Genomic DNA, 56,070 nt, shown 5'->3' on the forward strand with positions numbered 1-56,070 from the left:
TGGGCGCCACCCGCACCGTCGTCGAGCAGGCGACCCAAGGCCTGCCGCTCCCCTTCACCTTCATGCAGAGTCAGCCCAGCCAGACGCTGGCCGCGCTGAGCCAGCACCTCGGCTGGCAAGGCGATGCGCGCTACGTGCTGAGCCGCGACGCCCGGGCCACGCTGCAGCTCGCGCAGATCGAAGCCGGCCCCGCCGGGCTCCTGATCGGCACCGTGGCCGAAGACCGCCGCACCGAGTGGTGGCGCTACACGCCGCATTGATCCCCCGCTGAAGCCCGCCGCGCGCTCCCCCGCCCGGCACGCAGGTTGCCGAAAGGCGCGCAAGGGTCCGAGCCCGCGGCGCCATCAGCGCCAACGCCTGCCAAGTGCAGCGGCTTGCGACCGGAATGATTAACCGGGCAAAAGGGGAAGCTCCATGTCAGACATGCCGATATTGGACCGGGCAGTTCAGCGTCCAACCGCAGGCGTGCAGCTGAAATCCGCCAACGTGACCACCACGGTGCCAGTGCGCCTGTTTCCGGTGGCGCCACCGTCGATCAACACCTTCGTCGCCGCGGTGGCCGAGCCGCTGGCCACCCTGCTCACGCTGGGGCTGGCCGCGGCCTTCTTCGACGAACCCATCGATCGCCCCGAGCTCATCCTCGGAATGCTGGTGCTGGTGCTGACCTTCCCCGGCGTCGACCGCTGCAAACAAGACCCATTCCGAGCGGGCGTGAACATCGTGAGCCATTGGGTCGCGGTGCTCTCGATCCTCATGCTCTTCGGCTACGCGACCGACAGCTTCCATTTCTTCTCGAAAGACGTGCTGCTGTGGTGGGCCTTCTTCACCCCGGCGATGCAGTGGGTGGTGGTGACGACGAGCTGCCGCTGGCTGCGCCTCGTGAGCGAGCGGCCCGAGTACCGGCGCCGGGCGGTGGTGGTCGGCGCGGGCGAGAACGGCGTGCGCATCGCGCAGGCGCTCGACGCCTACACCGGCTGCGTGCACGAACTCATGGGCTACTTCGACGACCGTGGCCACGACCGTGTGCACGACGGCGCCGCGGGCAAGCTGCTCGGCCGGGTGGAAGACGTGGTCGAGCACGTCAAGCGCCACGGCATCCACAACGTCTACATCACCCTGCCGCTCGTGGCCCAGCCGCGCGTGATGGAGCTCATCAGCAAGCTGCAGGACACCACCACCTCGGTGCACTACGTGCCCGACTTCGCCGGCGTCAACGTGATCCAGGGCCAGCTGCAGGACGTGGAAGGCATTCCGGTCGTGAGCCTGCTCGAGTCGCCCATCACCGGCACCAACCACCTCGTCAAGCGCGTGACCGACATCGTGCTCTCGTCGATCATCCTCGTGCTCATCTCGCCCGTGCTGCTGGCGGTGGCCATCGGCGTGAGGATGAGTTCGCCGGGCCCGATCATCTTCAAGCAGCGCCGCACGGGCCTCGACGGCAAGGAGATCCTGGTCTTCAAGTTCCGCTCGATGCGCACGCAGGACAACGGGCCCGTGGTACGCCAGGCCACCAAGAACGATCCGCGCATCACGCCCTTCGGCGCGTTCATCCGCAAGACCTCGCTCGACGAGCTGCCGCAGCTCTTCAACGTGCTGCTCGGCAGCATGAGCCTCGTGGGCCCGCGCCCGCACGCCGTGGCGCACAACGAGGAATACCGAAAGATCGTGCAGGCCTACATGCTGCGCCACAAGGTGCGGCCGGGCATCACCGGCTGGGCGCAGGTCAACGGCTTTCGCGGCGAGACCGACACCGTCGAGAAGATGGCCGCGCGCGTGCAGTACGACCTCGAGTACCTGCGCAACTGGTCGCTCGCCCTCGACCTCAAGATCATCGCGCGCACGGTGCGCGTGCTGTTCTTCGATCGCAACGCCTACTGAAGGACACGTCACGCCGATCGATCCCTCCACCCACCACTGCTGCCCACAAACATGAGAACCGCCACCCTGCCCCTGCTGATGGGCTTGATCAGCACCTTCGCTCAGGTCCACGCCCAGGAGACGGGCGCTCCCTCCACCACGCCGGCGGCGCCCAACCCCACGGCGCCGTCCACCGGCCCCGCGCCCGCTCCGGCGCCGGTAAGCCCGCCGAGCGGCAGCGGCGCGGTGCCGCCGACCCAAGAGCCCTCGCCCTTCGTCTTCGGCATCCGCCAGGGCCTGGTGGGCGAGAGCAACCTCTTCCGTGCCCCGGAAGGCAGCCCGCTGGAGCGGCGCGACCGCATCTGGTCGAGCGGCGTGCACCTCGGACTCGACAAGTCGATCGGCCGGCAGCACTTCTTCTTCAACGCCGAAGCCAACCACAACCGCTACAACAAGAACGAGCACCTCAACAACACCGACTACGGCGTCAACGCCCGCTGGGACTGGGAGACCGTGGGCCGGCTCTCCGGCCTGCTGACGGCGCAGCAGAACCAGAGCCTCTACCGCGACACCATCAACGGCACCATCTCGCTCGAGCGTAACCAGGTGCGCAGCACTTCACTCGGCGTCCAGGCGCGCCTGGGGCTTGTCACGCGCTGGTCGTTTGAGGCCGGCGCGACCGGGAGTGAGAACGACTACCGCGGGATCGACGTCGACGAGCGCGACATGCGCCAGAGCTCCTACAACGCCGGCATCCGCTACCGCCAGAGCGGCGCCCTCACCACCCGCCTGGGCGTGCGGCGCAGCGAGGGGCGCTACCCGGTCGGCTTGGGCGGCGTGCCCGACGAATTCACCCGCGACGACGTCGACCTCATCACCAACCTCACCCCGAGCGGCGCCAGCGCCCTCAACACCCGCATCAGCCTGACGCGCGAGCGGCACACCGCCCAGAGCGCGCGCGACAACAAGGGCTGGACGGGCGCCCTCGGCTGGAACTGGCGCCCGACCGGCAAGCTATACACCGACCTCGACCTCGCCTACGACCGCAGCGTCGGCCGCGCCGACTTCGACTCCACGCTGACCGGCGGCGAGTCGAGCGATGCGCGCGCCATCCAGACCGCTTCGCTCGCCGTCACCTGGCTCGCCACGGCGAAGGTGACCTTCGTGCCGCGCGTGAGCTGGGCGCACCGCAAGCTCGACAACACCTTCGTCAACGGCGTGCCCACCGCGACCGGCACCGACACCACCGTCATCGGCGGCATCTCGATGACCTACACGCCGTTCGACGCACTGCAGCTCATCTGCCACGTGAACCAGGAGAAGCGCACCGTCGGCGGAGACACCTCGGTCAGCTCGGGCTACAAGGCCACGGTCGCTGGCTGCAACGCGGAATTCGCGATTCGCTGAAGCGTGCACACGGCTCTCAAAGACCACTGCACCGAAGCGGAGCGCTGATTGCTCTTCTCTCACGGAACTTTTCCCTCTCAGCCGTACGTTGTCATCACAGGAGTACCCGATGAACAAGAAACTGATCGCCAGCATCGCCACCGCTGTCCTTTCCCTGGGCGCCGTCTCCACTTCGCAGGCGGCGCTCAACAGCTGTGACGATCCCCTGAAAAGCGGCCTCGGCCAACGCTTCTGCTTCGAGAAATTCGAGGATCTCGCCTCCGGCTTCTACACCGTGAGCTTCGAATACCAGGCGGAAAAGTTTGCCGGTAACGCCGACAAGACCCTCAGCTTCGGCTTTCTTTTCGACACCCTCGAAGGCCCCTCGACGCGCGGCCTGCTGAGCGACGTGACGACCTCGCCGGGCTGGAACACCTACTCCTTCACCACCGAAGCCGGCGGTGCGGGCGGCCTGCTCTTCGCGCTGCGCGGCGTGCCCGGCCCGAACTTCGGCATGCAACTGCAGAACGTGCAGGTGACGCCGGTGCCCGAGCCCGGCACCTACGCCATGCTTTTGGCTGGCCTGGGCGCTCTCGCGTTCGTGGGGCGCCGTCGCAAGATGTGACGCCTGCGCTGCTCCTGCTTGAAAGGCCCGGCGAACACCGGGCCTTTTTTGTGGGCGGCCTACACTGCGCTGCGCCCCTCAGGACGGCCTGGGCCGGGCCCTTCCAACCACCGGGGGACGACCCCACTCTGCAGTGAAAGGGTCGTCATGGCCTGGGTCATTCTTTTCATCGCCGGCCTCTTCGAGGTCGCCTGGGCCATCGGCCTCAAGTACACCGACGGGTTCTCGCGGCTGTGGCCGAGCGTGGGCACGGTGGCAGCGATGGTCGCAAGCGTGGTGCTGCTCGGCTGGGCGATGCGCACGCTTCCCGTGGGCACGGCTTACGCCGTGTGGACGGGCATTGGAGCGGTGGGCACGGTGGCGCTTGGCATCGTGCTGTTTCAGGAGCCCGCCACGGCAGCCCGGCTGGGCTGCGTGGCCTTGATCGTGGCGGGGATCGTGGGACTGAAGGTCACCGCCTGACGGTCAGCTTGCGCAACCATCTCCTCTTGCGTCGCCCCAGCGGCGGTGTGTCTCATCATCACTGATGTAGTTCGTCGTGCCGCGGCGGTCCACGCAATATTGCGGCGAGACGATCATCTCTTCGAACACCTGCTCCGACGAGATGCGGGTGTACTCGAAGAGCACGCTGCGCTTGACCTCGCAGCCGCGCTTCAGGTGGCTGCCGGTGCCGATCCAGGTCGGCCCCTCGATCTTCACGCCGGGCTCCACGCACACGCTGGAGCCGAGGTAAACCGGCCCGGTGATCTGCACCTTGTCCCAGGGGATGCGGGTGTTGAGGCCCACCCACACGCCGGGGCGCACTTCCTTGCCCGGCATCTCCATCTCGGCCACCTCGCCCATCAGCACGCGCTGCAGCACGCTCCAGTAGTCGCTCACACGGCCGATGTCGATCCAGTTGAAGAAGCGGTTCTGCACGTAGAAGGGCAGGCCCTTGGCCGCCATCAGCGGGAAGAGGTCGCTGCCGATGTCGAAGCTCTTGCCGCTCGGCACGAGCTCGAGCACGGCGGGCTCGAAGATGTAGATGCCGGTCGAGGCCAGCGTGCTCTTGGCCGCCTCGGGCGTGGGCTTCTCCTGGAACTCGAGCACGCGGCCCGTCGGGTCGGCGCTCACGATGCCGTAGTTCTGCACCTCCTCGCGCTTCACGTCGAGGCCCACCACGCTCGCCAAGGCGCCCTTCTGCTTGTGCTCGAAGAGCGCGGCGTTGATGTCGAGGTCGACCAGCGCGTCGCCGCACAGCACGAGCGTGGTCTCGTCGAAGAAGCCCGAGAAATCCTGGATCTTCTTCATGCCGCCGGCCGAGCCCATCGGCTTGGGCACCACCTCGCCGTGCTCGCGCACGCCTTCGTACGAGTAGCCGATCTGCACGCCCCAGCGGCTGCCGTCACCGAAGTGGTTCTCGATCTTCCAGTGGTTGAACGCCACGTTGATCATGATTTCCTTGATGCCGTAGCGCGCCAGGTGCTCGATCAGGTATTCGAGCACCGGCTTGCCGAGGATGGGCACCATCGGCTTGGGCATGTTCTTGGTCAGCGGGCGCACGCGGGTCCCTTGGCCCGCGGCGAGGATCATTGCTTTTGCCATGAGGTGAGAAATTCCTTTTGAGAGGTCAACAGAGTTTGCATGCGTTCGGCATCGAGGCCGGCATGGGGCAGGCCCCACAGCAGCGCCGCCACACTCGCCGTGCCCAGCGTGGCGGGCAGCGTGGTGCGCATGAACGAGAGGCTGGAAATGGACAGCTGCCGGTGCACCGCGATCTGCATCAGCACGCAACCGGCCACGCTCCCGAGCGCCACGCCGGCGGCGATGCCCTGCATGCCCCAGCGCGACAAACCGGCGGCCAGTGCCGCGGTGATCGCGAGCTGCAGGGTCGACAGCTTGAGCACGCGGGCGCTCTGGCGTGTGGCGAAGGACAGGTTCTGCCCCAGCCAGAAGGCCGACTGCGCCACGTAAGCCACCGACAGCCAGCCGAAGAGCGCCGCGCTCTCGCGCCAGCGTTCGCCGAAGGCCAGCACCACCAGCGGCTCGGCCACGAGCGAGACGAGTGCATACATCGGCGCCAGCAGCAAGAGCGTCCAGCCGAGCATGCGCCGGTAGGCCTGGGCCAGCGCCACCGGGTCGCCCTGGCGTTGCACGAAGAGGCTCACGCCCACCCGGCTGAGCGACGACGCCACCACGAGATAGCCAGCCGAGAGCACCCGCTTGGCAAGGTTGTAGAGGCCGGTCGCGGCCGGGCCGAGCAGCACGCTCACGAGGGCCGCATCGCCGTTGCTGTTGGCGTAGTTGACGCAGGCGTTGAGGCCGATGCGGCGGGCCTCGCCGCGGTGCTCGCGAAAGAGCTCCGCCGACCAGTGCCAGCGCGGCCGCCAGTGCCGCCACTCGGCGATGAGCGCCACCGCCAGCGCCACCACGCCCATCACCACCTGCTGCGCCACGAGCGCCATCGCCCCCGCGCCGCGCGCGGCCAGCCAGAGCGCCACCGCGCCGCCCGCCGTCACCGAGCACAGCGAGCGGATCGCCATCACGCGGAAGTTGCCGTCGCGCAGCAGCCTCGCGTCGTGCGCGCGGCCGAGCCCGAAGAGCACCACCGAGAGGCTCATGCCTGCCAGCACCAGCGTGAGATCGGGAGCTTCGAAGAAGCGCGCCATCGGCCACGACAGCAGCACCATGAGCGCCGCCACGCCGAGCGAGACCACGGTGCAGACGGTGAAGAGCCAGTCGAACTGGCGGTCATCGGCCCCGGGCGTGCGCACCACCGGCATCGCCAGCGAATCGAGCAGCGACATGCGCGTGAAGAGCACCATCAAATGTGCGATCGCGAGCAGCCCGAACTCGTGCGGCGTGAGCCAGCGCGCGAGCACCGCGAAGATGATGAACGACAGGACCTGCTGAACCAGGTTGTCCAGAATCGACCAAGCTGACTTCGAAGCCAGTTTCATGAAGCCTCAAGCTTGGCCGAGCGGCAGATGCGGAAGAACTTGAACGCATCCACCGTGTAGCGCTTCCACAGCCGCTTGGGCTCCTGCGTGAGCCGGAAGAACCATTCCAGGTGCAGCTTGCGCACCCACACCGGCGCGCGCACGGCCCGCTCGGCGAGGAAGTCGAACAAGGCGCCTACGCCGACGTACAAGGCCGGCGGCAGCTGCTGCGCGTGGTCGAGGATCCACTGTTCCTGCAGCGGGTTGCCGAGCGCCACCAGCACCACGTCGGGCTTGGCGCTGCGGATGCGCTCGCACACCAACTCGTCTTCCACGCCGTAGCCCGAGAGCGCCCCCACGACCGTGTGGCCGAAGCGGCGCTCCACCGAGCGCGAGGCCTCGCGCACCACCTCGGGCCGTGCGCCGAAGAGAAAGACGCGCAGCGGCAGCGGGCTGCCGCCGAGCAGACGGGGGATGAAGTCGGTGCCGTTGAGGTTCTCCTGGAAGCGCTTGCCATGCATCAACCGCGCTGCAAGGTCCATGCCGATGCCGTCGTTGACGACGGTGATCGCCGGGTCGTCGTTGAAGCGCTCGGCAAAGGCCTGGCAGGTGACGACGAAGTTGGTGTTGGCGAAGAAGAGTTCGGTGCGCCGGCCCAGTGCCAGTTGGCGGTAGATCTGGCCCGCCAGCGCGTGCGAGCCGAACGACTTCACGCGAAACGGCCCGATGCGCAAGGTCTCGGGGAGCTTCGGGCCTGACAAGGTCGAGGTGGTCATCGAGCAATCCTCAAGCGTGGTTGGACGAGGGGTAGGCCGTGCGCGGCGCCTGGCCGGTGCGCCAGCCGCTCACGCGGGCGAGCAGGCTGTGCCACTTGAAGCGCGCCTGCGCACGCTGGCCGCTGCACAGCGCGAGCAGCGAGCCGGCGAGCGTGCGTCCGCACACCCACGGGAAATACCAGCCGGGAAATCCGCCGCGGCGGATCACACGGCCGAAGCCGGCTTCGTAGCGGCGCTGCCGCGCGATGGCGGCGTCGCCGTAGTCGGCGGTCTTCACCGGGTGGTGCAGGACAAGGTCGCGGTCGAATTCGACTCGGCCGCCAGCCTTCAGGCCGCGCAGCATGAACTCGGTCTCTTCGCCGGCGCCCCAGGGCGTGCCGGCGCCCACGCCGAGGTCTTCGTCGAACTCGCCGATGCGCTCGACGAGGCGGCGGCGCAGGAAGATGCTGAACGAGATGGCCCCGCGCCACACCGAGAAACGGTTGAGGATCTGCGTGCGCGGCAGCCAGCGGCCTTCCGAGCGGCCTTCGGCGTCGACGAAGCGGCCAGTCAGGCCGTCGAGCGAGGGCTCGGCCTGCAGGCGTTGCGCCACGTACGTCAGCAGGCCGTCGGGGTACCAGCAGTCGTCGTCGGGGAAGGCGATCACGTCGCCCGTGGCGTAGCGCAAACCCACGTTGCGGGCGCGCGAGAGGCCGGGCGCGCTGCGGTAGCGCAGGATGCGGAAGTGCTTGCGGTACTGCTCGATCAGCGGTGCGAGCCGCTCGTCGGGGTTCTGGTCGACGATGAGCAGCTCGAAGTCGCGGTGGTCCTGGCGCTGCAGCGAGGCGAGGAAGTCGCCCACCTCGTCACGCCGCCCGAGCGTGCCCATGATGAGCGAGAACTTCATGCACCGGCCCCCTGCACCACCAGGCCGGGTGCCTGGGCGCGGCTCGTGGCCGGCGTGCGCTCGAAGCTGATCTGCGGCAGGTGGCTCAGCCACGCGTCGTAGACGGCGCCGATCTTCCCGTAGGAGTTGTCGAGGTAGGTCACCTCGCAGCCCATGAGCGCCGCGGCCACGCCGGCGTGCAGCCGGTTGGTGCGCACCGCGATCAGCTGGCTGAAGAAGCGCAGGAAGTCGCGCGTGACGAGGTCCGACTCGGCGCGCAGCCGGAATTTCGAGCCATAGAGGTTCGACATGTCCCAGCGCTTGTCGCCCGGCAGCGCGGCGATGGCCTCGGCATCGACGCGGATCACGTCGAGCCGCAGGTGGGCGGGCGGCGCGCGGCGCAGCAAGGCCAGGCGCCAGCGCAGGTAGGGCACCAGCCGGTCGTGGTGCGCCATGCGCGCCCAGAAGGCGGGGCCGCGGTATTGCTCGCAGCATTGGAAGAGTCGCTGCACGTCGATGTAGAGCGCCATGTCGGGCGCGTACAGCACCTGCGCGCCGGTGCCGGTGGCCTGCACCCGCGCCACCGAGGCCTGGTCGCGGCACACGAGCGTGAAGCGCTCGTCGAGCCGCGCGAGAAGCGCCTCGTGGCCGCGGATGGTGTGCGGCATCACGAGCACCGACTCGACGCCCACGGCCAGGCAGCGCTCGAGGAAACGCGAGCAGCTCTCGTACTCGGGCACCAGGTTGCCGCCACCGGCGTAGATGAGCGAGTCGCCGCGGCGGATGTCGCGCACCTTCGCGTAGGCGGGCGCCAGGCCCAGGTCGTCGAAGAACTGCCAGCTGCCGGCGGCGATGAGCGCATCACCGGCATTGCCTTCGTTGGGCACGTAGAGCAGCCGCGCCGGGCGGCGCGCCTGCAGCGACTGCAGGGCATGGCGCAGGCCGTCCCACGCGTGCGGGTCGTTCACCAGGGGCAGCGTGTCGGGTGGAGTGGTCATGGGCGGGTCCGGTCAGGGGTGATGTGGGGCATGAGGCGCGGCTCCGTGGTCGCATCGAGTGGCTTGGCCGCGGGCTCCAGACGCTTGAGCCAGGCGTTGAGGCCGCGCTTGGTGGCCGCACACGCCGGGCGCTCGACGAAGATGCTGAAGACGCCGCACGCGAGCACCGCCACCACCACGCACAGGGTGGAGAGCAATCCGCCCTCCCGCATCAGGCCGGCCTTCACGAAGACATAGATGATCGGCACGTGCAGCAGGTAGATCGAGAAGCTCCAGTCGCCCAGCCACTGGAGGGGCTTGGCCATGAAGGCCATGTCGATGGGCGTGCGGTCGTGCGAGAAGGCGAACACCACCAGGCCCGCGATCAGCGCCGGAGCCAGGTCGTGCCAGTACTTCTCGGGCAGGTGGATCACCTCCAGCATGAAGACGCCCAGCGTGCCCAGCAGCAGCACCTGCAGCACCGTGAGCGCGCGCGTGCTGATGGGCACGGTGCGCAGCCAGTGGTGCAGGCCGCCGAGCATGGAGCCGAGCAGGAAGTAATGCAGCTTCGAGATCGCGAAGGTGCCGGGCACCTTGTCGCGCACGCAGATGGCCGCCACCGCCAGCACCATCACGATCACGAGCGCGAGCGTGCGGCCCGACTGCGCCCGCTTGAGCGCCCACCAGAAGCCGATGAAGAGCGCATAGAACTGCACCTCGGGCGGGATGCTCCAGAACACGCTCACGTTGCCCGAGAAGAGGATGTGCCGCAGGAAGTTGTGCGTGCCGATGGCATACGGGAACTTCGGGTCGATGAGCGTGTAGATGAAGAACGAGGCCAGCACCACCATCAGGTAGGGCGGCGCAATGCGCGAGAAGCGTGCGATGGCGTAGCGCGACACCTCGTGCCAGCTGGCCGGCTTGGTGAGGTAGAGGTAGCCCATCAGGAAGCCCGACAGCGTGAAAAACACCATCACGCCGAGCGAGCCTTCGTGGATCGGGCCGAAGTGCAGGCCAGCCTGCTCGGGCAGGTGCGAGACGACGACAAGCAACGCGGCGAGGCCGCGCACCGCATTCAGGGACAGGATCTGGGACGAAGGGGGATGGGTGTTGTTCGGGGTCATGGTTTCCATTCCTCACGCAGCAGGGCGAGCTGGGGCCGCTCGGGCTGGCCGGGGATCGGGTGGATGCCGAAGGGGTACTTGGGCCCCCACCAGCCGCCGGCGGCCCAATAGGCCCAGCCGGCCCAGGTGGGATCGCGCATCGATTCGAGGAGCGCCTTGAGCGTGTCCAGGCACTCGGGCGTGGGTGCCACGCCGAATTCACCGAGGAACATGCGGTGGCCGTTGGCGCGGGCCCAGTCGGTCACGCGGCCCATGAGCTTTCTCATGCGCTCGGGCTCCATGCAGTCGCCCTTCATGCCGGAGTGATCCTTGTCGGCGTACTGGTGCACTTCGAGCACGCTGCGCTGGAGTGGGTCGCGCAGGCCGGCGAAGGCCTCGGCGTTGGAGAGGCCCTGCCACTTCACCGACCAGTCGTGCGCGCCGCTCCAGCCGGCACCCGAGACGAAGAGCAGGTGCTTCGAGCCGGCCTCGCGCAGCGCCGTCACCGTGTTCTGCGCCGCGCGCGCCCAGCCGCCGCGTGCGCTGGCATGCGCCGGTTCGTTCATGAGGCCGAAGGCCACGAAGCCGGGCTCGGGGAAGGCTTCGCGCAGGCGCAGCCACACGTCGGTGAACTGCTCGATCGGCACCTCGGGCGTGCCGAGCTTCTGCTTGGCGTACTGGCCGAAGTTGTGCAGGTCGAGGATCACGCACATGTCGAGGGCGCTCGCCATCTCGACCACCTTGCGCAAGACCTTCACCTCCATCTCGTCGAGCGGCCCGCCGAGCGAGCGCTGCACACGCTCCCAGCGGAACGGCAGGCGGATCACGTTGGCGCCCTGCTCGGCGAAGTACTTCAGGTCCTTGTCGGTCGGGTAGGTGTAGTCCTTGAACACCTGGCCGGGCATCTTGTTGGTGTTGAACTCGGCGCCGGCCATGTTCACGCCGCGCAGCGGCTTGCCGGAGAGGCAGGCACCACTCGCAGGTGGCGTCGCCGCCGCCGCGGTGGCGGCCAGGCCCAGGGCGAAACCCAAGAGCGGCGTGGCCAGCAGCCGCTTCATGCCGCCATCCTCGATTCGTGGACCGCGCGCTCGTATTCCTCGACGTAGGCACCGACCACGTTGCGCCAGCTGTAGCGCTGCACCACCTTCTGCGCCTGCGCGCGCAGCGCGCCGTGGCTCACGGCCACGCGGCGGTGCAGCGCCTGCACGGCGTGGGTGGCCTCGGCGGTGTCGTCGGGCACGATCAGCGGCACCATTGTCTCGTCGGCCAGCCGCTCGAAAGGCGGGATGGCGCTCAGGATGGGCACGAGCCCCGCGCTCATCGCCTCGATGGCCGCGAGGCCGAAGCCTTCGTGGCTCGACAGGCACACGCCGTAGCTGGCCTGCCCGATGGCCGCGCGCAGCGTCTCGTTGTCGGGGTTGGGCAGCAGCACGACCGCGTCGGTCACGCCGGCCGCTTCGGTCATCTGCGCGAGGGTGTGGCGGTTGATGTCGTCGTACTCGCGGCCGGCGATGATGAGGCGCCAGGCCGGGTCGGTGGCGCGCAGCGAGGCCAGCAGCGCGAGCGTGCGGTCGAGGCCCTTGTGCGCCGTCCAGCGGCCCACGTAGATCATGGTCTGCCTGAGCGCGTGCGAGGCGGCATCGGCGAACTTGTCGATGTCGACGCCGTTCTCGATCACGCGGATGCGCTCTTCGGGCACCACCTGCTTGAACATCTCGCCGTCATTGGCCGAGCTTGCAAGGATGCGGTGGTAGCCGCGCGCGGTGCAGCGCGTCACGCTGTGGAAGAAGATCTTCTTCGCCCGCTGCGCGAAGCTCGTGTGGAAGAAGCCGCCGTGCGTGCAGGCCACCAGGGGCTTCCTGTGCAGGAAGCGGGTGAGCGAGAGGTAGTCGAACGCGAAGTCGATGCCGTGCACATGCACCACGTCGGCATCACCGACATGGCTCAGCACCGAGGGGAAGAGCGGGTAGCGCTCGGAGCCGCTGTACGACAAGCGGTGCACCGGGATGCCCTCGATCACCTCGTCGGTGGGCAGCACCTCGGGCTGGCGGAACACGCGGTCGAGCGTGACGATGCGTGGCGACTGGCCATGCAGGTCGCGTTGCGTGCGCGCGATGTTGAAGACCACGTCTTCCATGCCGCCGCGCGAGGGCAGGTACTGGCGCACCACGTGCACCACTTTCAAGGCCATTTTGTTTCTCCGCTAAGGAATGCGTATGTCCAGTTCCGTGTCCCGCTCGCTCTCGGGCCTGCGCATCGACAGCGCCCCGAGCGCAAACCACATCACGCCGGCCGTCTTCAGCGCAAAGAGCGAAGTGCCGCTCACACACAGGATCAAGGTCATGTAGGCCGACATGAAGGTGCGAAAGCGCCGCGCGGTCTCGTCGTGCAGCGGCAGCGCGTAGAAGCACACCCACATCAGCCCGGCGCCCAGCAGGCTGAAGCGGCTGAAGACGTAGGCGTAGCCCATGTCGCCGAAGTTGGTGGCGAAGTCGCGCAGGCCGAGCAGGCTCAGGTGGTCGAAGCCGAGCAGGAACTGGCCGCTCACCGTCATGCGGCCGACGAGGTTGTCGCCGGCGCCAGGCAGGTAGCTCGCGAGCACGAGCAGCGCCATCGCGCCGAGCGCGGGGAAGACGATGCCCAGCAGGTGCGCGCGGCCGTGCAGCACGAGGCGCAGCAGCACCATCAGGCCGGTCATGTAGAAGCCGAAGCGCGAATCCGCGAGCACGATGCACACGAGCGCAGCGACGACGAACCACGCGGACGTGCGCCACTGAGTGCCCGGCTTGGCCAGGCCCCAGCCGAGCAGGATCACCGCGAAGTTGCCGAGCGACACCGGCTCCAGGAACACCGACGACACACGTTGCGCGCCCAGCACCTGCGGCAGCAGCGTGCGGCCGATGCCTTCGGGTCGCATGCCGTTCAGGGTGACGGCCTGGCCGCTCACCTGCGCCGAGGCCTCGCTGATGCCGCCCAGGCTCACGTAGTAGCTGAACGTGTTGAAGAGGCTGTTGTAGAGGTTGGGGATGACCGCCTGCACCAGGCCGATGAACACCACCACCGCCGCGATGGCGAGCAGCGGCCGGTCGAGCGAGCGGCCGTTCTGCCCGAAGCTGCGCCCGGCCCAGAAGAAGACGAGCGGGATCATCAGGTCGCGTGCCGCCTTGGCATCGAAATAGCCGCCGCGCAGCAGCGCGAAGAGCCCACAGGCGCCGAGCACCGCGAACACGGTGATGAGCGAGCGCAACGACAGGCGCGCGAGCAGCAGCGGCACGCAGGCGATGTAGATCACCATCTCGGCCATCGCCACGCGGCCCACCGACACGCTGATGCCCTTGTTGTGCATGAGGCACAGCAGCCAGTGGTGCATCACCACGGCCAGCAGCAGGAAGCCGGCGTAGACGGTCGAGTCGCTCACGCCGGCGCCGGGCAGGCTGCCGGGGGGCTGATCGACGGGGCGCGCCCAGGCACTCGGCGCTGCGTGATCGTTCCAGGTCGCGGCCATGGGTCGCTCCCTCAGGCGCCGAAGTAGCGCGGGCGCACGGCCTGCGGCAGCGCACGTGCGAGGTCTTGCAGGAAGCGGTCTTGCGTGGCGTACGACGCCGGCGACACCTCGGCCCCAGGCTTCGCGAGCGTCGACACCCGCACCAGCATGCCGTCGGCCACCTCGCCTTCGAGCCCGTGGCGCAGCTGCTCGAGCTTGCGGCCCACGCCGGGCAGCGTCGCTTCTTCGGCGAGCGTCACCCAGTAGCTGATGGGCTCCACGCGGGGCCCGAGCCGGCCCACCAGGCGCTGCACCGTCACCTGGCCGGCCGGCAGCGCGACGCGGCCGATGCCGGCGCCGCGCACGTCGAAGCCTTGCGCGCCGTAGCAGAACTCGGGGCGGTGCACCGCCGTGGCCTCGGAGCTCTGGTCGCGGCCGTAGGCAATGGTGAGCATCACCCGCTCGCCCTGCGCGTTGACGTAGGTGCGGGCGAGCGTCTGGTCGTAGAGCGAATCGAGCCGCTGCTGCAGCGAGGGGTCGGGCAGCACGGGGGCGGTGTCGGGGTCGAGCTTCCAGCCGGAGAACTCGTCGGGCACCTGCGCCTTGAGGTCGATCGCCGGCAGGCGGTCGGCCATCAGGCGAATGGGCTTGAGGCCCTGGGCCAGGCCGACGGCGATGAGCATCGCGGCCAGCAGCCAGATGGCGCGCAACAAGGGCATGCGTTGCCTCATGACCGCCCCTCGGCCCGCGGCCGCCGGATGACCGACTCGGCCACGATCATCATCAGCACCGCGGCGACGAAGAGCACGATGCCCGAGAAGTCGTGCGCGAAGCCCTGCCCTGCCGCATCGCCGAAGTGGTAGGTGACGAGCACCAGCACCATCACCCGCACCACGTTGGCCACGAAAGAGATCGGCAGGATCGCGAGCGCCAGTGCCGCATCACGCGCCGGGGTGCTGCGCGGGCGCATGCTCATCCACAGGAAGCCCAGCGCTTCGAGCGTGAACATCGAGTTGAGGCCGGCGCAGGCGTCGGCCACCAGGAGCTGGTACTGGCCGATCACGAGCACCACGCCCATGCGGCCGACCGGATAGCCCACGCCGTGCAGCAGCCACTCGGCGCAGGCCGAGACGGCCACCTTGAGCGGCATGGTGACCGTCTGCACGAAGATGCCCGGCAGCGGCACGGTGAAGGCCATGAAGGCGAGCGGCAGGGCCATGAGCCGCACGCCCGCCAAGCCCTTGAAGCACAGCAGCAGCGCCGTCAGCACGCCGAGCTGCGAGGCCGCCTCGAGCCCGAGGATACCCTGCGAATGGCCCAGCACGTAGGCCGCGAGCGAGAGCACGAGCAAGGGCATGCCGAGCCAGCGGTTGGGCGTGTCGGGGAGTGCTGCGAGCTGCTTGCGGCGCTGCCACGCCATCCACGCACACAGCGCGAGGATCAGCGGGCCATGGCCCTGCTCGGCGGTCGACCACACCTGGTCGATCAGGCGCAGCGCCGTCGGCACGTACATCGCCAGCAGCCCGACGAGCAGCACCCCGGCGATGGCGCGGCTCGCGGTGTGCGCCGAGACCTCGGGCGGCTCTTCCCACGTGGTGGTGAGCGACCCGGGGTGATGGGGAACGTGGCCGATCGACGACATCGCGTTTCGCGCGGTCAGTATTCGTTGATGACCACGCCGGCGAGCTGCGCGGGGCTGTCCTTGAGGCGGCTGACCAGTTGGTGCAGCGCCCCGAGGCGGCTCTGATGGCGGCGCGCCACCACCAGGGCCGCACCGCAGCGCGCCGCGATCACACCCGCATCGGAGCCGCGCTGCGAGGCCGGCGTGTCGACGATCACGTGGTCGAACTTGCCCAGCAGCTCCGAGAGCAGCCGGCTGAAGGCGGGCCGCTCGACCAGCTCCAGCGGGTTGGGCGGCGCTACGCCCACGGGCAGCACGAAGAGCGTGTTGAGGTCGGCGATCTGATGGATGACGTTGGCCTGCACCCGCCCGCTCAGCACGCCCGACAGCCCCGCCTTCTCTTCGATCGAGAAGAGCTGGTGGATGCGCGGGCCGCGCAGGTTGGCGTCGATCAGGAGCGTGCGGCCGCCGAGCTGCGCCATCGCGATGGCGAGGTTGGCCGCGAAGAAGGTCTTGCCGTCGCCCTTCTCCGGGCTCACGATGGCCAGCGCCCGCGGGGCGGCGCCGGGCATGAACATGCGCATCATGAGCTGGCTGCGCAGCGCCCGGAAGGCCTCGGCCTGGTCGCTGAAAGGCTGCATCGCCGCCACCAGCTCGCCGCTCAGGTCGCGCCGGGTGTGCGGCGCATACGGGTAGTGGAACTGCTGCGACAGCGCATACAGCACGTCGTCTTCGGTGATGAGCTTGAGCGCGACGGCCGCCTCGCCGAAGCGGATGCCCTTGCGGCGCTGGTACTCGAGCACCTTGTCGATCTGCCCGGCGGGCAGGCGCTTGGTCTCGGTGAGGATGCTGCCGATGGGCCGGTCGGTCACGACCACGTCGGCCTCGGCACCCCAGATCGATTCGGAGGCGTCGAAACGCGGCTCCTCGGTGCGTGCTTCGATTCTCATGCTTCTCTCCCTCCACCCACCGCCGCTGCGGCCTCACGCTGCCGCGCACGCGGCAGCCGCGCCATCACCTGCTGCGGCAGCACCAGGCGCTGGCGGCCGAGCAGGGGCTTCTTCATCGGACCGGGCAGGTGGCCCAGCACCGGCAGGCCGAGCACCTGCACCGCGTCGTGCACGCTGCGCAGGCGCCGGTCGCGCAGCTCACGCAGGAGCGCAAAGGCCACCGCGAACATCAGCCCCACGAACACGCCGAGCAGCGAGTTCAGCGCGAGGTTGGGCGAGGCCGGCCGGCTGGGCGGCGTGGCCGCGGCCAGCAGCGCGGTGTTGGTGAGCTTGGTCTGGCTCTCCAGGCTGCTCTGGGTGAGGCGCGCGGCCACGGCGTCATACGCGCGCTGGGCGCTTTCCACGTCGCGCTGCAGCACCATCGCCTCGTCGCGCTGCGCCTTCATCTGCTGCACACGCGCACGCTGGGCGGCGAGCTCGCTGCGCAGCTGGCCTTCTCGCGACTGGTTGATGTTGTTGTCGGTCGAGACGCTGCCGGTCACGCGCCGGCTCTCTTCGGCGATGCGCGCGCGCAGCTCGCTGATGTTGGCCTTGGCCTCGATCACCGCCGGGTGCGCGTCGCCCATGCGCACGCTCATCTCCTTGAACTTGGCTTCGGCGCGGCTCAGGTCGGAGCGCAGGCCCTGCACCACCGGGTTGTTGATGACGTCACCGAGCGTGGAGGAGTTCTTCGCCTGCGCCGCGCGGCTCGACGACTCGGCGGTGATGGCCTGCACGGCCACGAGCTGCGACGACAGCTCGTTGAGGCGCGCGGTCTCGACGTCGTAGCGCTCGTCGGTCGCGATGATCCCGTGCTGCTGCTGGTACTTCGAGAGCTTGGCCTGCGCCTTCTCCAGCGCCTCGCGCAGCTCCTTCTGGCGGCTGTCGAAGAAGCTGCTGTACTGCTTGGCCGGGTCCACCCGCAGGTCGAGCGTGGTGTCGAGGTAGGACTGCACGAAGGCATTGGCCAGCGCTGCGCTGAACTTCGGGTCGCGCGAGGTGAAGCTCACGTTGATGACGCTGCTCTCGCGCGAGGGCTTCACGTCGAGGTCGGTCTGCAGCGCCTCCGACAGCCACACCTCGAAGCTGCCGTCACCATCGGTCGCGTCCATCCACTGCTGGCGCAGCTGCGGGCTTTCGGTGAGCTTGAGTTCGCGCACCACGCGCTGCGCCACGCGCGGGCTGGTGATGATGTCGGCCTGCGTGGAGATGTAGCTCATGGGCAGGCCATTGGGCGAGACCTGCCCGGCGATCGGGTCGTTGGAGCGCATGTCGACCAGCACGGCGGCCGTCGCCTTGTACTTGGGCGGCAGCAGCATGCTGACCCCCACCACCGTGGCGAGCACCACGAAGAAGGTGGCCACCGCGGTGAGCCAGCGCGCTCGAAGAACAGCAAGGAACTGCGTGAAATTCATGCCCGGCTCCTCAGAACAGGCTTTCGCGCACGTAGATCACGTCGCCGGGCCGCAAGGTGTCGGTCATGCGCAGCTCGACGATCTCGACCTGGCCCTTGGCATTGCGGCGATGCACCTTCATGCCGCGCTCGGTGCCGCGCTGGGTGAGACCGCCGCCGCTGGCCAGGGCCTGCATCAGCGTCATGTCGGGCGTGAGCGCGATCGGGCCGGGCCGCTGCACCTCGCCGTAGATGTAGACGGTGGGCAGCTTGTCGATGTAGAGCGTGTCGCCGTTGAGCACGATCGGGTCTTCGGCGGCGGTGTTGCCGCCGAAGAGCTGCGACACGTCGACCCGCTGGCGGAAGGGCCGGCCTTCGCGGATGCCGCTCAAGGTGACGATCTCGCTGCCGCCCGAGGCCACGCCGCCGGCCAGTGCCAGGAGCTCCGACAGGCGCATGCCTTTCACCTCGATCGGATAGCGCCCCGGCCGGCCGGCCATGCCCAGCACCGAGGCCTGGTTGCCACGCACCTGGGTGACGAGGACCGACACCTGCGGCTGCTTGATGAAGTTGCCCTTCTTCAAGCCGTCGGCAATGGCCGCCTCGACCTCGCCGACCGAGCGCCCGCCCACGACCACCTGGCCGAGCAGCGGGTACGAGATGACACCGCTCTCATTGACGCGGGTCTCCAGCGAGAGGTCGGCGTTTTGGTAGACGTTGATGCGCAGCACGTCGCCGGCACCGACCACGTAGTCGCGGCTGCGGTCGGGGCCGCTCGGCGCGCGGTTCGCCGGCTCGGGCGGCGGCGTGGGCACCGGCGCGCGCGCCTGTGCCGCGGGGGTTGCAGCGGGGTCCGCAGGCATCGGGGCGTTGGCGCATGCCGCCAGCACGAGCGACACGCAGACAGAAGCGCAGGTGGCCGTCAGGCGACGGGTCATGCGGCGAGCGGGAGCAAGGTAGGCTGGCATGTTGGTTTGGCCTTCACTTGTTGGGGTAGGTGGTCTTGGTCAACGAACGGCTGCGCTCTTCGAGCGCCACGGCGTTGTCGACCGGCGAGGTGTCGGGCTGGACGGCTGAGGCCGCCGCCGCAACGGGGGTCGCAGGCGCCGTCGTCGCGACCGGGGTGGCCGGCGCGGATGCCGGCTGTGCGAAGCGGCCCCGGTATTCGATGCGCGCGTTGCTGCGCAGGGCCTTGATCTGCTGCTCGAGTGCGGTGCGGCGGCGCTCGGCGATGAGGAAGTTCTCGATCGCGCCGCGTGCCTCTTCGAGGTTGAGCGGTGCGGGGCGCGTCTCGATCACGGTGTAGATGTGCGCATCGCGCGGGCCGCCCACGAGCAGGGACTGGCCTTCGTTGAGCGCTGCCATCGCATCGACCGCATGCAGCGGCAACGCCTCCGCGCCGATGGTGGTGCGGCGCGAGCCGAAGCGCACGCCGGCCTGGCGCAGCACGAGGCTCACGTCGGCCGTGCCACGCGTGGTGGGCATCTGCGCCTCAATGGGCTTTTGCTGCTCGGGGGTGGCCTCGATGGCGGTGTCGACGAGCGTGTAGAGGCGGCGCCGCGCGAAGAGCGCGGGCTTGCTGTCGTAGTACTGCTTCACCTCCTGCGGCGTGGGCGGCGAGACGCTCTGCGCAAGCCGCTCGGCGTAGGCGCGTGCGAGCAGCTCGCGGCGCGCAGCTTCGAGCGACTGCACCACCATCGGGTCGCGGTCGAGCTTCTGCTCGATGGCCGCCTGCACGGCAACTTCCTGATCGACCAGCGCTTCGAGCGTCTGGCGGCCGGCGGCGTCGACCTGATCGGGGGCTACGGCGCCCTGGCGCTGCAGGAAGTAGTTGACCTGGTGGACCGAGATCTCTTCCCGGTTGACCTTGGCCGCGATCTGCGTGTTGGCATCACGAGGCTTCCCGCCGCAGGCAGACAAGGCCACGGCAGCCGCGGCGAGGAGCAGCACCCTGCCCGTGCATCGCCGACGCAACGTGATTCCAAAACGCGTGATTCCCAAGCGGCACCCTCTGTTTGTTGGTGGATGCGAGCCTTGGGCAAACGCGGTGCCACCGGGTTTACGCGAAAGTCGAGGGTTTCGCGCGTGCAGCCGCGGTGTTTGGGCACGCTGCTTGCCCAGAAATACCGGATGCTTTCGGGCTTACCCGTAAGAGTTGCAGCGCATCAATGCCATTGCAGCGCGTGCCCGAGCAGAGGGAAATGCCCCGGCAAGGGCGGCTCGGAGATCTCGGGCGGCGGCGTCTCCAGCAGCGGCTGCAGCGGCGGCATCGGCACCGAGGGCATGAACGGCCCGGGTGGCACGGGTTGCGGCGTGTTGGCACCGCCTGCGTGGCGGGAGAAGCTGTTGAGCGTCATCTCGGTACTTCCTCAATCATGGTTGGAGCACAGCGGGCGTGCGCTGCAGTTGGGCGAAGAAGGGGCCATTCGCGGCGAACTGGTCGAGCCGATCGAGCACGAAGGCGAGGTCGAGCGGCTTGGGCCACACCTCGCAGAAGCTCGTGCCTTCGATGCGAAACGCCGGCTCGGCTGTCACGGCCACCGCGGGGATGTCGGCGTAACCCTCGCGTTGGCGCAGCTCTTCGAGAAGGTCGCTGCCGTGGCAGTCGGGCAAGCGCAGGTCGACCAGCAGCAGGCCCGGGCGCAGGTCACCCGCCAGGCGGCGCGCCTCGCGGCCGTCTTGCGCCACCACGAGGTTGAGGTGCGGGCAGCGTTTGAAGAGCGCCTGCATCAGGTGCACGTTGGTCGGGTGGTCCTCGATGTAGAGAACGTCTTGCGGGCCTGCCAGGTGGAGTTCGCGTTGCATGCGGGTCTCGATGAGAGCGGTTGATCGCTCTTCTTGGCGAACGGCGTGCCTGACGGCCGTGCGGTGGCGCACGGGGCGTTCCCAAATGAAACAGCCGCCGCATCACGCGCGGGGCGTGAGCGGCGGCTGGCAGGGCCTGGGCGCGATGGTGCGCGAGCGTTCGCGCGTCATTGGCGCCAGCGGCGCACCGGCCGAGGAAGGTGTCGGCCGGGCGCGGTTGATCAGCCCTGCTGACCCACGGTGAGCTGGTTGTCGACGGAGAGCACGCCGTCCACACGCTGGGCGATGGTGGTGGCGCGGTCGCGGGCGGCATCGTTGGGCGCCGTGCCGCGCAGCACCACATGGCCTGCGGCGGTGTCGACGTTGATCTTGATGGCGCTCAGGTCGTTGTCACGCGCCAGCTCGGCGTTGACCTTGGTGGTGATGGCGGCATCCTTCATCTTGTCGCCGGCCTGGTTGGCGGCGGTGGCGATGTCGGACTTGGCTTCGGCGGTCTCGCGGCGAACGTCGGACTTGGCTTCGTCGGCACGCTGCTCGGCGTTCGCGACGGCGCCGTCCAGGCGCTCGCCGGCGGTGCGCTCGTCGGCGTTGCGGTCGCAGGCCGACAGCGCGAACACGGCGGCCAGTGCGGCGACGGTGGTGGTGGTCTTGAATGCGTTCATGAGGCTTCCTTTCTCGTTCGTCTGGTCAGCGTGCACGGGTGAGGACGAAGCCTCACGCATCGAGTGCATGCCTTGAATGGAACTGTAGAAAGCCAGGCGCCCGGGCGACATCGGCCCGGGCCGCTCGCGCCTGTAGGAAATGTCTGTTCGGGGCGCAGGGCTGTGCTGTCAGCCCTGTGGGACGCTCATCGCAGGTCGCCGGCCAGGCTTGCGAGCGTCTCGGGCGCAATCTGCACATGCGCCGGGTAGTTCGTGTGGTCGCAGCCGAGCTTCACCTGCGCGCCCGCGCGCACCGCGCTCCGGGCCGCGGGCGGGAACTCGAAGCGCACGAAGTGCACCGCTGAAGTCTTCTCTTCGTTCTCGCGGTCGAGGTCTTCGTCGGCGATGGCATAGATCCGCGCATGGCCTTCGACCTCGACGAACATGCGGTCTTCCACCCCGATGAGGCGGGCCAGCTCGCGCTTGCGCTCATGCACGTCGGGGTACTCGATGAGCATGGTCGCCTTCCAGTTGCTGCCATCGGGCACGAGCGGGAGGTAGGCGTCGATCTCGCCCTGGATGCCCTCCTCCATGAAGATCTTCTCGATGTGCAGCATCTCCTGGATCTGCCGGCGGATGGTGGTCTCGTCTTCGAACTGCAGCGAGATGTGCTCGCCCAGGCGCACCGTGCGGCGCTTGCGGTGGGCAATGATCTCGGGTGCGCTCGACTTGCGGATCTTGGCGTAGGCCTCGAGCGTGAGCAGGCTGTCTCTTGTGATGGTCATGTCGAGATCCCTCTTCAAAGCCCGTAGGCCATGCGCACCAGGCTCAAGGGGTGCGCAAGCTTCGCCTCGGGCGAGCCCTGCTGCTGCATGCCTTGGGCGATGTGGTGGCCAGCGAGCTGGCAGTCGGAGCTGATGTAGTCGGGCTCATCCTTCGCCATGCTCTTGAAGACCGGCTTGCCGATCTTCATCGCCACCGGATGCGTGGGCGTCTTCACGCCATAGGTGCCAGCATGGCCCGAGCAGCGCTCCACCGTGTTGAGCTGCACCGTGACGGCCGCGCCGATGAGCTTGAACATCTCTTCGGTCTTGCGGCCGATCTTCTGCACGCGGCCGTGGCAGGGGATGTGGTAACTCACCTTGCCGAGCGGCTGCTTGAAGTCGGTCTTGAGCAGGCCGTCCTTATGCCGCGCCATGAAGTACTCGAAGGGGTCGTACATCGCCTCCTGCACCGCGGCCACGTCGGCGTCGCCCGGGAACATCAGCGGCAGCTCCTGCTTGTACATCAGCGTGCAGCTCGGAATGGCCGAGAGGATGGCGTAGCCCTCTTTCGCATAGCGCGCGAGGACGGGGATGTTGGCCTCCTTGTGCTTCGCCACTTCATCGAGGTCACCCAGCTCCAGCTTGGGCATGCCGCAGCATGACTCCTTGCTCACGAGCTCGTAGGGGATCTCGTTGTGCTCCAGGAGCTTCACCAGGTCGTGCCCGATCCCGGGCTCGTTGTAGTTGACGTAGCAGGTGGCATAGACCGCCACCTTGCCGGGCGTGCGCTCGCCGTTCTTCACGTCTTTCGCATCGCCCTTCTTCTTCGCGCTCCAGCGGAAGCGGCTGCTGGCGAGATCGGGCAGCCACGCATCGGGGTGCACGCCGAGCGCAGCGTCGAGCACCTTGCGCATCGGCTTGGTCTTGTTGAGCGCATTGGCCACCTGCACGACGATGGGAATGCCGGCGAACTGGCCGTGCACGTCGGTCGAGGCGAGCAGCTTCTCGCCCGTCTTCACCTCGCCCTTCTTGAACTTGATGGCCTTGGCCCGCAGCATGGTGTGCGGGAAGTCGAGCTGCCACGGGTGCGGCGGCACGTAGGGGCACTTGGTCATGTAGCAGAGGTCGCACAGGTAGCACTGGTCGACCACCTTCCAGTAATCGGCCTTGGCCACGCCCTCCACCTCACCGGACTCGGTGGCGTCGACCAGGTCGAAGAGGTTGGGGAAGGACTGGCACAGGCTCACGCAGCGCCTGCAGCCGTGGCAGATGTCGAAGATGCGCTCCATCTCCTGGAAGCAATTGGCTTCGTCGTAGAAGTCGGGGTTCTGCCAGTCGATGGGGTGGCGAGTGGGTGCCTCGAGGTTGCCTTCTCGCATGCTCATGCGCGCTCCTGTGTTGTGCTTTTTCTCCTGCAAGAACGAGCCGGCCCCGCAAGCGGGGCCGGAACTGCCATCTCGTGAGCGCGGCGGTCAGTCGACCAGCGCGTCGAGGGCCTTCTGGTAGCGGTTGGCGTGCGAGCGCTCAGCCTTGGCCAGCGTCTCGAACCAGTCGGCGATCTCGTCGAAGCCTTCGTCGCGCGCCGTCTTGGCCATGCCCGGGTACATGTCGGTGTACTCGTGCGTCTCGCCGGCCACGGCGGCCTTGAGGTTGTTGCGGCTGGAGCCGATCGGCAGGCCCGTCGCCGGGTCACCCACGGCTTCGAGGAACTCCAGGTGGCCATGCGCATGGCCGGTCTCGCCTTCGGCGGTGGAGCGGAACAAGGCTGCCACGTCGTTCTGGCCTTCGATGTCGGCCTTGTTCGCGAAATACAGGTATCGGCGGTTGGCCTGCGACTCTCCTGCGAAGGCGTCTTTCAGGTGCTGCTCGGTCTTGGATCCTTTCAAGCTGGCCATCGTTGCTCTCCTAGTGAATGGTGAACAGTTGGCATGACGGCACCAACGCAGGCAACCGTACCGCAGCGGGTTTTCCACCGCCAATACAAAGATTCAATTCGACGCGATAGCAGAGCCCTATTTTTCAGGGTTTACGCGGGGCAGGCCCATCAACTCCAGCGCCATGCGGTGCGAGCGCCCCTCGGGGTCGGCCAGGTCGTGCAGCACGGTGAAATGGTTGGTGCCAGGCACAGGCTCGAAACGCGGCACGACCTGCGTGCCCCACGCCATCTGCAGGAGCTGGCTCTGGCGCAGGAACTCCTCGCTCTCGTCACCGCCCACGGTGGCGTAGAAGCGCGCCTCGCGCGGCGCCCGAAAGCGCGCCGGGCTCAGCCGGTCAACCGCCTCCGGCGTAAGCCGCAAGTCTTGCTTGAGGAACGGGGTCTGCTGGATGGGCTTCAGGTCGTAGACGCCCGAGATGCCCAGCGCACGGCTCACCAGTTGCATGGGCAGGCGCTTGTCGACCTCGGTCCACTCGCAGCACAGCATCATCGCGGCGAGGTGCCCGCCGGCCGAGTGGCCCGAGACAACGATGCGCCCGGGGCTGCCGCCATAGAGCGCCGCATTGCGGTAGACCCAGGCCAGTGCCTTTGTCATCTGCAGCGCGATGGTGTCGATGCCGACCGGCGCGTCGTCCGTGCCCGGGCACAGCGAATAGTTGGGCATCACCACCATCGCCCCGGCGGCCACGAGACTGGCCGCGAGGAAGGAGTGGTCGGACTTGTCGAGGCTGCGCCACCAGCCGCCGTGGATGAACACGAACACCGGCGAGCGCGGCTCGGCGGCGGGGAAGATGTCGAGCGTCTCATCGGGCCCAGTGCCGTAGGGCACGTCGGCCACGCAGGTCATGCCTTCGCGCACCCGCGCCGAAGCGGTGCGCCAGCGATCGAAGATCTGCTGGTACCCCGGCACCCGGGCGCGGTTGTTGTATTGAACGTCGAGCCAGGCGGGGTCGAATGTGGTCATGGCGCATTTCTAACCCCTTCTGCGCCCAACACCAAGCCCCACGCGGCGCCCGCCCCACGCCTTCTTTTGATAGACTCCGGCTCGTTTGTGGGGGGGTAGCTCAGCTGGGAGAGCGTCGCGTTCGCAATGCGAAGGTCGGGAGTTCGATCCTCCTCCTCTCCACCAACAAACACCCGAGTGCTTGAGTCCGAAAGGGCTCAGGCATTTTTCTTTTGGGCCCCTCAACCGCCCATCAGCATCTCTTCCTCACTCATCGGCACCTGTGCAAGGTCGCGCAACTCGGCGAGCGCCGGCAGCGCGGCGAGCACCTCGTCGGGGTCGACGCCGAAGTCGATCAGGCAGGCCACTTCGTCGACCTCGATGGCCTTGAGCTTGTCGGTCATGCCGAGGCAGTCGTCGAGCGTGCCCAGGAGTGAACTCGTGGCGTAGTAGCGCTCGAACGAGAACTCGAGCGCGTCGTTGAGATCGTCTTGCGTGGTGGGTGCCGGGCTGGCCGCGCACTGCTTCTGGAAGAAGGGCACGGCCGCCGTGTACTGGCCCACGAGGTTGGCGGAGCTGGCGAGGTAGCGCAGCATCGGGGCCTTGACCTTGCGGCGCACCTCGGCCTCGCTCCCGCCGACGAAGGTGTGCAGCATCAAGGTGACGGTGCCCTGCCCTGCGTGGCCCGTGTCTCGCCACGCTTCTCGGTAGGCCGCAATCTTCTCGGCCAGCGCTTCGAGCGACTGGCCGAGCAGGTGCGTGAGCACGTTCAGGCCCATTGCACCGGCACGGCGGAAGGTCTGCGGGTTGCCGGCCGCGGTGATCCAGATCGGCAGATGAGATTGCACCGGGCGGGGCATGGTGCGCAGCTGCACCCGGTCGCCGAGCGGGTTGACGGCTTCGAAGGGCTCGCCGGCCCACAGGCGCCGCAGCTCGTCGACACGCTCGAAGACGATCTCGCTGCGCCGCTCGTAGTTGGCCGGCGCCGCGAGGATGAAGTCGTTGGGGAACCAGCCCGAGGCGAGCCCGAGGTCGACACGGCCACCGGAGAGGAAGTCGACCATCGCCCACTCTTCGGCCACGCGTGCCGGGTGGTGCAGCGGCACGACGACGCTCCCGGAGCGGATGCGCACGTTCTTCGTCGTCGCGGCCAAGGCCGCCGCCATGACCGAGGGGTTGGGCGACAGGCCGCCGAAGGCATGAAAGTGGCGCTCGGGCGCCCACACGGCGGAGAAGCCGTTGTCGTCGGCGAAGCGTGCGCTCTCGAAGAGCAGCCGGCGCTGGGCGCTGGCCTGCGGCCCGCCTTCGTCGCTGCCGAAGTAGTAGAGGCTGAAGGCCAGCGGCCGGTCCTGGTTGGCGTGAAGGTCGATCTGCATGCCGGCATTCGATGGCCGCCGGCCTGCGCGCAGTTTGATCCAGGTTAAACCGCCGCGCCTGCACCCCCTGCCTGCAGGAGGCGCCGGAGCGAGTTGATCGACATCAAACTTTGGCGAGAGAGGCGCAACGACGATGTCGGCATGGAAACCGCCACGCCCGACACCGCCTCGCCGGAAACCGCTTCGCAACTTGCCGTGCGCCTGTCCAAGGCCTCGTGCAAGAAGTTCTACGACGTCTACAACGCCTTCGACTGGCCCGAGCGGCTGCAGGAAGGCGCATGGTGCATGCCGCCCGAGCTGATCTCGCTCTACGGCACGCCGATGTGGGAGACGCTCGACGAGGCCACACGCCACAAGCTGAGCCTGCACGAGGTGGCCAACATGTTCAGCCTCGTGCTGCAAGGCGAGCGCATCCTCGTGCAAGGCCTCGCGCACCGGCTCTACAGCACCAGCAACAACCGCGAGATCACCGAGTACCTGCATCACTTCCTCGATGAAGAGAACAAGCACATGGTGATGTTTGGCGAGTTCTGCCACCGCTACATCGGCAAGGTGTACCCGGAGAAGAAGCTGCCGATCCCGAAGGAGATGGACCGCGGCCAGGAAGAAGTGGTCTTCTTCAGCATGGCGATGGTGGTCGAGGAACTCGGCGACTTCTACAACGTGCTCATCGGCCGCGACGAACGTTGCGACCCGCTGGTGCGCGAGATCAACAAGGTGCATCACATCGACGAAGCGCGGCACCTGGCCTTCGGCCGGCTGTACCTGGCCGAACTCTTCGAGCGCTACAGCCCGTCGTGGTCGCCCGAGAAGCTGGCCTCGTTCCAGGAGTGGCTGGCCGCGTTCCTCAAGGCCTGCTGGGCCGACTACTACAACCCGAGCGTGTACCGCGACGCCGGCATTGCCGATGCCTATGACGTGCGGCAGGCGGCGCTTGCGCACCCGGCCACCGTGGCGCACCGCCAACGCGGCGCCGAGAAGATCGTGGGCTACTTCCTCAAGACGGGCCTGCTCGCCGAACAGCCGGCGTGGTGAGCAAGTACCCGCCCGCCCCTGTGCAGGGGATGGCCGATCGGCCGGGCTCGGGCACCATGCGGCACATGGACACCCCGAAGCAACCCGCCGCGCCCCAACCCAACCCCGACCTGCAGGCGCGTGTCGCCAAATGGCTGGAGCTCAAGCGGGAAATGGAAGCGCTGCATGCGCAGCTGGAGTACGCGCGCTTGATGCTCAAGCTGGGCGTGGTCAAGCGCTGATACAGCGCTGAATCGCCGCAGCGTTTCAACCGCTGCCGAGCGTCACCATGCCGGGCCCACTGTCTTGCGCGCCCCACGCCGCGCGAAGTGGGCCTTCGGGGTCGTCGACCACCCGATCGCGCCGGCCGAAGACCAGCGTAGCGCGGCGCGAGGTGTCGAACGGCTGCCATTCGTCACCGGGACGGCCCTCGCGCACGAAACGAATCCAGTGGCTGCGCAGCCGCGTCGCGAGCGCACGGCGGCTGCCCCACAGCGGGCCACCGCGCAGCATCATCGGCAGCGGGCCTTTCATGTCCCACAGGTAGAACAACTCGATTGCATGCAGCGCGCCGAGCAGCGGGTGCCCGTGGTCGAAGCGGTAGAACCAGGTCGGATGCCGGGCCGCATGCCGCTCGGCGAAATGCAGCGTGGGCATCGCAAAGCTCATGTGCGTGCCAAGGCGGCGCCGCCCGTCTTTCGACTCGGGGTAGGCCGCCAGCACCTGTTCGGCAAACGTGTCGCCGAGCTGGCGCTGCAGCACGGCCTGCATGCGCTCGCGTGACAGGAACACATCGGCCACGCCGCGCCACAGCTCGAAGAAGCGGATCTCGTCGCGGTTGTAGCCGGCGAGCAGCGGGATCTCGGGAGTGGGCGCCCGGCGTGCGTCTTCGAGCGACGCAGGCAGCAGCGCACCGTCGTACCAAGGCGCAGCGGGGACGGTCTGCGGCACCTGCTGGTGCACGGACTCCTGAGCGGCCTGCAACGCCTGCACGGGCAGGGCCTGCAGCGCCTCGAGCGTCTTCACGCCGAGGTGGTCCAGGTAAAGCTTCGCCACGCGAAGGCTGGTCGCGCGGTCGTGGATCAGGTTCAGGGCACCGCTTTGCATGATGGCGCGGTGGAAGAGCGGGCGTGCCTCCTGCGCATGCATGAGCAGCGAGACCGACATCGAGCCAGCCGATTCGCCCGCTAGGGTGACCTGGTCGGGGTCGCCTCCGAACGCTTCGATGTGGTCGCGCACCCATCGGAGGGCGAGGATCTGGTCGCGCAGGCCGAGGTTGCTCTCGATTCGAGCATCGCCCAGCGCTTCGCCGAAGTTCACGAAGCCGAAGACACCGAGGCGGTAGTTGATCGCGACGACGACGATGTCGCCCTGGGCCGCGAGGTGCGCGCCGGTGTAGGCCCGTGCACTGCCAAGCAGGAAGGCACCGCCGTGGATCCACACCATCACCGGGCGCTTCTTGCCGTCGGCCGCGGGGCTCCAGATGTTGAGCGTGAGGCAGTCTTCATCGAGCGCGGGCCCGAGCGACTTCATGCTGCCCATCACCTTCTGCGGGCAGGCGGCGCCGAAGTTCGTGGCATCGCGCACGCCCTGCCACGGACGCACGGGCAAGGCCGGCTTGAAGCGCAGCGCACCCACGGGCGGCTGTGCATACGGAACGCCGAGCCAGGCGCTCACACCGCCGTCATGCAGGCCTTGCAGGTCACCGAGCGCGGTGCGAACGAGCGGCGAAGGGCTCGACATCGATCAGGCGCTCCCGAGTTGGACGTGTTGCCCGTGCACGGCGGCGCCGGCTGGCGTCGCGAGGAAGGCAATCGCCTGCGCGGCCACGTCGAGCGGCACCCACGCCGTGCGATCGGCATCGGGCATGGCGGCGCGATTGGCCGACGTGTCGAGCGTGGTGGGCGCCACGCTGTTGACCGCAATGCCTTGCGCCCGCACCTCGCGCGAGAGCGATTCCACCAGCCGCTGCAGTGCACTCTTCGAGGCGGCATAGGCCCCCTTCAGCGCCGCGCCCTCGCGGGCTGCGGCGGCCGAGACGGCGACGATGCGGCCTCCGCCCTGGCGCTGCATCACCGGGACCACCGCCTGCGTGAGGTTCACGAACGACCACGCGTTCAGGTTCATCATGCGGTCCCACGAGGCGCGGGTGATCTGATGCACGCCCTCGCCCATCTCGAAGCCGCCAGCCACGTGCACGAGCCCGTCGATGCGGCCGTGGGCTTGCAGCACCTGTGTGATGACCGCGCTCACGCTGTCGGCGGATGTCACGTCGGCAGCGTGAAGCACCGCCTTCGCGGGCGAACCGAACACGGTGCGCAAGCGTTGGGCGTCATGGTCGAGCAGACCCAGCTTGTGGCCCGCCGAGAGGAAATGCTGCGCCACCGCCTGGCCCAGCGCACCGGCAGCGCCGGTGATCACGATGCAGCTGTCAGTCATGGTCGTTCGATGGATTGAATGGACGAGCGTGCATTGTCGATGTGTTCACAATCCGGTTTCTCCCCTGTAACCCTATCGAGGCTCAACATGAAAAGAGAAGTCGTGGTCGTGAGCGGTGTGCGCACCGCCATCGGGACGTTTGGCGGCGCGCTGAAAGACGTGACACCCACGCAGCTGGGCGCCACCGTCACGCGCGAGGCGCTGGCCCGCGCGAAGGTCGAAGGCAAGGACGTGGGCCACGTCGTCTTCGGCCACGTCATCAACACCGAGCCGCGCGACATGTACATCGCGCGCGTGGCCGCCATCGAAGGTGGCATCGGGCAAGAGACCCCTGCACTGACCGTCAACCGCCTCTGCGGCTCGGGCCTGCAGGCCGTGGTCAGCGCCGCGCAGAGCATTCTGCTCGGCGATGCCGAGATCGCGGTTGCCGGCGGTGCCGAATGCATGAGCCGCGGCCCCTACTCGCTGCCGCAAGCCCGCTTCGGCGCGCGCATGGGCAACGCCACGATGGTCGACATGATGGTCGGTGCGCTGCACGACCCCTTCCACAACGTGCACATGGGCATCACCGCCGAAAACGTGGCCGCCAAGTGGGACATCAGCCGCGGCCAGCAGGATGAAGCCGCACTCGAAAGCCACCGCCGCGCGCAGAAGGCCATCGAAGCCGGCTACTTCAAGGAACAGATTGTTCCCATCGTGCAGGAGAGCCGCAAAGGCCCTGTCACCTTCGACACCGACGAGCACGTGCGATTCAACGCCAAGCTCGACGACATGGCCAAGCTCAAGCCCGCGTTCAAGAAGGATGGCGGCACGGTGACGGCCGGCAATGCATCGGGCGTGAACGACGGTGCAGCCGCGCTGGTGCTGATGGAGCGCGCCGAAGCCGAACGCCGCGGCCTGAAGCCGATGGCTCGCCTGGTGGCGTATGCGCACGCGGGTGTCGACCCGCTCTACATGGGCATCGGCCCGGTGCCGGCGACGCGCAAGGTGCTGGAGAAGGCGGGGCTCAAGGTGAGCGACCTCGATGTGATTGAAGCCAACGAAGCCTTCGCGGCACAGGCCTGCGCGGTGAGCAAGGACCTCGGCCTCGACCCGGCCAAGGTCAACCCCAACGGCTCGGGCATCTCGCTCGGCCACCCGGTGGGCGCGACCGGCGCGATCATCACCGTGAAGGCGCTGTACGAGTTGCAGCGCACGCAGGGCCGCTATGCACTAGTGACGATGTGCATCGGTGGCGGGCAAGGCATCGCTGCGATCTTCGAGCGCCTGTAAGGCGAGCGAAGCGCTGCACACACCCCGGGTCGTCAGAGCTTGGGGATGTGCAGCGTCTTGCTGACCATGAGCGTGCCGGAGAGCACGAACATCAGCGACAGGGCGTGCAGGACCCACGGGCCGAGCTGCCAGGCGCCGCCCCACAGGTCTTCGCCAAGCGCGCCCATCGAGGCCGCCAGGGCAAGCACGCCCACCAGCACCACACTCGTCGGGATCGGCGTGCCTTCGAAGTAGCGTACCTTGGCGTCTGCGCCCGACAGCGATTCGGCCGTCACGTTGTAGCGTGCTAGGCGTGAGACGCCGCAGCAGACGAAGTACACAAGCGCCATCACATCCCAGCCCCCCTGCAGACCGGCCGCATAACCCAGCGCAGCAGGCGCCACGCCGAAGGACACGATGTCGGCGAGCGAATCGAGCTCACGCCCCAGAGCGGAGTGGGTCTGGCGCCAACGGGCGACGCGGCCATCGAGCACGTCGAACACGAATGCCAGCGGGGCCATCGCAGCGGCGGCGTAGAACTGCTGCAACGCATGCGAATTCATGTAAGCCATTGCGAGGAACACCGCCACGGTGCCGCAGGCGGCGTTGCCGAGGGTGACGAAGTCGGCGAGGTGGAAGCCACGCAGCATGGAGAAATGGCGAGGCTGACGGACGGACGGGGTATGGGCCATGCGTGGCTCCTTCACTTGATAGCCGCGGGGGAATTCTATGCCTCGCATTGGTGCTGTCTGTCGCCGGAGCGGTCCGCTTTGGGTAGGACAAAACCTTCAACGCAGCCGAGCTAACAAGAAGCGGCCCTTCGATGTGTACAGCGTCATTTCAATGTGCTTCCGCTCCAGAGAAATATGACCCACGCGTAAAAGAGAACTGACAAGGCTACTCCAACGACGTGCACCCACCCATCAGTGCGCGCTACAGCCTGGATCTTCTCCTCCTCGCTACGATCGCTCTCCCGCATTCGGTAGGGATTGTGTTGCGACGCAGTTTGGACCGGCACGTGCGGCAACGATTCAGGTGGCGTGCGCTCACGCAGAACCTTGTCTAGCACCCACCCGGTGATTTCCCAGGGATACATGAACGCCCCCAGCAGCGCCGCAAACGCGCGATTGAAGGCTCCGTTCAGCTGGTGGGTCGCATCGTCGATGAGCGCGCCGAACAATCGAAGATTGACTGAATGGACCCTGTCTGCCCAACGCGTTCCCCGGAAGCCCAACTTCACCGGCGGGACTCGATCGGGCGGAAGATGCATGTAGGCCCGGATGAATTCCCAAGTCTGTCGAGGAGCATCGGGATGGCGAGTCGGCTGCATCGCCACGATGCGCTTGGTGATGCGATCGGACCCGTCCAGCTCACACAACCACAAAGAGTACGTTGTGGTTCGGCCCGCCTGGTGGTAACGGCGCTCGATCACCGAGACGGCGGTCAAGTTATTGAAGTCCAGTTCCACCCAGCCGCCTAAGCCGGTGAGGCCGGACGAGCCGAGTACCTTCCTCGTCCTCCGACAGATTATGGTGTTGACGGCTCGAGGCACCAAAAGCAGGCCTATCAGGCCAACGAGTGGTGCGCCAATCATGGCCGTGTCGATCCACGCCAGAAGCATCGCCAAGTCAGCATCTCGCCCTTTGGCCAGCATTTCGGAATACGTAACCCACGGCAGACCGCCAATGAGCGCGGCGGACACGCAAAGAAGCAATGTCATGAACACCCACATGCCTCTGTAAAACGGTTCCCATTTCCAAAGCGTCATCGTTTGCGCGTCAAGCGACTCAACCATCAGATCGGCATTTGCTCGCTCAATGTCGATCTGCTGGTTGGTCGGGTGCGTGAGAACAACACCCCACTCCGGGTTATCGCGCCGAATCTTCTCCAAGACATACTCTTTCTGAGAATCAATAAGCCGCAGAGGCGGTGAGTTGCTCTTTGACACCAGTCATCTTCAAGTGCAATTCGGGAAGGTCAACCTCGTCAGGCCAGTACAGCACCGTCAACTCCGTGGTCCAAATGTCTGCGCGCTTGATTTCATTGGGGCCGGTCCGAACATTAATCGTATTGAAGATATCGATCCTGTTGTAGATGCGCATCTGCGCGGCCTCTGCATCAACCTTCAAGTCTGGCGTCTGCGCCTGTGGAACGATGGCGTCGTGCTTCCAGAATGACCCGGTTCCTTTAGGAGTAACAACGATCTCCGCCAATCGTCCACTCTGCTGCGGAATCGGCTCGAGTCCTTGCCTGGCAATTTCCGACTCCCTGTTTCTGCCGCCTGCAAATTCGAATTGCATCGCCATGAAGCGCTGCTGGCCATCCTTAGGTACGGTTGTCGCGTGCATCTTCATCACAACACGGCTGTTTTCCGACCACCGCGGTAGATCGACCGAAACATAGCGAGCGATATCCGCGTTGCGAGAGAACAGGCCTTCGAAGACCGTGCCCACATGAAGTGGTTCAACCGAGATTTCAGCCTGGACGACCAACAGCACCTCTTGCAAGGCGACGATTTCAGAGCGGACGTCGCCCCAGGGCGCCACGGCTGTGGCTGGCGCCTTGAGATAGGGATTCTTGTCCTTCGCGATAAGTCTTTTCAGGCCGAAGGTGCCGTTGTCAAGCCAATACTCAACGGGAGTCAGATTGTCGTCATCTGTGGAGTTCGCATTGATCGCGCAATACAGAGACAGGCCAAGCAAGACCAGAGTCGCCAGCGCCCACCCAACTACCGGAATTGTGCCGGTCGCCAAAGTTGCGCCAACCACCCCCGTGACACCGGCTGCTACTAGCGCGACTCCACTGCCAATCGTCCAAAGGCCCGAGTCCTTGTCGCCCCCCTCGACCTTTTGCCGCCCCCGACGTATCAGCCATACGCCCTCAACGACATTCGCCAAACCACCCAAGAGCGCGCCGGCCCGAGCAATTGCTTTGATGGACTCTTTGGTAGCCCCCCGCATCAGTTGCGCGGCAGCTCTTATTTCTAGAATGGCGGCAGCGCCAGAGAGCACAGCAGTGGTCAAGCCCACCACACCATCAGCTCGCCTCTGCGCATCACTTTTTGGGTCGGTCAAATCTTTCAGTGCAATCGCAAAAGACACCATCTGGAAGAACAACGCTCCAGCAGAGAAACCTGCGTCGACCTTCGCAACGGTACGTGCCGCGTAGTTCTCTGCGTAAGGATTCGCCATCCTCTCCATGGCAATGTTCGCCGTCGCAGCACCACGCGCTCGGCGCGTACGCAAGTCCATGTCCGCCAGCTTGTCCAGGCCGAGCGCCCGAAGGTCGGCAGCAGTGAGCTTGCGGCTCTTCAGGCGCATGACCATGAAGGCTGCCGTTTGCTCGGCCTCCTGCCGATTGAGTGCCGGGGCGTCCACCGGAACGGCTCCGGTTGCGCCGTTCGACACTGAGACACTCCCCGTCACGCGTTGTGCATTGGCAAGGCCAGAGAGTGTTGCGCGTGTGTCGCCGCTGATGGCCTTCTGGATGTACAGAGCGATGCTCTGCTTGAAACCGCTGACCTTGAAACCTCGAGGCAGCACGTCGGCGCGAACCATCAACGCCGTGCTCACGCGTCCGACGAGCTTGCCGAAGTGCTGACGCATCTTGGGGTCGGCCTGCATCTTGAGAAGCATGGTCGCCACCGAATCCACCAGTTCCTTGGTGTGTTCATTAGCCGGCCGCAGATACCGGAGGGTGCCGTGCAGGCTTACCAACGCCGGCACGGAGCTTTCGTATAGCTCCTTGACGACGGCTTCGGCCAGCTTGGGGCCATCGAACGCCTTGTCCCACTTCTTTTCCTGGTTGATGAAATCCATAGCGTCGCGATGCGAACCACAGATGGCTCGATAGAACCAGCTGTCATGGTCCGTTGCCTGCTTCACCAACGCTGGCCACCAGACCCTTTCCTGTTCGATCACCGTCGTACCAGATCCTCGTGTGGTTGCCGCCACAGCGCGCTCGTACGCAAAACTGGAGGCAGCATCGCAAACGTCATAGTCGTTCTGCAGGACGTTCGCGCGGCAAACGGTGTCCACGCTGGCGAACCATGTCACATAGTCCTTGCTGGCGCGTTCTGCCCGCTGCTTCGCTATTTCGAAAGCTGTGGAATCACGCCTCGCTTTGGCCCACTCCGCCTGGTTGATGTGCTTCGTGTAGCGTTCCGGGCCATAGTTGCGATCGTAAAAGGGTCCAGGGTTAGCCTCGGCGTTCTTGAGCAACCCATCTATGACTTCCGCAACAAGGCGCTTGCGTGCCCGCTCGACGTTGGCAGCATCGTCGGTACCGATTCCGGCCACTTGCGCCAGCTTGGCCACCTGGATGTTGCGCTGCTCGTTCAACTCAGCAGTGATACCTACAGGGTCCCACAAAGCCATGATGAGCCCCGGCTTCTTCAGCTGGCCACTCATTTCCAAAGTGCGCGCTGGCAAGGTCGCCGCCGAGCCACTGCGATCCGGACCGCTTCCATATGTCACCGTCGCAAGGTTGAACCAGCCTGTGGCCCCCGGCTTGTAGTTGACGACACGGTTCTGCAGGTTGGCTGCGGTCAACACCTCGGCATGTGGGAACGGGCTACCACTCAAGCCCAATACCTGCTGCATGCGAGCGCCTGGGTTGCGCTTATGGACATCACGCACTGCGCGCGTCCAGCGCACTCGGCTGTATGCGACGTAGACCGCGCCGGTGGCCATCTGCAGATCGATGCACATCGCTTCGACCCCCAAGTGGTTGAATCCTGCGCGCTTGCAGTTCAACACTTCGGACTTATCGGGAATCGTCGCCGGCATGTCTTCGATCGAAAGATCGGGGTAGTAACGCAGGTAGCCCGACGCATCGACCAAATAACCTTGCCACCCTTTGCCTTGGTACAGCACATAGATGTATCCAGGATCAGGTGCTCGCAGCGTATAGATGTGATCGACCAACGCCTTGTCGGTGACGCCAACGCCGAAGTTCCCCCCCACCGATGGAACAACACCGGACAACGCCTTTGGCGCGACAGCGTAGAGCACGGGCAGGATGGCCAAGCCTTCGCGAACGCAGCGTTTGCAGGAAGAGGTGTTCATGGTGTCTTCTTCTGTGACGAATGAGTTAGCCGTTGTTTGTCATCCAACGGCCTGCTCTCAACTCTTCGGCAAGGGCTTCATCCCAACGCCTGACAAACTTGTCAAATGAGCCATCCAGGGGTTCGGCGATCAGGCTTCGGATGAACTCGGCCACTACCGGATGCCTGTCAAACTCTGGATGGATGGTCAAGGCGCAGTGTGCGTAGCGAATGACGTCATCTTCATGCGATAGCCCATATCGCATTGCGCGCTCCACAAGCCGGCTCACCCCTGACAACTCAAGCTCATCAAGCGTCGCCCACGCCCGGGCGAGGTGCCACACACGGTTGCGCCAACTCAACGCCTGCAAGCGCCGACTGATGTCTGGCGTCACAGCCCATCGTGGCTCGCTCGAGCTAGCAAAAGAGCGCTCCGTGCAGGTGAATACCTTCGAAGATCCAAAGCAACACCATTGGGACAAGCTTAGACCAGCCAGGACGTCACGCCAGGCGTTCCCGCCCAGCGCGTCCCCAAGTACCGACGCCACTCGAGGGTCCCAGAACCGAAAAGTGATATCTCTCTGATTTGGCCAGATGGACAACTCAGAAAGCATGGACACCAGTTGGCGACGCTGGCCCACATCGAGCCGAGTTGATGGCACCAGCCAGGCAGCCAAACTACGGACCTGATGCTCGTCCGTGTCCATAAGCCCAAGACTCTCGGCAGCGCCTGCCATCAGTGAGGCCTGCAACGCGCGCTCACCCTCATGAGTGTCAATGTCCACCCACACAACATAGGGCGATTGTTCGGCAGCCGCATTGGCCACCCGCAGGCGACGACGCCCCAGGCCGACCGCCCAATCTTCCACTCCGGGATCTCGGAGCATCGGGTCGATCAGCAAGGCAATGCACTGACCTTCACCAACAAGCGGCACGAGCGCGTTGAGCGCAGCATGTCCGAGTTCCAACGCGTCGGCGGTGAGTTCGGCAACATGAATCATTGCAGCGGCCACAACGTCAGCCGACGAACACTCCGCCCGAACCGGCAGCCTGCGCCGATTGCTGGGCACAGCCCTTGATATCCGTCGGCTTGGGACCAATCAGACTCGAACTCGCACCACTTGCCCCCGTCAACTCCTTCATCGCCGCCTTGAACTGCGCCGCCCCCGACGTGGTCAACGTGATGCTTCCATTGGTGACGCGTAGCGACGCCCCACCCGCCGTCAGCAGCACATGCTTCGGCGAGCCCATCGTGATCGCATTCGTCACGCTTGACACGTTCACCGCCTTGTCAGCGGTAAGGTGCAAGGTGTTGCCCTGCGCCTGAACGCTCACGCTGCCGCTCGCCGCATGCAGTTGCATGCCGGTCTCGGCGTTGGGTTTGTCCTTGTTCTGCGCCTTGCCATAGGTGAAGAGCGTGAGGCCGCTCTTCACGGCCAAGGCGGTGTTGCGCTGGCTTTCGAAGTTGAGGTCCTGACCGGCGCTCAGGCTGGCATTGGTGCCTGCGCTCAGCACGGCCTGCGCAGGCGTCGCCGCACCAACACCGCCCGGCGCGCTGATAAGCAACTCGGGGCGGGACCAGGCGCTCACGCGGCCCGCTCCTCCTTGGATGGCGACAATCTCTGAGCCGCTGGGTACAGCATCGCCTCGGCTGTCATCGGCCTCCAGGCTCTCGATGGCCGACTGCTGGCCCTTGCGGACCGGCAGATCCTTCGGTTCTAGCTCGCCGCTCAGCTTGGCGTTGTGCTTCTGGGCCGTCTCATTGAGGGCCTGCGTCAGCTCTGCGGCGGACTCCAGCTGCGCCACGACAGTACGCGCATCAACCGGCTGAGCGCTGGCTTGGCTCCCCTGGGTTCGCGCGTCGGCGCTCAGGTAGAGGCCCGCCGCTGCTCTCACCGCCCCATAGGCCGTGGTGCTGAGATCGAGACCATGGCCGCGCTTGGCGAGCCGCTGGTTGTCGTTCTGCTGCAGCAGGTGCCCGATCTGCAGCCAGCTCGAGGCGGTGGTGCTCGACAGCTGCGCTCGCGCCTGCGCCGGGCTGTCATCGAACACCAGCTGGTTGTGGCCGCCGGTGCCGCTCGCACTCGACTCCAGGCTCTGGCTCTTGAAACCGGCCAGCACGTGAGGGTGCTGGTGCCCTTCCAGCTCGCCGACCTTCTGGGCACCGGGAAACCAGGCTGCCGCATTGCCTGTTGCCGTGCCAGACCCGGCGCCCACCTGATTGCCCTGCGCATCGGCGCTGCCCACTCCGTTGTAGGCGCTGCCGATCACCACAGGGCGATCGATGTCGTCTTCGACGAAACTGACCAGCACCTCTTGCCCCAGTCGCGGCGTGAAGTGCCCGCCCCAGTTGGCGCCGGCCCAGGGCTGCGCAACACGCACCCAGGTGCCAGAGCTGTCGTCACCCGGCGCGTTGCTGCCGGCCGGGTGGTCCAGGCGCAGCGCGCTCTGGGCGCCACGCTGCCAGTGGAACTGGATCTTGATGCGGCCGTCGCGATCGGTGTGCACTGGCTCGCTCAGGCCCACCACGATGGCGGTTTGCGTCCCGACGACCTTGGGCCGCGCGAACGTGAGATCGCCCTGCTCGTTGAGGCACGGCATGCCGCGCACCGGCAGGCTGGCGTCTTGGGCCAGGAAGCGTGCGAGGTACAAGGGCTCGGTGGTCGCATTGGCCGGGCCTTTGAAGAGGCTCGGCCGCTCGGAGCGCCTCGGCTCCTGCTCGCCCTGCGTTTCGCCGAACGCCTGCGGAATCTTGCCGAGCAGCGATTGCAGGCTCGTCGACAGATCAGCAGTGATGTTGTTGCGTGCACGGTGCTGCACGGTCAGCGTGACCCATTGATCGGCGGCCGAGACGCTCGGGTGTTCAGCGAGCGAGAAAGTGGTGCCGCAAGCCGCGTGGCGCAGCGCGCCTTCGCCCTGGTAGCGAAAGCCCGGGGCCTGCACAGCTTCGAGGTGCCGGCGCACGAGGCGCTCGGCCTGCGAGGCCGTCTCGTAGGCGTAGGTGCCTGGCTGGTCGCGCAGTGCCAGGGCCAGAGAATTGGCTGAGATGCGTTCGTCGCCGGTCGCTTCAGCGGCGGGCTGAGACACTGAGCGGTGGTCCCAGCTCGCGGCCGACAGCACCGTGGGCGCCACGCGCCGTGCTTCGTCGAACCGGGTGATGCTGTCTTCCTTGAAGCTGGCCGAGGCGCTCTGGGTGTAGCGCACCCGCGATTGCACGTTGGGCTTGAAGCAGCCGTTGTGGTCGGCGATCACCAGGGTGTGCTGGCCGAGCGTGTCGCCTTCCGACGCCTCGTGCTCGAACCAGGAGAAGAGCCCTTCCTCGGCCATCAGGCGCTGCACGAACGCGAGGTCGCTTTCGTGGTACTGGACGCACAGGCTGCGGCGTGCGTAGACGCTGGCGTCGGCAAGCTCCCAGCGCCATGCGGGCGCGAGCTTGCCTTGGGCCTGGTAGTCGGCGAAGACCTCGTCGAGGATCTCCATGACCGTCTTGTCCTGGAAGACCCACGCGTCCTGCCGATGGGCCAGCACACTCAGCCAGGGCTCGACGGTGAGCTTGTAGCGCGCCAGGCCACCATCGCTGCCGAGCAGCGCAAAGGCGGTCACGTGGCCGTGGAACGGGCGCAGTGCCTTGAGGCTCTGGCCGGTGAGCAAGTCGACGCGCACCGGCTGGCCGATGAGGTCTTTGAGGCGCAGGTGAGCGTTGGTGCTCAGCGCGAGCACTTCGAACTTGAAGCCCGCAGACGGCGCAACGCCGGGCGCACGCGGGCCGATGGTTTCAGTGCCGAGCAGGCGCTCGGCGAGGAGCACGTTGGAGCCGAGCGGCGTGTGAAGCCTCAGCAGGCGCTGGTTCTGGTTGGGCCCCAGGGCCGCCAGCACGGCTTGCACCACGGATTGAACGGCAGACAAGGCGGACAAGGCGGACATGAGGGGAGTTGCGCTACGGACTCTCGGGCACTTATCGCCGGGGGTGAATCATCCCTGCGCGCCACTCGTACAGGCAATCCCTCAGAGGGACGAAGCAACACACCGGGAGGTAAACATTGGTAACCACCCTGACCTCACTTGACGCTGTACTTGAACTTCCCGTCCTTGCCGGCACTGACCTTGATGCGGCTGATGGACTGGCCTTCCGCCATGCGGGCCAGCACGCTCTCGGCGATCTCGGGCAGCAGAGTGCCGTTGAGGATGTGGTCGACCGCGCGGGCGCCGGTGTCGACCTCGGTGCAACGCGCGAGCACCGCCTCGACCAGGCCGTCGTCGTAGTCGAACTGGGCCTTGTGGTTGGTCGCCACGCGGGTGGCGATGCGATCTAGCTTGAGGCGAATGATCTGCTCCAGCACGTCGTCGGAGATCGGGTAGTACGGCACCACCTTCATGCGGCCGAGGAAGGCCGGCTTGAAGGCCTTGTAGAGCTGCGGGCGCAGGTGCTCGGCAAGGGTATCGGCGTCGGGCAGCTCTTCGGCAGGCTTGTTCAGGCAGGCCTGCATCACGGTCTGCGAGCCGACGTTGCTGGTGAGAATGATCACCGCGTTGCGGAAGTCGATCTCGCGGCCTTCGGCGTCGTCCATCACGCCCTTGTCGAAAACCTGGAAGAACATCTCCAGCACGTCAGGGTGGGCCTTCTCCACTTCGTCGAGCAGCACCACGCTATAGGGGCGGCGGCGCACGGCTTCGGTCAGCACGCCGCCTTCGCCATAGCCCACGTAGCCCGGGGGCGAGCCCTTGAGGCCGCTCACGGTGTGCGACTCCTGGTACTCGCTCATGTTGATGGTGATCATGTTGCGTTCGCCGCCGTAGAGCACGTCGGCCAGCGCCAATGCGGTCTCGGTCTTGCCCACACCGGAGGGGCCGACGAACATGAACACGCCCTTGGGCTTGTTCGGGTCTTCGAGGTTGGCGCGTGCGGTGCGCACTCGCTGCGCCACTGCTTCGAGCGCGTGGTCCTGGCCGATGATGCGTTCCTTGAGCGTGGGCAGGAGGCCGAGCACGGTCTTGATCTCGTCCTTGACCATCTTGCCGAGCGGAATACCCGTCCATGCCGCGACGATCTCGGCGACCACGGTGCCATCGACTTGCATCGGCACCATCGGGCTCTCGCCTTGCAGTTGCTCCAGCTCGGCGAGCTTCGCCTGCAGGGCGGCCTGCTCGGGTGTCGACGCCTTCGCCGACTTGGCCGACTTCGCTTTGGGCTTGAGCTCGGCAGCCGCAGCGTCGGTCGGCGACGGGGCGGGCGCCGCTTCGAGCTGGCTGCGCATCTCGCGGATTTCGGCGACGAGCGCCTTCTCGCGCTCCCAGCGCGACTTGAGCGCGCCGGCCTGGTCGGTGAGCTGCTGACGCAGGTCGTTCAATTCGCCCAGGCGTGTGGCATGGTCGGCGCCGGCTGCCTGCTCACGCAGCAGCGCTTCACGTTCGGCCCCCAGGCGTTCAAGCTGGCGTTGCGTGTCTTCGATGATCGACGGCGTGGCGTTCTGGCCGAGTGCCACCTTGGCACAGGCGGTGTCGAGCACGCTGATCGCCTTGTCGGGCAGCTGCCGGCCGCTGATGTAGCGCGCCGAAAGGCGCACGGCTTCGGTGATGGCTTCATCGAAGAGGCGCACGTTGAAGTGCTTCTCCATGAGCGGCGCCATGCCGCGCAGCATGGCCGCGGCGAGCGGCTCGCTGGGCTCCTCGACCTTCACCACTTGGAAGCGGCGAGCCAGCGCCGCGTCTTTCTCGAAGTACTTCTTGTACTCGCTCCAGGTGGTGGCCGCGACCGTGCGCAACTCGCCACGCGCGAGCGCCGGCTTCAAGAGGTTGGCCGCGTCGTTCTGCCCCGCCTGCCCACCCGCGCCGATCATGGTGTGGGCCTCGTCGATGAAGAGGATGATGGGGTGCGGGCTCTTCTTCACCTCGTCGATCACGTTCTTCAGGCGGTTCTCGAACTCGCCCTTCACCGAAGCGCCGGCCTGCAGCAGGCCCATGTCGAGGGTGTGCAGTTCCACAACCTGCAGCGGAGGCGGGACGTCACCTTGCGCGATGCGCAGCGCCAGCCCTTCGACCACTGCGGTCTTGCCCACGCCGGCTTCGCCGGTGAGGATGGGGTTGTTCTGGCGGCGGCGCATCAGGATGTCGATGCACTGGCGGATTTCGGGGTCGCGGCCAATCACCGGGTCGACCTTGCCGTCGCGCGCGCGCTGGGTCAGGTTGGTGGTGAACTGGTCGAGTGCCGGTGTCTTGCCACCGGGCGCGGCCGCCTGCTCGGCGGCATCGGCTTCGCTGTCGGCAGCCGGCGCATCGGCCGCACGCACCGACTCGGCCGCTTCCTGCGAGCCCTGGGTCAGCTCGGCGAGCTTGTGCTTGAGCTCGTCGAGCTTGAACTTCACAAAAAGCTTGGAGCCACGGAACGCCAGCTGGCTGAGGCTCGGCTCGGTCAGCAGTGCGAGCAGCAGGTGTGCGCCGCGGATGCGGCTGGTGTGCGATTCGAGCGATGCGATCAGCCACGCATGCTCCAACAGCACGGGCAGGTGCTGCGAGAACACCGGCGTGCGCCCATTGCCGGTCTTGAAGCGCGAGATCTCGTTTTCCAGGTCGCGCTGCAGCTCGGTGGACGAGATGCCGAAGCGCTTGCACAGCAGCGCCAAGTCGCCTTGCGGGCTCTCCAGCAACGCGAGGAACAGGTGCTCGATGTCGACCTCGTAGTTGCCGCGGGCCATGCACAGGCTGGCGGCCCGCTCGGCGGCGCGGCGCGTCGTGTCGTTCAGCTTGGAGATGAGGGTCTTGAGGTTGGTGGACATGGGCAGGGATGACAGCGATGTTCGTGATGGTTGTGGCCGTGGCCGCTCAGGCGGCAGCCGCGTGGATGTCGTAGCGCACGTCTGACCGATCGGTGGTGGACGGGCGTGTCTGCAGGTAGGTATCCCAGCCCAGGCGGCCGGCGAAAGGCGACCGGCCCGAACCGAGCGAGCTGCTGTGCACGGCATCGGCACGCAGCACGATCTTGATCTCGTACTCGAGGCTCACGCCGCTCAGCAGCGTGAGCAGCTCGCGCAAGGCGGTCGCGCCGGGAGCGCCGGGCAGGAAGCGCTGAAACAGGCGGTGGTCGAGCGGCCCCAGCACCACCCGCACACGCAGGTCGCGTTGCCACACACGCTCGCCCGACAACGCGTTGCGCCCCAGCTGCCCGCCGCTCAGGCCGAGCACGGTGCGTGCCTCGGGCGGCAGCGTGTACCAGCGGCCGCAGAACTGCTCGATGCGGACCGCCACCTTGAGGTAGCGCGACAGCAGTTGCTGCAGTTGCTGCGCCGACAAGGTGCGCTGCTGCAAGGCACCTGCGAAGAACGCCAGCCCTTCGTCGTTGACGCCACCGGCCTCCGGCTTCAGCCGGTCGTGGAGCGGTGTCTGGCCCAGGCCGGCGAGCGCCAGCACCATCGGTGCAAAACGGTTGCGGCGGTCGGTTTCGTACTGGAGTTGCAGGCGGCTTTTCTTCCAGGCCTGGTAGAAGAGCGCGAGAACGCGGTTGCTGAAGAGGTCGAGGAAGCTTCGCGCGGCGAAGTCCTTCTGGTAAAGCTCGCGCTGGGCAATCTGCTCGGTGTAGACATACGGCAGTGCACCGGCCACGCCGAGCAGGCCCATGAAAGCGGGCGTGATGTCGATGCCGTCGATCTCGGGCGCTGCGCCGGCCACCGCGTCTTCCGACTGCTTCCAGCGAACTTTCAGAGACTCGATCTCGCTGGCAGGGAACGACAGCGACGACGAGTTGCGAAAGCGCAGTTGGGTCGGCAGTAGATCGGCACCCGCGCCGTGTCGCGAATTCAGCGTGCGCTCGAGCAGCCGCACCGCCTGGAAGAACTCGAAGCGGTGCGGGTCCTCGAAGAGTTGGTCGATCAGACCAGGGCCGTCGCGCCGTTGCGGGGTGGGCATGTGATGAGCGGCTGCCGGGTGCGCGCCGAGATCAGGGTCAGCTTGGTGAAACTGTTGATGTGCACATACAGCCCGAAGAAGCGGTCGAGCATGCTGGCAAAGAGGTGCAGGCCCGTGCCCACGTAGCTCTCTTCATCGATGGTGAGCCGCACCTCGGTGCCACGCACGAAGGTCGCGAAGGGTTCGCCCGAGAGCCAGGCGGTCGCCGGCACGAACTCGATCGAGGTGACTCCGTCGACCTGCCGTCGGTTCGCCGCGTCTTGCGGCAGGTCGTACAGGCGCAGCATCTCCTTCAAGGCTTCGACGCCGCGCCCGCTGAGCGACAGGTGGTTGAGCGAGAGGTGCGACACCAGCCGCCACAAGCTGCCGCGGCCACGCTCGATGCGGTAGGTCGGCGTGGGCTTGCGCAACATGCGAATCTCTCGCGCCACACTGCCCCCTTCGATGAAGAGGTCGCCGCCCGGCGTGCCGAAGCTGAGTTGGCTCGGCAGGTCACGATTGGTCGAGGTGACCTGCAGCGACAAGGTGTCGACCTGCGGCGCAGTGGGTTCGAAGTCCACGTCGACGATCGACATCTCGACTTCGTAGCCCGGGCTGGCGTCGGCCAGCATCTCGTCGCGCTGCACGTGCCAGTAGCGGCCTGGCGGGCGCTCGCCGAGCTCGTCGCCCTCGCCCAGCAGGTCATCGTGATAGAGCGAGAAGAAGGGACGGAACTCGTCGACCGATTCGCCGTGCGGCGTCTGCTTGACGCGGAACACACGGTCGACCGAGTAGACCTCGTAGGCGAAGGCCTTGCGCGCGTCGACCACCACCGGGTAGCGCGCGGCGGTGTGGGTCACGCGAATGGGATCGGCGTTCTGCTTGAAGAGGTTGACGACTGGCGTGCAACCGAGCGCAAAACTGTCGGCCGAGATCGATTCGAGCAGCCGGGCCTGGTCGGAGTCGCTGCGCATGCCCGAGAGCACGAGGTGCAGGGTGATGCGACTTGGACGCGCAGCGACTTCGTCGCCGATGGGCAGCAAGCCGGGCACAGAAGCCAAGGGGACGGGCAAGTCGACGAAGTTGAACTTGTCGGGGAACGCGAAGTATTCGGTCAGCAGGCGATAGGCCGGATGGGAGCGTTCGTCGTAGTCAATCAGCGCCTCGTCGTCACCGAAACCCACAAGGCTCGGCCGCTCGGACCGCGGGCCGGCAGTCCACGGGCCGTGCGGCGTGGCCTGCAGCATCACCGCCACCACCTTTTCGCACAGGGCCTCGCGCAAGGCGCTGACCTGCGACGGCTCGCCGTCGAGGTAGACGCGCAGGCGCTCGCCCACCACGGCCCAGCTGGCGCGTGGCGACGTGAGTTCGAGCTGGATCGAGATCACCGACGTCGCTGACGAAGGAACTCGCGTGCCCTCCGGGGCAGCAATCGTGTTGCGATAGCTCGCCGAGGCCACACGCACCGGCGCCAGCGACAAGGGGTAAGCCGTGCGGAATTTGCAGGCGACACCCCGCACGGCGCGGGTGCTCAACAAGGTGCCACGCGGCACGACACCCGCAGCGCTCATCTGCCCGGCCGCAGAGCCGAGATCGAACTGGGCGATCGAGCACGAGGGAAAGGGACGCAGATAGTGCGGGTAAAGAACGTCGAGCAGCGACTCGGTGACGAGCGGGAAGTCGTCATCCAATCGTTTGTGGACGCGTGCCGCCAGCAAGGCAAACGACTGGATCAATCGCTCGACGTGCGGGTCCTCCGCGATGCCGCTCGCAAGTTGCAGGCGCCCAGCCACCTTAGGGTATCGCGCGGCAAAGCCCTTCACGTCTTCACGAAGGAAGGCGAGTTCGCGCTCGTAATGGGGGAGGAGTTCGTCCATGCCGATGTCGATCTGATGACTGGATGTCAGCGCCCGGAGAGGGCCACGTCGTACTTCTGCGTCATCGGCTGCAGGAAGGCGTCGAAGCTCACCGGCTCATAAGCCGGGTCGAGCACCAGCATGGCTTTCACCGCGAAGTTGAGCAGTTGCAGGTGCTTGTCGGGGTTGTTGAGTTCGACCGACACGTTGCGAAGGCGTGGCTCGTGCCGCTCGATGGTCTGGCTGATCGCTTCGCAGATCGTTTGCTGATCGAGATGACTCTCGAAGCTCATGCCCGCGAAATCGCGCAGGCCGAAGGTCAGGATGGACGATCGGGCATGCGGAAAGCCGGCGGTCATGTCGGACTGCACCCCGAGGCGGCTGTTGAGCAGCGCTTCCAGATCACGCGCCACGCTAGCCTTCATCTGCTCGATGGTGAGGCCACGCAGCAGGTGATCGGCGCCAGACGACGAATGGTCGTCGAACAGCCGCTCGAACAGTGACGGAGTAAAGCGCTGCATGGGCGTCACACGCAAATCGGGCGCAAAAAAGGGCGAGCACTGCTCGCCCTCTTCACACGGCGATTCGCTTTAGGCGAAGGTCGGGGTGTTGTTTTGCAGGTTCCACTGCTTGGTCATCTTGTTGCCTTGGCTGCCGTCGACCTTGATTTCGTCGTAGCTCCACTCGATGGCCGAGTACTTCAGGCTGAAGGTCTCGCCAGGCAGGCCTTCGCCGCTGATGACGTTCGCAACCGAAGCCACGATCACGTTCTTGAGCTTGATCGCCCAGTACTTCTTGCGGCTCTGGGTGCCACCAGCGGTGTTGGAGCCGAAGGCGCGGTAGAAGTGGATCTCCACGTCCTTGATCACGGTGCCCGAAGAGCACGCCACGAGCAGCGCCGGCGATGCGAAGTCGATGTCCTTGGTGAAGATCATTTCACCGTGCTCGACACGCTCCGAGGTGTGGCCACCGGCGGTCGACGAGGTTGCCGATTTCGGTTGACGAATCTCGTGGCTGAACGAAGTGACTTCCACCGTGCCAGCATGGGTGCTGTCCTTGCTGTCGCCCTTGATGCCGCCCGCCTTGAAGTCAACGTAAATGTCTTTCATTTCTTATCCGCTCCTTTTAGATGATCAACCCTTCGCCGATTGCGGAAGCTCCGCAACCAAACGCAGGGACACTGTCAATTCGTCCAACTGGAAGTGCGGACGAATGAACGACACGGCGCGATAGGTACCGGGCTTGCCAGGAACCTCCGACACCTCCACACGCGCTTCGCGCAGCGGAAATTGGGCTTTCACGTCCGGCGTTGCCATGTCGTCCGTCGTGATGTATTGCTGGATCCACTTGTTCAGGAAGATCTCGACGTTGTCAGCAGAGGCGAAGCTGCCGATCTTGTCGCGCATCATGGCCTTCAGGTAGTGCGCGATGCGGCACACCGAGAACATGTATTGCAGTTGGGCTGACAGCACCGAGTTCGCGTTGGCGGCGGGGCTGTCGTACTTCTTCGGCTTCTGAGCCGACTGTGCACCGAAGAACGCGGCGTAGTCGGTGTTCTTGCAGTGCACGAGCGGGATGAAGCCGAGATCGCTCAGTTCCTTCTCGCGGCGGTCGGTGATCGAGATCTCGGTGGGGCACTTGAGGGCCACTTCGCCCTCGTCGGTCTTGAAGGTGTGGGTGGGCAGGTCTTCCACCAGGCCACCACCTTCGACACCACGGATCGCCGCGCACCAGCCATAGGTCTCGAATGCTGCCGTGAGGCGCGCACCGAAGGCGTAGGCGGTGTTGATCCACAGGTAGCGGCTGTGATCGGCGCCGGTCACGTCTTCCACGAAGTTGAAGCCTTCGGTCGCGAGGCCATCCTTCGGGTTGAACGGCAGGCGGCCGAGGAAGCGCGGCAGCGTCAGTGCCACGTAGCGGGAGTCTTCGGACTCGCGGAAGGACTTCCATTTGGCGTACTCGACGGTGTCGAACACCTTCGCGAGGTCGCGCGGCTTGCCGAGGTCGGTATAGGTTTCGAGGCCGAAGAGCTCAGGCGAGGCGGCCGAGATGAACGGCGCGTGGGCAGCCGCAGCCACGTGGGCCATCTGCTCGGCGAAGTACATGTCTTCGGCCTGGCGGCCGATGTCGAAGTCACCGATCAGTGCGCCGAACGGTGAGCCACCGAAGGTGCCGAATTCCTCTTCGTAGACCTTCTTGAAGAGCGCGCTCTGGTCGAAGTCGATCGCGGTCTTGAAGTCACGCACCAGTTCTTTCTTGGTGGCGTTCAGCACCTTGATCTTGATCTGCTCGCCGGTGCTGGTGTGCTTGCACATGTAGTGCAGGCCGCGCCACGAGGACTCAAGCTTCTGGAACTCGGCGGCGTGCATCACCTCACTGAGCTGGGCCGAGATCAGCTGGTCAAGCTCGGCCACTCGGGCATCGAGCGTGGCAGAAAGGTTGTCAGAGACCACCACCGTGCCTTGCAGCACTTCCTTCACCAGCTCGCCGATGATGTCCTTCGCGCGGGTGTGCTCGGTGCTCGTCTTGGCAACCTTGCTCTGCGAGACGATTTCGTCGAGCAGCCCGGGTGCATCCGCGACCGCGGCCTGCGCCTGGGCTTGTTGTGCTGCTGCGCTCATGGCTTACTCCTGATCCTTACCGGCTTCCTGACCGAGCTGCTTGAGCTTCTCGGTGTTGCTGAGCACATCGCTCAGCACGTCTTCAAGCTTGTCGTTGCCTGCGAGCTTGTTGCGCAGGTCCGAGAGCTTGGTGCGCGCTTCGAGCAGCTTGCGCAGCGGCTCCACTTGCTGCACCACGGCTTCGGGCGAGAAATCGTCGAGCGCCTTGAAGTCGAGGTTGACGGCGAACTCGCCACCTTCGGGGCTCAAGCGGTTCTTCACGCGGTAGCTGGCCTTGGGCGCCATGCCTTCCATCACTTCGTCGAAGTTGTCGAGGTCGACATTGACGAACTTGCGATCGCGCAGCTTGGGCAGCGGCTTGTCGGGGTCTTGCTGGCCGGTGAAGTCGCCAAGCACGCCCATCACGAAGGGCAGCTCCTTGCTTTCGATTGCGTCGCCGATCTCGACGTCATAGGAAAGCTGGACCCGCGGGGGGCGGATGCGCTCGAGACGCTTTTGAACACTGTCTTTCTTGGCCATGTTGTCCTCTCGAAGGGGTCGCGGAGTTGTCAGCCCTTGAGGGCGTCGAACGGGTTGCGTTTGGGTTCGGGTGCAGCTGCAGGCATAGGCGCGGCAGCAGGCGGGCGCCGCGCAGGCGGCGTGGCCGCAGGGGCTGGGCGAGCAGCCGCGGGCTTTTCGGCCGCGGCGGCTGCCACCGGCGCAGCGGGCGGAAGAATCGATTCGCCCAACGAGTCACGCATGATGCGTGCAAGCGCTTGGGCTTCTTCGCGTGTATTGCCGCCCACCGCATTGGCCATGCGCAACTGATCGAGTGCATACGCCGACACGCGCAGACCGCTCACCGCCATGATGCTCTTGGCCGTCACGTCGCTGGTGTCGCGCAGAAGCACTTCTTGCGAAGCAGTGATGGCAGAACCGTAGTTGCGAGCATCGAACTGCGCCTGCGCAATGCGCACCCACGGCTGCTTCTTGGAGGGGTCGGCCTTGGCAGCCTTTTCGTAGAAGCCCATCGCCTCCACCACACCACCCTTGCGGTGCGCCTCTTCAGCAGAGGCCATCAGATCTGCATAGCCAGGCGGGAGCACCGCCTTCACAGGAGCCGGTGTGCTGCCGCAGGCACCGAGAAACATGAGGCTGCCTGCGAAGGCACAGGCCATCAACGGCCGCTGAAGGCGACTGTCAGAAAACATTTGGAAAACTACTCCCTTGATCGCTCGCAGTGCGAGCGTGCTTGGCGTTTGGTGGTGTGTGCCCAGCGTCTGCTGGCGCGAATTAAATCGCAAAAATTCGCAATGTCCGCAAGGCTTACGCAGTGTTACCCGATCGATGTTGACGGGCCATCCCTCTCTTGAGGGGCGGCACGCGCAACTGCATGTACGCGCCCTTAAACTGCGGCGCTCGCAGCATTGCGATGAACACACATGAGCACGCGAGACCCATCACAGCATCGACATCTCACGCATGTGATGTTGCTCTTCGCAGCGATAGCGCTGTCAGGTTGCGAGACCGTTCAAGGTGGCGCACAGAAGCTCGGCGAAGGGCTTGGCAACATGGGAGACAAGGCGCTCGAGACGATCGGCTTCAAGAAGCCGGAAGTGCCCAAAGCCCCCGAGCTGCCTGAGGCCGCGAAGCCTGCTCGGCCGATGACGCTCAAGCTCGCTGCGAGCGACTCGCTCAACGTCGACACCGCAGGCCGCTCGCTTTCACTGGTGGTGCGTGTCTACAAGCTGCGCGGACCCACCGCATTCCTCAACGCACCGCAAGAAACCTTCGGTAACAACAAGCTGGAAAAAGACACACTCGGCGATGAGCTGATCGAGAGCCGTGAACTTGTGCTCCTGCCAGGCCAGCAGCAACGCATCAGCGAACGCTGGGCGCGCGAAGCCACGCACGTGGGCGTGGTCGCACTCTTCCGCGCGCCGGCAGCCCAACGCTGGCGCTACGCCTTCGAACTCGAAAACGTGCAGTTGGGTGACGGCCTCGTGCTGGGCGCCCACGCATGCGCACTGAGCGTGGCCAACGGCCAACCCATCGGAGTGCCCACCAGCGCCCTGAAACTCAGCACATCGATGTGCGCCCTCAACTGAACGACACGCCCGGAAGGTAGAACTTGATTCCGACTCCCAAAGTCCTGTGGGGCGAAGGCCTCTTCCTGCGGCCCCAGCACTTCCAGCAGCAGGACGCCTATCACGAGTGGCGCCTCGCACAAGCCGTGCGCGGCCTTCATCCTTACGCCTGGGGTGTGCGCAGCATCAAGGTCGACACCGATGCATTGCAGGCCGGGCGGTTGCGCCTCACCGAGTTGCAGATGGTCCTGCCCGACGGCGAGTTCTACAACGCGCCGGCCGAAGACGAACTGCCGGAGCCGCTCGCGCTCGACACCGCCATCGCGCAGGGCAACGAGGTCGTGCTGCACGCGGCCGTGGCGCCGCTGCGCACCAACGGCAGCAACTTCGCCTCCACGCGTGACGAAGCCGACACCGCGGCGCGCTACTACCAGGTCCAGAAGGATGTGGAGGACCAGTACACCGACGCAGCGGCCGCGCAACTGAGCCTGCTGGGAAAATCGGTCAAGCTGATCGTCGAGCACGACCCGCGTGGTCACCTCGTGACGATGCCGGTGCTGCGTGTGCGGCGCAACGCCACCGGCGGGTTCGAGCTCGACCCGCGCTACGTGCCGCCTTCGCTCACTATCCAAGCTTCGCCTGTGGTGTTCCTCTACCTGCGCCGCTTGCTCGACGTGCTGCAGGCCAAGGTCGACGCGCTGTACGGCTTTCACCGCGAGCCCTCCAAGAACATCATCGAATTCCGTTCGGGTGACGTCGCGTCGTTCTGGCTGCTGCACACCGCAAGCGGTGCCTACGCTTCGCTGGCGCACCTGATGCGCCACCCCGGGCTTCACCCCGAGCGCCTCTTCCAGCGTCTGCTCGAGTTGGCCGGTGCGCTCATGACCTTCTCGAAAGGTTTCACCCTGGCCGATCTGCCGGCGTACGACCACGCAAACCCGGGCCCGGCGTTCTTCCGCCTCGACCACATCATTCGCGAGCTGCTCGAAACGGTGATCTCCACGCGCTACTTCGGCATCTCGCTGTCTGAAGTGCGGCCGTCGTTCCACCAAGGGCGCCTCGATGCGCAGCAGATCACCGGCGCGACAAACCTCTACCTCGGCGTGAGCGCCTCCATGCCGCCCGCCGAGCTGGTCGACGCGGTACCGCTGCGCTTCAAGATCGGCGCGCCGGAAGACGTCGAGAAGCTTGTGCTGTCTGCGCTGCCCGGCGTGCCGCTCTCTCACTCCGTGCAGGTGCCGGCCGCGATTCCTGTGCGACCCGGCGCCTACTACTTCGCACTCGAGCCGCGCGGCGCGCTCTATGAACGCATGATGCAAGCGCAGGCCGTGTCGATCTACGTTCCGGCCGGCATTGCCGACATCAAAATCGAACTCATCGCCATCAACGCATGAACGCACAAGCTACCCAGCCACCGTCGTTATTTGGCGGGGCCACGATGCCCGGCCTCGCCCCCACCAGTGGTAGCACGCCTCGCGAGGCCCGCACGCTGCTGGACTTGATGTACGACGGGTTCTACCTGCTCTTCCTGTTGCGCGCGAAACAGGGCCCAAGCGACGCGGATGCCTTTCGCTCGCACATCAAGGAGTTCCTCACCGGACTGGAGCGCGGCGCCACCAAGCTCGGCAGCTCGGCGGAAGACGTGCACCTGTGCAAGTACGCGTTTTGTGCGACGGTCGACGAGGCCATCCTGATGTCTCAGTTCAAGGTGCGCGACGCTTGGCAGCGCCAGCCGCTGCAGCTTCAGTTCTTCGGCGAACAACTTGCAGGCGAGCAGTTCTTCGCCAAGCTCGAAGCGTTGCGGCGCGAAGGTGCTTCACGCGTGCAGATCCTCGAGGTCTTCCACATGTGCTTGCTGATGGGCTTCCAGGGCAAGTACCTGATCGAAGGCAGCGAGAAGCTCAACTACCTGACCGCGCGGCTCGGAGACGAGATCGCTCATCTCAAAGGTTCGCGTGCCGCATTTGCGCCGCATTGGGCGCCGCCCGATCAGGTCCGCAACCGGCTGAAGAACGAAGTGCCGCTGTGGGTGATCGGCTCGGTGTTCGCGCTGCTGGGCGTGCTGGCTTTCACGGCCATGCGCTGGCAGCTCGGCCGCAGCACCGAACGTGACCTCGCGGCCTACCAGGAAGTCGTGAAGCTCGCGCCACAAGCCGCGCACGTGACGATCACGCTGCCATGAAGACCTAGACGCACGTCTGGCATGCCGCGCAGGTCATAGAACGCCTGACGCGCAGAAAAGGGAGAGCTACAAGAATGAACCCGAGCACCATGACCTCGGCGCTGACTTCGGCGATGTCCGAAGGCTTGAGTCGCCTGATGACCTTGCTGACGATCGGCCAGCAGAAGCGGCTGCTGCAGATCGAGACTGCCTTGCCGAGCGCCACGCTCGTGGTCGAGCGCGCGCGCTGGCACGAAGATGTGAGCGGTCTGGGCCAACCCCATGCCACGCTCAGCCCGCTGGTCGCCGAAGTCGATTGCCTGAGCACCAGCGCCCAGCTGTCGCTCAAGGCGTTGATCGGCGAGCAGATGAGCCTGCGCCTGATGTGCGCTGACGGCCGCTACCGCACATGGCACGGCTACGTGGCCGAAGCCGCGCAGCTTGGCGCCGATGGGGGCCTCGCTCGCTATCGGCTGCAGCTCGTCGCCTTCACCCACTTCCTCGGGCTGCGTCACGACACGCGCGTGTTTCTCGGTCAGCGTGCCGATGAAATCGTTACTGCCGTCTTGCGGACGTATCCGCAGGCCAACTTCCGCCTCGAGCTGAGCCCCGAAGCCCTGGAGGCCGCGCCTCGCCGAGGCACGACCACCCAGTACCGAGAGAGTGACGGCGCATTCGTGCAACGCCTGCTGGCCGAAGAGGGCTGGAACTGGCGCCTCGACCACAGCGACGACGATCGCCCGCTCAGTGAAGCCAAGACGGCCAAGCACTGCCTCGTGATCAGCGACCCGAATGCCGCGCGCCCCGATCTCGGCGCCTTGCGCTTCGGCAAGCCCGACGTGCGCACGCGCGGCTTCGTCGAAGACACCATCACTGCCATCGCGCTCTCGCGTCAGCTTGCTCCCAATGCCGTGACACTGGGGGCGTGGGATCCCCGCCAGCTGGCCGGCGTGACCGCCCAGCAACAAAGCGCACTGGCGCAAGGCGACGTTCCTGCACTTGAGCAGTATCACGGCCATGGCGAGCGTCGCCACAGCCGCTTCGAGTCCGACGACGAGGCGGCCCACAGCCCGCTGGCCGACCAACGCAGTGCACTGGCTCTCGCCCGGCACGAGCTGGCCTACAAGACGCTGAGCGGCGACGGCGGCGTGCGCCGCCTCACCCCGGGCGCCAATTTCCAACTCACCGAGCACAGCCGCTACCCGCTGGACACCGGCGACAGCCAGTTCGTTGTACTCGGGGTTCAACACGAAGCGGCCAACAACCTCGGCAGCGAAGCAGCGCAACTGCTCAAGCGCCCCGACCTCGACGCCGGCAGCTACCGGCAACACTTCCAGGCCGCGCCTGCTGCCGTGACCCTTGTGCCAGCAGCGCGGGCCAAGCCACAGGCGCCCGGCGTGCAGACCGCACTCGTCGTGGGCCATGCCGACCAGCCCGTCACCACCGAGCGAGATCTGCGCGTGCGGGTCCAGTTCCCCTGGCAACGAGGCCGCGCGCCGCTCGCAGGTGGCCTGCTTGGCCCCGTCACCCCCGGCCAGGACGACACCGGCCACGCACCAGGCGACGCAGCGGCCAGCCAGTGGGTGCGCGTCTCGCAGCCGAGCGCCGGAGCCAACTGGGGCGCCCTCTTCATTCCACGCGTGGGCACCGAAGTGCTCGTCGACTTTCTCGAAGGCGACCTCGACCGCCCGATCATCGTGGGCCAGTTGCACAACGGCCAGGACGCCCTGCCCTGGCCGGCCGGGGTGGACTCGGGGGCGAACCATCCCGGCACGCTGTCGGGCTGGCACAGCCGCACGCTCGACGACGACGGCAGCAACCAGTGGGTGATCGACGACGCCACCGGCCAACTGCGCATGCGCCTGGCCAGTCACAGCTCGGGCTCACCGTGGAGCGAGCTGAGCCTCGGCCACATCATCAGCCAGGGGCCGAGCAGCAGCCAGCGCGGCGCCTGGCTCGGCTCGGGCTTCTACGCCCACACCGACGGCTGGGCCAACCTGCGCGCGGGCCAGGGCTTGCTGCTGAGCACCACCGCACGGGCCGGGAGCTACGGCAGCGCGCAAGGCGGACAGCTCGACGTGCAAGAGGCTGTCGCCCAACTCAAGAGCGCACAGCAACTCGGGCAGGCGCTAGGCCAGGCCGCACAGGGCCAGGGTGCACTCCCCCTCACGAGCCACGACGCCCAGGAGCAGGCCGCGCTGCAAGGCCTGCTGGAGGCCATCGACATCCAGAAGAGCGGGCAACACCCGAGCGAACGCCAAGGCGCCAACCGCGACGCGAACGACCCGGTGGCGCAGTTCTCCAAGCCCTTCATCGTGTTCGACACCCCCAGCGCCGCCATCACGAGCAGCCCGGCCAGCATCGCGAGCTACTCGGGGCAGGACACGACGCTCGTCGCGCAAGGCGACATCCACGCCGCTGCTGCACACACCGCCAGCCTCGTCTCCGGCGAGGCCACGAGCCTCTACACGCACGACGGCGAGCTGCAAACGATCGCCGCCAACGGCAAGCTCTCGCTGCGCGCGCACACAGATGCGCTGGAGCTGTTGGCCGACAAGGACATCACGGTGATTTCGGTCAATGACGAGATCACGATCACGGCGAAGGAGCGGATCGAAATCGTGGGGGGGGACTCCAAGGTCGTGCTTGATGGGGCCAACATCGAGTTCGCGACCTCGGGGAGCTTTACGGTCAAGGCGGCGAGTCATGCGTGGGCGGGTGGAGGGAGCGGGAGCGCGAGTCTTGCCGGGCTACCCGATGCACGTTTGGGGGAGCAGCCGCGATGGCTTGAAGTTGAGCTGCGAGGCTGGGAAGCGCAGCCTCTGGCAAACGTTCCCTACGTCGTTCGATTCGAGGATGGCAGCTCACGCAACGGCACCTTGAACACAAACGGCTTTGCCCACTTAGATGGGATACCAAAGAGCGGCGCCACCCACTGCGTGCAATACGAAAACCCACCGACCAGCAAAGACCCAACGCCCTATTCATTGAATGACTTGGAGAAGTCCATAAAGGCCTTCATTGGTGCCTGATAGGCGTAGCTCTTGAAACGCTCACTAGAGAGAAGCGAGACATGTCCTTTTCGTTTGAAGAGATCGTCAAAGGAATCAATCGTTGGAAGCACAGCGCAAAGAGCGCAGCGATGGATGCCAAGCAAAAGGCAAACTGGGTATGGGAGGCTCTCCAAGGCGACTTCAACCCCAACCGTTCGGCGGGCCAGGTCGGTTTTGACACCGTTGTTTGTCTTATCCCGGGTGTCGATACGATCATGGACATCCGTG

Annotated in this window: 52 protein-coding genes and 1 tRNA gene (2 of these 53 cut by a window edge); 15 read left to right on the forward strand and 38 right to left on the reverse strand. The window is 66.2% G+C overall.

The features are described from left to right. The 5 genes from RXV79_RS18965 to sugE form a co-directional block, all read left to right on the forward strand. Nucleotides 1–260 carry the 3' portion of a hypothetical protein gene (locus RXV79_RS18965; protein WP_316699657.1) on the forward strand. It extends 211 nt beyond the left edge of the window, so the window shows 260 of its 471 coding nt (coding positions 212–471); its start codon lies off the left edge, out of view; the stop codon is at nt 258–260. A gap of 205 nt (nt 261–465) precedes the next feature. Beyond that, complete coding sequence (locus RXV79_RS18970) at nt 466–1,878, forward strand: undecaprenyl-phosphate glucose phosphotransferase (protein ID WP_316699658.1); 1,413 nt, start codon at nt 466–468, stop codon at nt 1,876–1,878. Between the two features lie 51 nt (nt 1,879–1,929). Next, the gene (locus RXV79_RS18975) at nt 1,930–3,264 is read left to right on the forward strand and encodes a porin family protein (protein WP_316699659.1); all 1,335 of its coding nucleotides are present in this window, start codon (nt 1,930–1,932) and stop codon (nt 3,262–3,264) included. A 109-nt stretch (nt 3,265–3,373) separates the two neighbouring features. Continuing rightward, nucleotides 3,374–3,868, forward strand: a complete 495-nt coding sequence (locus tag RXV79_RS18980) for a PEP-CTERM sorting domain-containing protein (RefSeq protein WP_316699661.1) — start codon at nt 3,374–3,376, stop codon at nt 3,866–3,868. A gap of 147 nt (nt 3,869–4,015) precedes the next feature. Then, nucleotides 4,016–4,330, forward strand: a complete 315-nt coding sequence (sugE, locus tag RXV79_RS18985) for a quaternary ammonium compound efflux SMR transporter SugE (RefSeq protein WP_316699663.1) — start codon at nt 4,016–4,018, stop codon at nt 4,328–4,330. A gap of 3 nt (nt 4,331–4,333) precedes the next feature. Here the strand turns inward: sugE and RXV79_RS18990 are convergent, their stop codons facing one another. The 17 genes from RXV79_RS18990 to RXV79_RS19070 form a co-directional block, all read right to left on the reverse strand. After that, nucleotides 4,334–5,440, reverse strand: coding sequence for a nucleotidyltransferase family protein (locus tag RXV79_RS18990; protein ID WP_316704150.1), 1,107 nt, complete (start codon nt 5,438–5,440; stop codon nt 4,334–4,336). Next, nucleotides 5,437–6,807 carry a lipopolysaccharide biosynthesis protein gene (locus RXV79_RS18995; protein WP_316699664.1) on the reverse strand — a complete coding sequence of 457 codons (1,371 nt, stop codon included), beginning with the start codon at nt 6,805–6,807 and terminating at the stop codon, nt 5,437–5,439. The genes RXV79_RS18990 and RXV79_RS18995 overlap by 4 nt, the downstream gene beginning before the upstream one ends. Then, complete coding sequence (locus tag RXV79_RS19000) at nt 6,804–7,562, reverse strand: WecB/TagA/CpsF family glycosyltransferase (protein WP_316699666.1); 759 nt, start codon at nt 7,560–7,562, stop codon at nt 6,804–6,806. Before RXV79_RS19000 ends, RXV79_RS18995 begins: the two co-directional genes overlap by 4 nt. Nucleotides 7,563–7,572: 10 nt before the next feature. After that, nucleotides 7,573–8,448: a glycosyltransferase family 2 protein gene (locus RXV79_RS19005; protein ID WP_316699667.1), complete on the reverse strand. Its 876-nt coding sequence runs from the start codon at nt 8,446–8,448 to the stop codon at nt 7,573–7,575. Next, nucleotides 8,445–9,425 (reverse strand): polysaccharide pyruvyl transferase family protein, encoded by a 981-nt coding sequence (locus RXV79_RS19010; RefSeq protein WP_316699668.1) that lies wholly within the window; start codon nt 9,423–9,425, stop codon nt 8,445–8,447. The genes RXV79_RS19005 and RXV79_RS19010 overlap by 4 nt, the downstream gene beginning before the upstream one ends. Next, nucleotides 9,422–10,528, reverse strand: a complete 1,107-nt coding sequence (locus tag RXV79_RS19015) for an acyltransferase family protein (protein WP_316699670.1) — start codon at nt 10,526–10,528, stop codon at nt 9,422–9,424. The genes RXV79_RS19010 and RXV79_RS19015 overlap by 4 nt, the downstream gene beginning before the upstream one ends. Then, nucleotides 10,525–11,565, reverse strand: a complete 1,041-nt coding sequence (locus RXV79_RS19020; protein ID WP_316699672.1) for a glycoside hydrolase family 5 protein — start codon at nt 11,563–11,565, stop codon at nt 10,525–10,527. Before RXV79_RS19020 ends, RXV79_RS19015 begins: the two co-directional genes overlap by 4 nt. Beyond that, nucleotides 11,562–12,698 (reverse strand): glycosyltransferase family 4 protein, encoded by a 1,137-nt coding sequence (locus RXV79_RS19025; RefSeq protein ID WP_316699673.1) that lies wholly within the window; start codon nt 12,696–12,698, stop codon nt 11,562–11,564. The genes RXV79_RS19020 and RXV79_RS19025 overlap by 4 nt, the downstream gene beginning before the upstream one ends. Before the next feature lie 12 nt (nt 12,699–12,710). Beyond that, the gene (locus RXV79_RS19030) at nt 12,711–14,012 is read right to left on the reverse strand and encodes a polysaccharide polymerase (RefSeq protein ID WP_316699675.1); all 1,302 of its coding nucleotides are present in this window, start codon (nt 14,010–14,012) and stop codon (nt 12,711–12,713) included. Nucleotides 14,013–14,023: 11 nt separating this feature from the next. Beyond that, on the reverse strand, nt 14,024–14,710 hold the full coding sequence (epsI, locus tag RXV79_RS19035) for an exosortase-associated protein EpsI, B-type (RefSeq protein WP_316699676.1): 687 nt from the start codon (nt 14,708–14,710) through the stop codon (nt 14,024–14,026). 8 nt (nt 14,711–14,718) lie between these two features. After that, complete coding sequence (gene xrtB / locus RXV79_RS19040; RefSeq protein ID WP_316699678.1) at nt 14,719–15,633, reverse strand: exosortase B; 915 nt, start codon at nt 15,631–15,633, stop codon at nt 14,719–14,721. A gap of 14 nt (nt 15,634–15,647) precedes the next feature. Further along, complete coding sequence (locus tag RXV79_RS19045; RefSeq protein WP_316699679.1) at nt 15,648–16,562, reverse strand: polysaccharide biosynthesis tyrosine autokinase; 915 nt, start codon at nt 16,560–16,562, stop codon at nt 15,648–15,650. After that, entirely contained in the window at nt 16,559–18,016 is a 1,458-nt protein-coding gene (epsF, locus tag RXV79_RS19050) for a chain length determinant protein EpsF (RefSeq protein WP_316699680.1), read from the reverse strand. The genes RXV79_RS19045 and epsF overlap by 4 nt, the downstream gene beginning before the upstream one ends. Before the next feature lie 10 nt (nt 18,017–18,026). Then, nucleotides 18,027–18,932, reverse strand: coding sequence for a polysaccharide export protein EpsE (gene epsE, locus RXV79_RS19055; protein ID WP_316699681.1), 906 nt, complete (start codon nt 18,930–18,932; stop codon nt 18,027–18,029). A gap of 43 nt (nt 18,933–18,975) precedes the next feature. Continuing rightward, the gene (locus RXV79_RS19060; RefSeq protein WP_316699683.1) at nt 18,976–19,944 is read right to left on the reverse strand and encodes an EpsD family peptidyl-prolyl cis-trans isomerase; all 969 of its coding nucleotides are present in this window, start codon (nt 19,942–19,944) and stop codon (nt 18,976–18,978) included. Nucleotides 19,945–20,159: 215 nt separating this feature from the next. Continuing rightward, a complete protein-coding gene (locus RXV79_RS19065; RefSeq protein ID WP_316699684.1) occupies nt 20,160–20,351 on the reverse strand; it encodes a hypothetical protein in 192 nt (63 codons plus the stop codon). A gap of 16 nt (nt 20,352–20,367) precedes the next feature. Beyond that, entirely contained in the window at nt 20,368–20,799 is a 432-nt protein-coding gene (locus tag RXV79_RS19070) for a response regulator (protein ID WP_316699686.1), read from the reverse strand. Nucleotides 20,800–20,884: 85 nt separating this feature from the next. On the opposite strand from RXV79_RS19070, the gene RXV79_RS19075 reads away from it, so the two are divergent. Further along, entirely contained in the window at nt 20,885–21,043 is a 159-nt protein-coding gene (locus RXV79_RS19075) for a hypothetical protein (RefSeq protein WP_316699687.1), read from the forward strand. Here RXV79_RS19075 and RXV79_RS19080 read toward each other — a convergent pair. From RXV79_RS19080 to RXV79_RS19100, 5 genes are all read right to left on the reverse strand, one after another. Beyond that, the gene (locus RXV79_RS19080) at nt 21,021–21,461 is read right to left on the reverse strand and encodes a BON domain-containing protein (RefSeq protein ID WP_316699689.1); all 441 of its coding nucleotides are present in this window, start codon (nt 21,459–21,461) and stop codon (nt 21,021–21,023) included. The two genes, RXV79_RS19075 and RXV79_RS19080, sit on opposite strands and share 23 nt — an antisense overlap. Nucleotides 21,462–21,646: 185 nt before the next feature. Beyond that, nucleotides 21,647–22,225: a DUF3501 family protein gene (locus tag RXV79_RS19085; RefSeq protein WP_316699691.1), complete on the reverse strand. Its 579-nt coding sequence runs from the start codon at nt 22,223–22,225 to the stop codon at nt 21,647–21,649. A 14-nt stretch (nt 22,226–22,239) separates the two neighbouring features. Continuing rightward, nucleotides 22,240–23,589: a heterodisulfide reductase-related iron-sulfur binding cluster gene (locus tag RXV79_RS19090; RefSeq protein ID WP_316699692.1), complete on the reverse strand. Its 1,350-nt coding sequence runs from the start codon at nt 23,587–23,589 to the stop codon at nt 22,240–22,242. 87 nt (nt 23,590–23,676) lie between these two features. Then, the gene (locus RXV79_RS19095; RefSeq protein WP_201812219.1) at nt 23,677–24,099 is read right to left on the reverse strand and encodes a rubrerythrin family protein; all 423 of its coding nucleotides are present in this window, start codon (nt 24,097–24,099) and stop codon (nt 23,677–23,679) included. 117 nt (nt 24,100–24,216) lie between these two features. Then, nucleotides 24,217–25,104 carry an alpha/beta hydrolase gene (locus RXV79_RS19100; RefSeq protein ID WP_316699694.1) on the reverse strand — a complete coding sequence of 296 codons (888 nt, stop codon included), beginning with the start codon at nt 25,102–25,104 and terminating at the stop codon, nt 24,217–24,219. A gap of 89 nt (nt 25,105–25,193) precedes the next feature. Between RXV79_RS19100 and RXV79_RS19105 the strand changes: the two genes are divergently transcribed. Then, nucleotides 25,194–25,269, forward strand: a tRNA-Ala gene (locus RXV79_RS19105). A 56-nt stretch (nt 25,270–25,325) separates the two neighbouring features. On the opposite strand, the gene RXV79_RS19110 is transcribed toward RXV79_RS19105, so the two are convergent. After that, a complete protein-coding gene (locus RXV79_RS19110; RefSeq protein WP_316699696.1) occupies nt 25,326–26,459 on the reverse strand; it encodes a MupA/Atu3671 family FMN-dependent luciferase-like monooxygenase in 1,134 nt (377 codons plus the stop codon). A gap of 141 nt (nt 26,460–26,600) precedes the next feature. On the opposite strand from RXV79_RS19110, the gene RXV79_RS19115 reads away from it, so the two are divergent. After that, a complete protein-coding gene (locus RXV79_RS19115) occupies nt 26,601–27,494 on the forward strand; it encodes a diiron oxygenase (protein ID WP_316699698.1) in 894 nt (297 codons plus the stop codon). A 65-nt stretch (nt 27,495–27,559) separates the two neighbouring features. Continuing rightward, entirely contained in the window at nt 27,560–27,715 is a 156-nt protein-coding gene (locus RXV79_RS19120) for a hypothetical protein (RefSeq protein WP_316699699.1), read from the forward strand. A 25-nt stretch (nt 27,716–27,740) separates the two neighbouring features. Here the strand turns inward: RXV79_RS19120 and RXV79_RS19125 are convergent, their stop codons facing one another. Together RXV79_RS19125 and RXV79_RS19130 are read right to left on the reverse strand one after the other, a co-directional pair. Further along, nucleotides 27,741–29,216: a carboxylesterase/lipase family protein gene (locus RXV79_RS19125; RefSeq protein ID WP_316699701.1), complete on the reverse strand. Its 1,476-nt coding sequence runs from the start codon at nt 29,214–29,216 to the stop codon at nt 27,741–27,743. 3 nt (nt 29,217–29,219) lie between these two features. Beyond that, a complete protein-coding gene (locus tag RXV79_RS19130; protein ID WP_316699702.1) occupies nt 29,220–29,912 on the reverse strand; it encodes an SDR family NAD(P)-dependent oxidoreductase in 693 nt (230 codons plus the stop codon). Between the two features lie 87 nt (nt 29,913–29,999). Here RXV79_RS19130 and bktB point away from each other — a divergent pair, with 87 nt between their 5' ends. After that, complete coding sequence (gene bktB, locus RXV79_RS19135; RefSeq protein WP_316699703.1) at nt 30,000–31,184, forward strand: beta-ketothiolase BktB; 1,185 nt, start codon at nt 30,000–30,002, stop codon at nt 31,182–31,184. A gap of 32 nt (nt 31,185–31,216) precedes the next feature. Here bktB and RXV79_RS19140 read toward each other — a convergent pair whose 3' ends face one another. The 13 genes from RXV79_RS19140 to RXV79_RS19200 all read right to left on the reverse strand — a co-directional run bounded on the left by RXV79_RS19140 (nt 31,217) and on the right by RXV79_RS19200 (nt 49,620). Then, the gene (locus tag RXV79_RS19140; RefSeq protein ID WP_316699705.1) at nt 31,217–31,855 is read right to left on the reverse strand and encodes a CDP-alcohol phosphatidyltransferase family protein; all 639 of its coding nucleotides are present in this window, start codon (nt 31,853–31,855) and stop codon (nt 31,217–31,219) included. A 143-nt stretch (nt 31,856–31,998) separates the two neighbouring features. Beyond that, nucleotides 31,999–33,054: a hypothetical protein gene (locus tag RXV79_RS19145; protein ID WP_316699707.1), complete on the reverse strand. Its 1,056-nt coding sequence runs from the start codon at nt 33,052–33,054 to the stop codon at nt 31,999–32,001. Between the two features lie 19 nt (nt 33,055–33,073). Next, nucleotides 33,074–36,229 carry a T6SS effector BTH_I2691 family protein gene (locus RXV79_RS19150; protein ID WP_316699708.1) on the reverse strand — a complete coding sequence of 1,052 codons (3,156 nt, stop codon included), beginning with the start codon at nt 36,227–36,229 and terminating at the stop codon, nt 33,074–33,076. A gap of 25 nt (nt 36,230–36,254) precedes the next feature. Further along, entirely contained in the window at nt 36,255–37,208 is a 954-nt protein-coding gene (locus tag RXV79_RS19155; RefSeq protein WP_316699710.1) for a hypothetical protein, read from the reverse strand. Nucleotides 37,209–37,224: 16 nt separating this feature from the next. Further along, entirely contained in the window at nt 37,225–40,131 is a 2,907-nt protein-coding gene (locus tag RXV79_RS19160; protein WP_316699711.1) for a type VI secretion system Vgr family protein, read from the reverse strand. Between the two features lie 134 nt (nt 40,132–40,265). Further along, the gene (gene tssH / locus RXV79_RS19165; protein WP_316699712.1) at nt 40,266–42,980 is read right to left on the reverse strand and encodes a type VI secretion system ATPase TssH; all 2,715 of its coding nucleotides are present in this window, start codon (nt 42,978–42,980) and stop codon (nt 40,266–40,268) included. A 46-nt stretch (nt 42,981–43,026) separates the two neighbouring features. Further along, entirely contained in the window at nt 43,027–44,106 is a 1,080-nt protein-coding gene (gene tssG / locus RXV79_RS19170; RefSeq protein ID WP_316699713.1) for a type VI secretion system baseplate subunit TssG, read from the reverse strand. Continuing rightward, nucleotides 44,070–45,962 (reverse strand): type VI secretion system baseplate subunit TssF, encoded by a 1,893-nt coding sequence (gene tssF, locus RXV79_RS19175; RefSeq protein WP_316699714.1) that lies wholly within the window; start codon nt 45,960–45,962, stop codon nt 44,070–44,072. Before tssF ends, tssG begins: the two co-directional genes overlap by 37 nt. Before the next feature lie 26 nt (nt 45,963–45,988). Continuing rightward, a complete protein-coding gene (gene tssE / locus RXV79_RS19180; RefSeq protein ID WP_316699715.1) occupies nt 45,989–46,462 on the reverse strand; it encodes a type VI secretion system baseplate subunit TssE in 474 nt (157 codons plus the stop codon). A 69-nt stretch (nt 46,463–46,531) separates the two neighbouring features. Then, nucleotides 46,532–47,050, reverse strand: a complete 519-nt coding sequence (locus RXV79_RS19185; protein ID WP_296728970.1) for an Hcp family type VI secretion system effector — start codon at nt 47,048–47,050, stop codon at nt 46,532–46,534. Between the two features lie 24 nt (nt 47,051–47,074). Continuing rightward, nucleotides 47,075–48,562: a type VI secretion system contractile sheath large subunit gene (tssC, locus tag RXV79_RS19190; protein WP_316699716.1), complete on the reverse strand. Its 1,488-nt coding sequence runs from the start codon at nt 48,560–48,562 to the stop codon at nt 47,075–47,077. 3 nt (nt 48,563–48,565) lie between these two features. Next, a complete protein-coding gene (gene tssB / locus RXV79_RS19195; protein ID WP_296728963.1) occupies nt 48,566–49,081 on the reverse strand; it encodes a type VI secretion system contractile sheath small subunit in 516 nt (171 codons plus the stop codon). 29 nt (nt 49,082–49,110) lie between these two features. Further along, nucleotides 49,111–49,620 carry a hypothetical protein gene (locus RXV79_RS19200; RefSeq protein ID WP_316699717.1) on the reverse strand — a complete coding sequence of 170 codons (510 nt, stop codon included), beginning with the start codon at nt 49,618–49,620 and terminating at the stop codon, nt 49,111–49,113. Between the two features lie 408 nt (nt 49,621–50,028). Between RXV79_RS19200 and tssJ the strand changes: the two genes are divergently transcribed. The 5 genes from tssJ to RXV79_RS19225 all read left to right on the forward strand — a co-directional run. Beyond that, nucleotides 50,029–50,649: a type VI secretion system lipoprotein TssJ gene (tssJ, locus tag RXV79_RS19205; RefSeq protein ID WP_316699718.1), complete on the forward strand. Its 621-nt coding sequence runs from the start codon at nt 50,029–50,031 to the stop codon at nt 50,647–50,649. Nucleotides 50,650–50,672: 23 nt separating this feature from the next. After that, on the forward strand, nt 50,673–52,022 hold the full coding sequence (gene tssK, locus RXV79_RS19210; protein ID WP_316699719.1) for a type VI secretion system baseplate subunit TssK: 1,350 nt from the start codon (nt 50,673–50,675) through the stop codon (nt 52,020–52,022). Then, the gene (gene icmH, locus RXV79_RS19215) at nt 52,019–52,810 is read left to right on the forward strand and encodes a type IVB secretion system protein IcmH/DotU (protein ID WP_413816634.1); all 792 of its coding nucleotides are present in this window, start codon (nt 52,019–52,021) and stop codon (nt 52,808–52,810) included. Before tssK ends, icmH begins: the two co-directional genes overlap by 4 nt. 74 nt (nt 52,811–52,884) lie before the next feature. Beyond that, the gene (locus RXV79_RS19220; protein WP_316699720.1) at nt 52,885–55,821 is read left to right on the forward strand and encodes a type VI secretion system Vgr family protein; all 2,937 of its coding nucleotides are present in this window, start codon (nt 52,885–52,887) and stop codon (nt 55,819–55,821) included. 41 nt (nt 55,822–55,862) lie between these two features. Continuing rightward, on the forward strand, nt 55,863–56,070 hold the 5' portion of the coding sequence (locus RXV79_RS19225) for a hypothetical protein (RefSeq protein ID WP_316699721.1). It continues 1,358 nt past the right edge of the window; 208 of the gene's 1,566 nt are visible here — the first part of the coding sequence; the start codon lies at nt 55,863–55,865; its stop codon lies beyond the right edge, outside the window.

The organism is Piscinibacter gummiphilus (genome assembly GCF_032681285.1).
In the GTDB taxonomy this organism is placed as follows: Bacteria; Pseudomonadota; Gammaproteobacteria; order Burkholderiales; family Burkholderiaceae_C; genus Rhizobacter; species Rhizobacter gummiphilus_A.

What these genes read in the sequence shown, in the direction of transcription:
- RXV79_RS19185 (WP_296728970.1), bottom strand. Translation starts at nt 47,050, where the DNA reads ATGAAAGACATTTACGTTGACTTCAAGGCGGGCGGCATCAAGGGCGAC.
- RXV79_RS19140 (WP_316699705.1), bottom strand. Translation starts at nt 31,855, where the DNA reads ATGGCCCATACCCCGTCCGTCCGTCAGCCTCGCCATTTCTCCATGCTG.
- RXV79_RS18995 (WP_316699664.1), bottom strand. Translation starts at nt 6,807, where the DNA reads ATGAAACTGGCTTCGAAGTCAGCTTGGTCGATTCTGGACAACCTGGTT.
- bktB (WP_316699703.1), top strand. Translation starts at nt 30,000, where the DNA reads ATGAAAAGAGAAGTCGTGGTCGTGAGCGGTGTGCGCACCGCCATCGGG.
- RXV79_RS18975 (WP_316699659.1), top strand. Translation starts at nt 1,930, where the DNA reads ATGAGAACCGCCACCCTGCCCCTGCTGATGGGCTTGATCAGCACCTTC.
- RXV79_RS19150 (WP_316699708.1), bottom strand. Translation starts at nt 36,229, where the DNA reads ATGAACACCTCTTCCTGCAAACGCTGCGTTCGCGAAGGCTTGGCCATC.
- RXV79_RS19065 (WP_316699684.1), bottom strand. Translation starts at nt 20,351, where the DNA reads ATGACGCTCAACAGCTTCTCCCGCCACGCAGGCGGTGCCAACACGCCG.
- RXV79_RS18980 (WP_316699661.1), top strand. Translation starts at nt 3,374, where the DNA reads ATGAACAAGAAACTGATCGCCAGCATCGCCACCGCTGTCCTTTCCCTG.
- RXV79_RS19200 (WP_316699717.1), bottom strand. Translation starts at nt 49,620, where the DNA reads ATGGCCTCTGCTGAAGAGGCGCACCGCAAGGGTGGTGTGGTGGAGGCG.
- RXV79_RS19000 (WP_316699666.1), bottom strand. Translation starts at nt 7,562, where the DNA reads ATGACCACCTCGACCTTGTCAGGCCCGAAGCTCCCCGAGACCTTGCGC.
- tssH (WP_316699712.1), bottom strand. Translation starts at nt 42,980, where the DNA reads ATGTCCACCAACCTCAAGACCCTCATCTCCAAGCTGAACGACACGACG.
- icmH (WP_413816634.1), top strand. Translation starts at nt 52,019, where the DNA reads ATGAACGCACAAGCTACCCAGCCACCGTCGTTATTTGGCGGGGCCACG.
- tssJ (WP_316699718.1), top strand. Translation starts at nt 50,029, where the DNA reads ATGTTGCTCTTCGCAGCGATAGCGCTGTCAGGTTGCGAGACCGTTCAA.
- RXV79_RS19075 (WP_316699687.1), top strand. Translation starts at nt 20,885, where the DNA reads ATGAAACAGCCGCCGCATCACGCGCGGGGCGTGAGCGGCGGCTGGCAG.
- tssE (WP_316699715.1), bottom strand. Translation starts at nt 46,462, where the DNA reads ATGCAGCGCTTTACTCCGTCACTGTTCGAGCGGCTGTTCGACGACCAT.
- tssG (WP_316699713.1), bottom strand. Translation starts at nt 44,106, where the DNA reads ATGCCCACCCCGCAACGGCGCGACGGCCCTGGTCTGATCGACCAACTC.
- tssC (WP_316699716.1), bottom strand. Translation starts at nt 48,562, where the DNA reads ATGAGCGCAGCAGCACAACAAGCCCAGGCGCAGGCCGCGGTCGCGGAT.
- RXV79_RS19030 (WP_316699675.1), bottom strand. Translation starts at nt 14,012, where the DNA reads ATGGCCGCGACCTGGAACGATCACGCAGCGCCGAGTGCCTGGGCGCGC.
- xrtB (WP_316699678.1), bottom strand. Translation starts at nt 15,633, where the DNA reads ATGTCGTCGATCGGCCACGTTCCCCATCACCCCGGGTCGCTCACCACC.
- RXV79_RS19155 (WP_316699710.1), bottom strand. Translation starts at nt 37,208, where the DNA reads ATGATTCATGTTGCCGAACTCACCGCCGACGCGTTGGAACTCGGACAT.
- tssF (WP_316699714.1), bottom strand. Translation starts at nt 45,962, where the DNA reads ATGGACGAACTCCTCCCCCATTACGAGCGCGAACTCGCCTTCCTTCGT.
- RXV79_RS19015 (WP_316699670.1), bottom strand. Translation starts at nt 10,528, where the DNA reads ATGACCCCGAACAACACCCATCCCCCTTCGTCCCAGATCCTGTCCCTG.
- RXV79_RS19120 (WP_316699699.1), top strand. Translation starts at nt 27,560, where the DNA reads ATGGACACCCCGAAGCAACCCGCCGCGCCCCAACCCAACCCCGACCTG.
- RXV79_RS19220 (WP_316699720.1), top strand. Translation starts at nt 52,885, where the DNA reads ATGAACCCGAGCACCATGACCTCGGCGCTGACTTCGGCGATGTCCGAA.
- RXV79_RS19025 (WP_316699673.1), bottom strand. Translation starts at nt 12,698, where the DNA reads ATGGCCTTGAAAGTGGTGCACGTGGTGCGCCAGTACCTGCCCTCGCGC.
- epsF (WP_316699680.1), bottom strand. Translation starts at nt 18,016, where the DNA reads ATGAATTTCACGCAGTTCCTTGCTGTTCTTCGAGCGCGCTGGCTCACC.
- RXV79_RS19020 (WP_316699672.1), bottom strand. Translation starts at nt 11,565, where the DNA reads ATGAAGCGGCTGCTGGCCACGCCGCTCTTGGGTTTCGCCCTGGGCCTG.
- RXV79_RS19115 (WP_316699698.1), top strand. Translation starts at nt 26,601, where the DNA reads ATGGAAACCGCCACGCCCGACACCGCCTCGCCGGAAACCGCTTCGCAA.
- RXV79_RS19045 (WP_316699679.1), bottom strand. Translation starts at nt 16,562, where the DNA reads ATGAGAATCGAAGCACGCACCGAGGAGCCGCGTTTCGACGCCTCCGAA.
- RXV79_RS19160 (WP_316699711.1), bottom strand. Translation starts at nt 40,131, where the DNA reads ATGTCCGCCTTGTCCGCCTTGTCTGCCGTTCAATCCGTGGTGCAAGCC.
- RXV79_RS19085 (WP_316699691.1), bottom strand. Translation starts at nt 22,225, where the DNA reads ATGACCATCACAAGAGACAGCCTGCTCACGCTCGAGGCCTACGCCAAG.
- RXV79_RS19125 (WP_316699701.1), bottom strand. Translation starts at nt 29,216, where the DNA reads ATGTCGAGCCCTTCGCCGCTCGTTCGCACCGCGCTCGGTGACCTGCAA.
- RXV79_RS19100 (WP_316699694.1), bottom strand. Translation starts at nt 25,104, where the DNA reads ATGACCACATTCGACCCCGCCTGGCTCGACGTTCAATACAACAACCGC.
- RXV79_RS19005 (WP_316699667.1), bottom strand. Translation starts at nt 8,448, where the DNA reads ATGAAGTTCTCGCTCATCATGGGCACGCTCGGGCGGCGTGACGAGGTG.
- RXV79_RS18990 (WP_316704150.1), bottom strand. Translation starts at nt 5,440, where the DNA reads ATGATCCTCGCCGCGGGCCAAGGGACCCGCGTGCGCCCGCTGACCAAG.
- RXV79_RS19130 (WP_316699702.1), bottom strand. Translation starts at nt 29,912, where the DNA reads ATGACTGACAGCTGCATCGTGATCACCGGCGCTGCCGGTGCGCTGGGC.
- tssB (WP_296728963.1), bottom strand. Translation starts at nt 49,081, where the DNA reads ATGGCCAAGAAAGACAGTGTTCAAAAGCGTCTCGAGCGCATCCGCCCC.
- RXV79_RS19080 (WP_316699689.1), bottom strand. Translation starts at nt 21,461, where the DNA reads ATGAACGCATTCAAGACCACCACCACCGTCGCCGCACTGGCCGCCGTG.
- sugE (WP_316699663.1), top strand. Translation starts at nt 4,016, where the DNA reads ATGGCCTGGGTCATTCTTTTCATCGCCGGCCTCTTCGAGGTCGCCTGG.
- RXV79_RS19110 (WP_316699696.1), bottom strand. Translation starts at nt 26,459, where the DNA reads ATGCAGATCGACCTTCACGCCAACCAGGACCGGCCGCTGGCCTTCAGC.
- RXV79_RS19095 (WP_201812219.1), bottom strand. Translation starts at nt 24,099, where the DNA reads ATGGCCAGCTTGAAAGGATCCAAGACCGAGCAGCACCTGAAAGACGCC.
- RXV79_RS19090 (WP_316699692.1), bottom strand. Translation starts at nt 23,589, where the DNA reads ATGAGCATGCGAGAAGGCAACCTCGAGGCACCCACTCGCCACCCCATC.
- RXV79_RS19070 (WP_316699686.1), bottom strand. Translation starts at nt 20,799, where the DNA reads ATGCAACGCGAACTCCACCTGGCAGGCCCGCAAGACGTTCTCTACATC.
- epsI (WP_316699676.1), bottom strand. Translation starts at nt 14,710, where the DNA reads ATGCCCTTGTTGCGCGCCATCTGGCTGCTGGCCGCGATGCTCATCGCC.
- RXV79_RS19010 (WP_316699668.1), bottom strand. Translation starts at nt 9,425, where the DNA reads ATGACCACTCCACCCGACACGCTGCCCCTGGTGAACGACCCGCACGCG.
- epsE (WP_316699681.1), bottom strand. Translation starts at nt 18,932, where the DNA reads ATGACCCGTCGCCTGACGGCCACCTGCGCTTCTGTCTGCGTGTCGCTC.